General features: G+C 61.8%; 44 protein-coding genes (1 of these 44 cut by a window edge). 23 read left to right on the top strand and 21 right to left on the bottom strand.

Annotated elements, in window-relative coordinates; genetic code table 11:
• On the bottom strand, positions 1 to 680 hold the beginning of the coding sequence (gene uvrD / locus AC3ISR_RS28175; protein WP_192298079.1) for a DNA helicase II. The gene continues 1504 nt to the left of window position 1, outside the view; the window shows 680 of its 2184 coding nt (coding positions 1-680); the start codon lies at positions 678 to 680; the stop codon falls past the left edge of the window.
• Positions 681 to 925: 245 nt separating this feature from the next.
• Here uvrD and AC3ISR_RS28170 point away from each other — a divergent pair, with 245 nt between their 5' ends.
• The 3 genes from AC3ISR_RS28170 to AC3ISR_RS28160 all read left to right on the top strand — a co-directional run bounded on the left by AC3ISR_RS28170 (position 926) and on the right by AC3ISR_RS28160 (position 5261).
• Positions 926 to 3799: an EAL domain-containing protein gene (locus tag AC3ISR_RS28170; protein ID WP_192298078.1), complete on the top strand. Its 2874-nt coding sequence runs from the start codon at positions 926 to 928 to the stop codon at positions 3797 to 3799.
• 162 nt (positions 3800 to 3961) lie between these two features.
• Complete coding sequence (gene hexR / locus AC3ISR_RS28165; RefSeq protein ID WP_017739023.1) at positions 3962 to 4828, top strand: transcriptional regulator HexR; 867 nt, start codon at positions 3962 to 3964, stop codon at positions 4826 to 4828.
• A 235-nt stretch (positions 4829 to 5063) separates the two neighbouring features.
• Positions 5064 to 5261, top strand: coding sequence for a PA3496 family putative envelope integrity protein (locus AC3ISR_RS28160; protein ID WP_192298077.1), 198 nt, complete (start codon positions 5064 to 5066; stop codon positions 5259 to 5261).
• Here AC3ISR_RS28160 and AC3ISR_RS28155 read toward each other — a convergent pair.
• Positions 5191 to 6165 (bottom strand): LysR family transcriptional regulator, encoded by a 975-nt coding sequence (locus AC3ISR_RS28155; RefSeq protein WP_192298076.1) that lies wholly within the window; start codon positions 6163 to 6165, stop codon positions 5191 to 5193. The two genes, AC3ISR_RS28160 and AC3ISR_RS28155, sit on opposite strands and share 71 nt — an antisense overlap.
• A 196-nt stretch (positions 6166 to 6361) precedes the next feature.
• Between AC3ISR_RS28155 and AC3ISR_RS28150 the strand changes: the two genes are divergently transcribed.
• Together AC3ISR_RS28150 and oadA are read left to right on the top strand one after the other, a co-directional pair.
• Positions 6362 to 7777 (top strand): acetyl-CoA carboxylase biotin carboxylase subunit, encoded by a 1416-nt coding sequence (locus AC3ISR_RS28150; protein ID WP_010565910.1) that lies wholly within the window; start codon positions 6362 to 6364, stop codon positions 7775 to 7777.
• 100 nt (positions 7778 to 7877) lie between these two features.
• The gene (gene oadA, locus AC3ISR_RS28145) at positions 7878 to 9686 is read left to right on the top strand and encodes a sodium-extruding oxaloacetate decarboxylase subunit alpha (RefSeq protein ID WP_192298075.1); all 1809 of its coding nucleotides are present in this window, start codon (positions 7878 to 7880) and stop codon (positions 9684 to 9686) included.
• Between the two features lie 71 nt (positions 9687 to 9757).
• Here the strand turns inward: oadA and AC3ISR_RS28140 are convergent, their stop codons facing one another.
• Positions 9758 to 10981, bottom strand: a complete 1224-nt coding sequence (locus AC3ISR_RS28140; RefSeq protein WP_463984006.1) for an autotransporter outer membrane beta-barrel domain-containing protein — start codon at positions 10979 to 10981, stop codon at positions 9758 to 9760.
• Positions 10982 to 11248: 267 nt separating this feature from the next.
• Here AC3ISR_RS28140 and AC3ISR_RS28135 point away from each other — a divergent pair, with 267 nt between their 5' ends.
• Together AC3ISR_RS28135 and AC3ISR_RS28130 are read left to right on the top strand one after the other, a co-directional pair.
• Positions 11249 to 12583: a HipA domain-containing protein gene (locus AC3ISR_RS28135; RefSeq protein ID WP_463984005.1), complete on the top strand. Its 1335-nt coding sequence runs from the start codon at positions 11249 to 11251 to the stop codon at positions 12581 to 12583.
• Positions 12580 to 12858, top strand: coding sequence for a helix-turn-helix domain-containing protein (locus tag AC3ISR_RS28130; RefSeq protein ID WP_192298073.1), 279 nt, complete (start codon positions 12580 to 12582; stop codon positions 12856 to 12858). Before AC3ISR_RS28135 ends, AC3ISR_RS28130 begins: the two co-directional genes overlap by 4 nt.
• Before the next feature lie 3 nt (positions 12859 to 12861).
• Here AC3ISR_RS28130 and AC3ISR_RS28125 read toward each other — a convergent pair whose 3' ends face one another.
• Positions 12862 to 13692 carry an amino acid ABC transporter permease gene (locus tag AC3ISR_RS28125; RefSeq protein ID WP_192298072.1) on the bottom strand — a complete coding sequence of 277 codons (831 nt, stop codon included), beginning with the start codon at positions 13690 to 13692 and terminating at the stop codon, positions 12862 to 12864.
• Positions 13689 to 14510, bottom strand: coding sequence for an ABC transporter substrate-binding protein (locus AC3ISR_RS28120; protein ID WP_192298071.1), 822 nt, complete (start codon positions 14508 to 14510; stop codon positions 13689 to 13691). Before AC3ISR_RS28120 ends, AC3ISR_RS28125 begins: the two co-directional genes overlap by 4 nt.
• A gap of 112 nt (positions 14511 to 14622) precedes the next feature.
• On the opposite strand from AC3ISR_RS28120, the gene AC3ISR_RS28115 reads away from it, so the two are divergent.
• Positions 14623 to 15519: a homocysteine S-methyltransferase family protein gene (locus tag AC3ISR_RS28115; RefSeq protein WP_192298070.1), complete on the top strand. Its 897-nt coding sequence runs from the start codon at positions 14623 to 14625 to the stop codon at positions 15517 to 15519.
• 1007 nt (positions 15520 to 16526) lie between these two features.
• Here AC3ISR_RS28115 and AC3ISR_RS28110 read toward each other — a convergent pair.
• The 3 genes from AC3ISR_RS28110 to AC3ISR_RS28100 are packed head-to-tail and all read right to left on the bottom strand — an operon-like array spanning position 16527 to position 18302.
• Entirely contained in the window at positions 16527 to 17210 is a 684-nt protein-coding gene (locus AC3ISR_RS28110; protein WP_463983708.1) for a GNAT family N-acetyltransferase, read from the bottom strand.
• Between the two features lie 10 nt (positions 17211 to 17220).
• Positions 17221 to 17667, bottom strand: a complete 447-nt coding sequence (locus AC3ISR_RS28105; protein WP_463983707.1) for a GNAT family N-acetyltransferase — start codon at positions 17665 to 17667, stop codon at positions 17221 to 17223.
• Positions 17664 to 18302: an FMN-binding negative transcriptional regulator gene (locus AC3ISR_RS28100; RefSeq protein ID WP_192298067.1), complete on the bottom strand. Its 639-nt coding sequence runs from the start codon at positions 18300 to 18302 to the stop codon at positions 17664 to 17666. Before AC3ISR_RS28100 ends, AC3ISR_RS28105 begins: the two co-directional genes overlap by 4 nt.
• Before the next feature lie 87 nt (positions 18303 to 18389).
• Here AC3ISR_RS28100 and pdxR point away from each other — a divergent pair, with 87 nt between their 5' ends.
• The gene (gene pdxR, locus AC3ISR_RS28095; RefSeq protein ID WP_463983706.1) at positions 18390 to 19934 is read left to right on the top strand and encodes a MocR-like pyridoxine biosynthesis transcription factor PdxR; all 1545 of its coding nucleotides are present in this window, start codon (positions 18390 to 18392) and stop codon (positions 19932 to 19934) included.
• Here pdxR and AC3ISR_RS28090 read toward each other — a convergent pair.
• From AC3ISR_RS28090 to aspA, 8 genes are all read right to left on the bottom strand, one after another.
• Positions 19914 to 24563 carry a dermonecrotic toxin domain-containing protein gene (locus AC3ISR_RS28090; RefSeq protein WP_463983705.1) on the bottom strand — a complete coding sequence of 1550 codons (4650 nt, stop codon included), beginning with the start codon at positions 24561 to 24563 and terminating at the stop codon, positions 19914 to 19916. The genes pdxR and AC3ISR_RS28090 overlap by 21 nt on opposite strands.
• Positions 24564 to 24665: 102 nt before the next feature.
• Complete coding sequence (locus tag AC3ISR_RS28085; protein WP_463983704.1) at positions 24666 to 25757, bottom strand: polyamine ABC transporter substrate-binding protein; 1092 nt, start codon at positions 25755 to 25757, stop codon at positions 24666 to 24668.
• A complete protein-coding gene (locus tag AC3ISR_RS28080; RefSeq protein WP_463983703.1) occupies positions 25754 to 26794 on the bottom strand; it encodes a histone deacetylase family protein in 1041 nt (346 codons plus the stop codon). The genes AC3ISR_RS28085 and AC3ISR_RS28080 overlap by 4 nt, the downstream gene beginning before the upstream one ends.
• Before the next feature lie 133 nt (positions 26795 to 26927).
• Entirely contained in the window at positions 26928 to 27914 is a 987-nt protein-coding gene (locus tag AC3ISR_RS28075; protein ID WP_463983702.1) for an AraC family transcriptional regulator, read from the bottom strand.
• A gap of 49 nt (positions 27915 to 27963) precedes the next feature.
• On the bottom strand, positions 27964 to 32553 hold the full coding sequence (locus tag AC3ISR_RS28070; RefSeq protein WP_489324528.1) for a hypothetical protein: 4590 nt from the start codon (positions 32551 to 32553) through the stop codon (positions 27964 to 27966).
• A 110-nt stretch (positions 32554 to 32663) separates the two neighbouring features.
• Positions 32664 to 33641 carry an asparaginase gene (locus tag AC3ISR_RS28065; RefSeq protein WP_192298061.1) on the bottom strand — a complete coding sequence of 326 codons (978 nt, stop codon included), beginning with the start codon at positions 33639 to 33641 and terminating at the stop codon, positions 32664 to 32666.
• A gap of 77 nt (positions 33642 to 33718) precedes the next feature.
• Positions 33719 to 35164, bottom strand: a complete 1446-nt coding sequence (locus tag AC3ISR_RS28060; RefSeq protein ID WP_192298060.1) for an alanine/glycine:cation symporter family protein — start codon at positions 35162 to 35164, stop codon at positions 33719 to 33721.
• Positions 35165 to 35556: 392 nt separating this feature from the next.
• On the bottom strand, positions 35557 to 36981 hold the full coding sequence (gene aspA / locus AC3ISR_RS28055; protein WP_192298059.1) for an aspartate ammonia-lyase: 1425 nt from the start codon (positions 36979 to 36981) through the stop codon (positions 35557 to 35559).
• Positions 36982 to 37163: 182 nt separating this feature from the next.
• Between aspA and AC3ISR_RS28050 the strand changes: the two genes are divergently transcribed.
• The 5 genes from AC3ISR_RS28050 (at position 37164) to AC3ISR_RS28030 (ending at position 40959) form a co-directional block, all read left to right on the top strand.
• Positions 37164 to 38072 (top strand): LysR substrate-binding domain-containing protein, encoded by a 909-nt coding sequence (locus tag AC3ISR_RS28050; protein WP_192298058.1) that lies wholly within the window; start codon positions 37164 to 37166, stop codon positions 38070 to 38072.
• A 332-nt stretch (positions 38073 to 38404) separates the two neighbouring features.
• Positions 38405 to 38896: a 5-(carboxyamino)imidazole ribonucleotide mutase gene (gene purE / locus AC3ISR_RS28045; RefSeq protein ID WP_003176980.1), complete on the top strand. Its 492-nt coding sequence runs from the start codon at positions 38405 to 38407 to the stop codon at positions 38894 to 38896.
• Positions 38897 to 38907: 11 nt separating this feature from the next.
• Positions 38908 to 39993 carry a 5-(carboxyamino)imidazole ribonucleotide synthase gene (locus AC3ISR_RS28040; RefSeq protein ID WP_192298057.1) on the top strand — a complete coding sequence of 362 codons (1086 nt, stop codon included), beginning with the start codon at positions 38908 to 38910 and terminating at the stop codon, positions 39991 to 39993.
• A 105-nt stretch (positions 39994 to 40098) separates the two neighbouring features.
• The gene (locus AC3ISR_RS28035) at positions 40099 to 40344 is read left to right on the top strand and encodes a GlsB/YeaQ/YmgE family stress response membrane protein (protein WP_016978642.1); all 246 of its coding nucleotides are present in this window, start codon (positions 40099 to 40101) and stop codon (positions 40342 to 40344) included.
• Positions 40345 to 40422: 78 nt separating this feature from the next.
• Positions 40423 to 40959, top strand: a complete 537-nt coding sequence (locus tag AC3ISR_RS28030; protein ID WP_050784921.1) for a DUF3299 domain-containing protein — start codon at positions 40423 to 40425, stop codon at positions 40957 to 40959.
• A gap of 136 nt (positions 40960 to 41095) precedes the next feature.
• On the opposite strand, the gene AC3ISR_RS28025 is transcribed toward AC3ISR_RS28030, so the two are convergent.
• Both AC3ISR_RS28025 and AC3ISR_RS28020 read right to left on the bottom strand, forming a co-directional pair.
• Entirely contained in the window at positions 41096 to 41995 is a 900-nt protein-coding gene (locus AC3ISR_RS28025; RefSeq protein WP_463983700.1) for a D-hexose-6-phosphate mutarotase, read from the bottom strand.
• 57 nt (positions 41996 to 42052) lie between these two features.
• Positions 42053 to 42457 carry an acyl-CoA thioesterase gene (locus AC3ISR_RS28020; RefSeq protein ID WP_003176975.1) on the bottom strand — a complete coding sequence of 135 codons (405 nt, stop codon included), beginning with the start codon at positions 42455 to 42457 and terminating at the stop codon, positions 42053 to 42055.
• A gap of 239 nt (positions 42458 to 42696) precedes the next feature.
• On the opposite strand from AC3ISR_RS28020, the gene AC3ISR_RS28015 reads away from it, so the two are divergent.
• The 8 genes from AC3ISR_RS28015 to AC3ISR_RS27980 all read left to right on the top strand — a co-directional run bounded on the left by AC3ISR_RS28015 (position 42697) and on the right by AC3ISR_RS27980 (position 53288).
• Entirely contained in the window at positions 42697 to 43986 is a 1290-nt protein-coding gene (locus tag AC3ISR_RS28015) for an MFS transporter (protein ID WP_192298055.1), read from the top strand.
• A 232-nt stretch (positions 43987 to 44218) separates the two neighbouring features.
• On the top strand, positions 44219 to 45205 hold the full coding sequence (locus tag AC3ISR_RS28010) for a phosphate ABC transporter substrate-binding protein PstS (protein WP_192298054.1): 987 nt from the start codon (positions 44219 to 44221) through the stop codon (positions 45203 to 45205).
• A 489-nt stretch (positions 45206 to 45694) separates the two neighbouring features.
• Positions 45695 to 47728, top strand: coding sequence for an ABC transporter permease subunit (locus AC3ISR_RS28005; RefSeq protein ID WP_192298247.1), 2034 nt, complete (start codon positions 45695 to 45697; stop codon positions 47726 to 47728).
• A 15-nt stretch (positions 47729 to 47743) separates the two neighbouring features.
• The gene (gene pstA, locus AC3ISR_RS28000) at positions 47744 to 49414 is read left to right on the top strand and encodes a phosphate ABC transporter permease PstA (protein WP_192298053.1); all 1671 of its coding nucleotides are present in this window, start codon (positions 47744 to 47746) and stop codon (positions 49412 to 49414) included.
• A gap of 192 nt (positions 49415 to 49606) precedes the next feature.
• Positions 49607 to 50440: a phosphate ABC transporter ATP-binding protein PstB gene (pstB, locus tag AC3ISR_RS27995; RefSeq protein WP_192298052.1), complete on the top strand. Its 834-nt coding sequence runs from the start codon at positions 49607 to 49609 to the stop codon at positions 50438 to 50440.
• Between the two features lie 114 nt (positions 50441 to 50554).
• Positions 50555 to 51316, top strand: coding sequence for a phosphate signaling complex protein PhoU (gene phoU, locus AC3ISR_RS27990; protein WP_192298051.1), 762 nt, complete (start codon positions 50555 to 50557; stop codon positions 51314 to 51316).
• A 168-nt stretch (positions 51317 to 51484) separates the two neighbouring features.
• Positions 51485 to 52405 (top strand): response regulator, encoded by a 921-nt coding sequence (locus AC3ISR_RS27985; protein ID WP_192298050.1) that lies wholly within the window; start codon positions 51485 to 51487, stop codon positions 52403 to 52405.
• Between the two features lie 220 nt (positions 52406 to 52625).
• Complete coding sequence (locus AC3ISR_RS27980) at positions 52626 to 53288, top strand: M23 family metallopeptidase (protein WP_192298049.1); 663 nt, start codon at positions 52626 to 52628, stop codon at positions 53286 to 53288.
• Positions 53289 to 53291: 3 nt separating this feature from the next.
• Here the strand turns inward: AC3ISR_RS27980 and AC3ISR_RS27975 are convergent, their stop codons facing one another.
• From AC3ISR_RS27975 to phoB, 3 genes are all read right to left on the bottom strand, one after another.
• The gene (locus AC3ISR_RS27975; RefSeq protein WP_192298048.1) at positions 53292 to 54632 is read right to left on the bottom strand and encodes a hemolysin family protein; all 1341 of its coding nucleotides are present in this window, start codon (positions 54630 to 54632) and stop codon (positions 53292 to 53294) included.
• 285 nt (positions 54633 to 54917) lie between these two features.
• Positions 54918 to 56204 (bottom strand): phosphate regulon sensor histidine kinase PhoR, encoded by a 1287-nt coding sequence (gene phoR, locus AC3ISR_RS27970; RefSeq protein WP_463983711.1) that lies wholly within the window; start codon positions 56202 to 56204, stop codon positions 54918 to 54920.
• Positions 56205 to 56340: 136 nt separating this feature from the next.
• On the bottom strand, positions 56341 to 57030 hold the full coding sequence (gene phoB / locus AC3ISR_RS27965; RefSeq protein WP_003231714.1) for a phosphate regulon transcriptional regulator PhoB: 690 nt from the start codon (positions 57028 to 57030) through the stop codon (positions 56341 to 56343).
• A gap of 153 nt (positions 57031 to 57183) precedes the next feature.
• On the opposite strand from phoB, the gene AC3ISR_RS27960 reads away from it, so the two are divergent.
• A complete protein-coding gene (locus tag AC3ISR_RS27960; protein ID WP_192298046.1) occupies positions 57184 to 57561 on the top strand; it encodes a COG4315 family predicted lipoprotein in 378 nt (125 codons plus the stop codon).
• The last annotated feature ends 110 nt before the right edge of the window (positions 57562 to 57671 follow it).

Genomic DNA, 57671 nt, shown 5'->3' with positions numbered 1-57671 from the left:
GTGTCCTGGAACTCGTCCACCAGGATGTGCCGGAAGCGCTTCTGGTAATGGGCCAGCAAGCCCGGGTTGTCGCGCCACAGGTCGAGGGCGCGCAGCAGCAGCTCGGAGAAGTCGATCACCCCGGCGCGCGCGCAGGCCGCTTCGTATGCTTCATAGATGCTGCGCATGGTGGCCAGGAACATGTCGCCGCTGGCCTGGATGTGCTGCGGGCGCAGGCCTTCGTCTTTCTGGCCGTTGATGAACCACTGTGCCTGGCGCGCCGGCCAGCGCTGTTCGTCGAGGCCCAGCTCGCGGATCACCCGCTTGACCAGGCGTTGCTGGTCATCGCTGTCCAGGATCTGGAAGGTCTGGGCCAGGCCCGCTTCCTGCCAGTGCGCCCGCAACAGGCGGTGTGCCAGGCCGTGGAAGGTGCCGACCCACATGCCGGCCGGGCTGATGCCCATCAACTGCTCGATGCGATGGCGCATCTCGGCAGCGGCCTTGTTGGTGAAGGTCACCGACAGGATCGAATGGGGCGACGCGTTTTCGACCTGGATCAACCAGGCGATACGGTGCACCAGCACTCGGGTTTTACCGGAGCCGGCACCGGCCAGGACCAACTGACGGCCAACGGGGGCCGCTACGGCCTGGCGTTGGGCATCGTTGAGGGAGTTCAGCAAAAGGGAGAGATCATCGCGCATCGGCGCATTCTATGGCCCTCGGCGGAGTGGGGCAAACCCCAATGCCGGATGGTCGATAATTCTGCCGGGGCGGATGACCGGTCGGTCATAGGGTCCAGGCCCCGCCACGCCTCGCTCGAGGGGTCTGGCCCCATGGTTTGCAGGTAAATCCTGGGGGATTTTATGACGTGGAGCAGTTTGGCGCAGACCTTTGCTTGTGTATGCTCCGTCGACGTTTCGGGCTCACCATTATAAGAACACTGCCTATGACCCTCAGTACCGACCTGCTCAGCCCCTCGGTGGCGCCGGCGCAGGTTATCCGCAAGCAGTACGCCACCGAGATGGCGGTCGAACGCACGCGCCTGCTGTATCAGGGCTCGTTGCTGCCCACCTTGTTGATGCTGATCAATGGCCTGGTCTGCGCCTGGTTGCTGTGGAACCCCAAGCAATACCTGCTGGACAGCATCTGGCTGGTCTGGCTGCTGGCGCTGGTCGCGATGCGGGTGATCCAGGTGGCGGCGTTTGATTCGGCGATGCCCAGCCGCCAGGCGCAGCCGGTGTGGCGACGCATGTTCATGCTCGGCTCGGCGGTCAGCGGCCTGACCCTGGCCATCGCCGCCATCGCCCTGGTGCCAGCGGACAGCTTTATGCAGCAGGCGTGGGTATTCGGCCTGATCGGCGCCGCAACGCTGTCGGCCAGCGTGGCCTACGCCGTGAGCCTGCCGGCGTTCTTGTCGTTTGCCGTGCCGTGCCTGGTGCCGGCGATTGTCTATCTGTTCTGGAACGGCGCCCCGCAGCAGCAAGGCTGGGGCGTGCTCGGCCTGATCCTGCTGGCCTCCTTGAGCGTGGTGGCGTGGCAAGTCAACCGCCTGATCCAGCGCGGGCTGCTGCGGCGCTTCCAGAACCAGGCGCTGATCGAACATCTGCAGCAGGCGCAGCAGCGCAGCGAGCAGTTGAATCAAGACCTGGTGCGCGAAGTCGAACAGCGTCGCCAGATCGAACAGGAACTGCGCAACGCCCAGACCGGCCTGCAAGACCGGGTGGCGCAACGCAGCCAGGAACTCGACGCCGCCAGCCTCGCCCTGAATAAAAGCGAAGCGCGCCTGGCCATGGCGTTGCAAGCCAGCGAACTGGGCCTGTGGGACTGGAATCTGCAAACCGACGAAGTCCACCACACTCAACTCAAGGAACTGTTTGGCCTGGAGCCCGAGTACGTCACGGCGATGCTCAGCCACCTCAAGCCGCGCCTGCACCCCGATGACTTGCCGTTGCTCAAGCGCGCGCTGGTCGAGCACCTCAAGGGCCGCAGCGAGGACTATCAAGTCGAGTACCGCGTGCGTCACGGTGCCGGCCACTGGGTCTGGATCGAAGACCGTGGCCGCGCCGTCGAGCGTGCGCCCAGTGGCCGGGTCACGCGCATGCTCGGTACACGCCGCGACATCAGTGCCGGCAAGGTCCTGGAAGAACAGCAGCGGCTCGCGTCGACGGTATTCGAGGCGGCCAGCGAAGGCATCGTGATTCTGGACCCGGACTACAAGTTGATCGCGGTCAACCAGGCGTTCAGCCGCGTCACCGGGTTTGAGATCGACGACATGCTCGGGCGCAACGTCGTCGAGCTGCCCAGCAGCCGCGATGCGCGCCGGCACTTCCCGGTGATCCGCCAGGCGTTGCTCAGCCACGGCACCTGGCAGGGCGAGCTGGTGGAAACGCGCAAGAACGGCGAGCTGTACCCGCAGTGGCTGCAATTGAATGTGGTGCGCGATGTTCGGGGAAAAGTCAGCCATATCGTGGGCTTTTTCGCCGATCTATCCGCGCGCCGCGAGTCCGAAGAGCGCATGCGCTACCTCACCCACTATGACGAGCTGACCGGCCTGGCCAACCGCTCGCTGTTCCGCGAACGCCTGCGCGAAGCTCACTCACGGGTGCGTCTGGGCGGGCGTAGCCTGGCGTTGCTGCACATCAACCTGGACCGTTTCAAGCTGCTCAATGACAGCCTCGGCCATGAAGTCGCCGACCAATTGCTGCAAAAAATGTCACGGCGCCTGATCAACGCCTTGCCCGAGGCGGACACCATTGCGCGCTTGTCCGGCGATGAATTCGCCGTGCTGTTCGACGCATACGGCAGCCTGTCGAGCCTGGCACGCGTGGCCACCCGGCTGCTGGCCAAGCTGCGGGTGCCGGTGACGGTGGACGGGCATGAGTTGGTGGTCAGCGCCTCGATGGGCGTCAGCCTGCTGCCGGATAATGCGCGTGAAATTTCCGCGTTGGTCAGCCAATCGAACATGGCCATGCAGCATGCCAAACACCTGGGCGGCAATAACTTCCAGTTCTACACCGACAGCCTGCAAGCCAGCACGCTGGAGCGTTTGCAGCTGGAAAACCAGCTGCGCAAGGCCATCGACGAGCGCCAGCTCACGGTGTTCTACCAACCCAAGCTGTGCCTGGCCAGCGGCAAGCTGAATGCCGCCGAGGCGCTGGTGCGATGGGAGCATCCGCAGTGGGGCATGGTGCCGCCGGGCGAGTTTATCGGCCTGGCCGAAGAGACCGGCCTGATCGCACCGTTGGGCGAGTTCGTGCTGCGCCAGGCCTGCTGGCAGGCGTGTGAGTGGCAACGCCAGGGGCTGGCGCCGATTCGCGTGTCGGTGAACCTGTCGGTGCATCAGTTGCGCCAGGGCAAGCTGGTCAGCCTGGTGCGCCAGGTCCTCGAAGAAACCGGGCTGGACCCGCAATACCTTGAGCTGGAGTTGACGGAAAGCCAGTTGCTCGACAGCGTCGAACACATCATCTCGACCTTCCAGCAGTTGCGCGACCTGGGCGTGAAGCTGGCCATCGACGATTTCGGCACTGGTTATTCCTCCCTCAGCTACCTCAAGCGCATCCCGGTGGACTACGTGAAGATCGACCAGACCTTCATCCGTGGCCTCGGCCAGGGCCGCGAAGATGCGGCGATCACCCGCGCAATCATTGCCATGGCCCATGGCCTGGCGCTGAAAGTGGTGGCCGAAGGCGTGGAAGATCAGCAGCAGTTGGACTTCCTGCGGCTGGAGCGTTGTGACGAAGTGCAGGGCTACCTGATCAGCCGGCCGATGCAGGCGCAAGGGCTGGCAGATTTGTTACGGAAAAATGCAGGTTTTCCCTGATCGCACCAAGGCCGCCCTGCGGGCTACAAAGCGCCTGCCCTTTGAATCAGAGGGCAGCAGGGCGATTTAGTGATGCATCAGACGGGCAAAACGACAATTCTTGTAGTATAACTACAAGCTTGCTACATCCCTGGCACCTGCCAATAACAAGAGTCCTGCCCTTTGAACCTGTTGCAACATATCGCCCAGTCGCGCCACCTGTTACGCAAATCGGAACTCAAGGTTGCCGACCACGTGCTGCTTGATCCTGCGGCCGTGATGCACAGTTCCATGGCCGACCTCGCCCACAGCGTGGGCATCAGCGAGCCGACCATCGTGCGCTTCTGCCGCGCCATCGGTTGCTCGGGTTTCCAGGACTTGAAACTCAAGCTGGCCCAGAGCCTGGCCGCCGGTGCGAGCTTCGGGCAGTTTGCGATCCACGAAGACGATTCCGTCGCCGACTACAGCCTGAAAATCTTCGACACCACGCTGCACACCCTTATGGAAGTGCGCGAGAAACTCGACCCGATCGAGCTGCAAAAAGCCGTGACGGCCATGTCCCAGGCCCAGCGTGTCGAGTTCTATGGTTTCGGCGCTTCGGGCGCGGTGGCGGCTGACGCTCAGCACAAATTCTTCCGACTGCTGCTGACGGCGGCGGCCTACAGCGATCCGCACATGCAGGCGATGTCGGCGGTGACGTTGAAGCCCACCGACGTGGCGATCTGCATTTCCCAGTCCGGCCGTTCCAAAGACCTGCTGATCACCGCCAACCTGGTGCGTGAAAGCGGCGCGACCCTGATCACCCTGTGCCCGAGCCAGACGCCATTGGCGGAGCTGTCCACGGTCAACCTGGCGATCGATGTGCACGAAGACACCGAGATCTATACGCCGCTGACCTCGCGGATTGCCCACCTGGTGGTGATCGACGTGCTGGCGATGGGCGTGGCCATGGCGCGCGGGCCAAGCCTGGTCAACCACCTCAAGAGCGTGAAGCGCAGCTTGCGCAGCCTGCGGTTGTCGCCCAAGTCCGTCAAAGCCCTCGACGACTGATAGGTCGGACGCGGAGCCATGTGGGGTTGGGCTTGTGTGGGAGCGGGCTTGCTCGCGAAGGCGGCGTGTCAGTCAAAGATGTTTTAACTGATCCACCGCCTTCGCGAGCAAGCCCGCTCCCACATTTTGATCTCCTGTATTTCCAGCAGATTCATCGTCCTGTCATCCCCCCGCCGCCAAACCGTAACCGCCAGAGCCCATCCTGAACTCCCGTACTCGCATTGGGAGACTCGAAATGGCCCGTCCCTACGAAGACAGCAACAGCGCCGTAAAAACCCGCCGTCAGCAGGAAGACCAACGCCGCATGGCGTTCCGTCGTGCAATCGAAGACCGTTGTGAAGAACGCCAATTGCTCAAAAGCATCAGTGACTACCCGGAACTGCATTGGCAGGTACCCGTAGCTGCCCAGCGAAACGCTCAGCCAGCGCGCTGATCTGCACCCGTTCGCTGCGGATAAAGCCCAGGAACGCATGGGCCACGGGTGACAGGCGCTTGGCCTTGGCCTGCACCAGGCACCAGCTGCGGTACAGCGGCAGTTCTTCCACCGGCAGCTCCTTGAGCCCGCCGGTGGCCAGTTCCAGGTTGACCGCGTGGCGCGTCAGCAAGGCCACGCCCAAACCTGCGCTCACGCATTCGCGCTGGGCCTCGGCGGACGACACTTCCACCGTCTGGGTGAAGTGCACGCGCTTCTCCTTGAAGTACTCCTCGCAAGCCATCCGCGTGCCGGAACCCTGCTCGCGTACCAGCAGCGTGTACGGCTCCAGATCCTGCAGGCGCAGCGGACCTTGCAGGCTCAAGGGATGGTCAAGGCGCGCCACGGCGACAATCGGGTTGTTCAGGAACGGCAGGAATTCCAGGCCCATGTCCTGGGGCACCATGGACATGATCACCAGATCGTCCCGGTTATCCGACAGCCTGCGGATCACCTGGGCGCGGTTGACCACCGTGAGGTGCAGTTGCACTTCGGGATGCTGGCGCTTGAACGCGGCAAACAGGTGCGGCACGAAGTATTTGGCGCTGGACTCAATCGCCAGCTTCAACTGGCCTTGCAGCGAACCCTGCATGTCCGAGAGCTGCATATCGAGGTTTTCCAGGCGCCCGAAAATATCCCGGCTGGCGCGCTGCAAGGCTTCGGCGGCCTCGGTCATGTAGAGTTTTTTGCCGACGTAATCAAACAACGGCTGGCCGATCAGCTCTTCCAGCTGACGAATTTGCAGGCTGACGGCCGGTTGCGTGAGGGACATTTCCTCGGCAGCGCGGCTATAGGAGCGCAAATCGCACACCTCATTGAAGATCTGCAATTGACGCAATGTCATACGCATCAATGACTTACGCATTTTTATAGTCCTTTCGCCCGAGGCCGTCCGGCCAACTATAAGTCTTTACTTATGCGCGACCCAATAATTATTGATTTTTGTTAATCCCTCCACGGGCTTAGTGTGTGTCTCGCGACTGTCATGAAACATTTGGTCACGCGTCGACCCGGGTCTAGCGGGTCGAAGAACGCAGCAATCGGCTCAAGGGAATTTCCAAGTGATAAAAAAGATCCTGATCGCCAACCGTGGTGAAATTGCCGTACGAATCGTGCGTGCCTGCGCCGAGATGGGCATTCGCTCGGTCGCGGTCTACTCCGACGCCGACCGCCACGCGTTGCACGTCAAACGTGCGGATGAAGCCCACAGCATCGGTGCCGAGCCCCTGGCCGGTTACCTGAACCCGCGCAAGCTGGTGAACCTGGCTGTGGAAACCGGTTGTGACGCGCTGCACCCCGGCTATGGCTTCCTGTCGGAAAACGCCGAACTGGCGGACATCTGCGCCGAACGTGGAATCAAGTTCATCGGCCCGGCCGCTGAAGTGATCCGCCGCATGGGCGACAAGACTGAAGCGCGCCGCAGCATGATCAAGGCCGGTGTGCCGGTCACTCCCGGCACCGAAGGCAACGTCGCCGACATCGCTGAGGCACTCACCGAAGGCGACCGCATTGGTTACCCGGTGATGCTCAAGGCCACCTCCGGTGGTGGCGGTCGCGGTATCCGTCGCTGCAACAGCCGCGAAGAACTCGAACAAGCCTTCCCCCGCGTGATTTCCGAAGCCACCAAGGCGTTCGGTTCGGCGGAAGTGTTCCTGGAAAAATGCATCGTCAATCCCAAGCACATCGAGGCGCAGATCCTGGGTGACAGCTTTGGCAACGTGGTGCATTTGTTCGAGCGCGATTGCTCGATCCAGCGTCGTAACCAGAAGCTCATCGAAATCGCCCCCAGCCCTCAGCTGACTCCGGAACAGCGTGCCTACATCGGCGACCTGTCGGTGCGTGCCGCCAAGGCCGTGGGCTACGAGAACGCCGGCACCGTGGAGTTCCTGCTCGCCGAGGGCGAGGTGTACTTCATGGAGATGAACACCCGGGTGCAGGTGGAACACACCATCACCGAAGAAATCACCGGGATCGACATCGTCCGTGAGCAGATCCGCATCGCCTCGGGCCTGCCGCTGTCGGTGAAACAGGAAGACATCCAGCACCGTGGTTTCGCGTTGCAGTTCCGGATCAACGCCGAAGACCCGAAAAACAACTTCCTGCCCAGTTTCGGCAAGATCACCCGTTACTACGCCCCCGGCGGCCCCGGCGTGCGCACCGACACGGCGATCTACACCGGCTACACCATCCCGCCGTTCTACGACTCCATGTGCCTGAAACTGGTGGTGTGGGCGTTGACCTGGGAAGAAGCCATGGACCGCGGCCTGCGTGCCCTGGATGACATGCGCCTGCAAGGCGTGAAGACCACCGCCGCCTACTACCAGGAAATCCTGCGCAATCCGGAATTCCGCAGCGGCCAGTTCAACACCAGTTTCGTTGAAAGCCACCCTGAGCTGACCAACTACTCGATCAAGCGCAAACCCGAAGAGCTGGCCCTGGCCATCGCCGCCGCCATCGCCGCCCACGCAGGCTTATAAATAAGCAGCTGCAAGTTGTCAGCGGCAAGCTACAAGTAAAAGCGGATTGGCTTTTTCTTGCAGCTTGTAGCTTGAAACTTGTCGCTATGAGGAGATACCAATGACTAAAAAGATCTTCGTTACCGACACCATCCTGCGCGACGCCCACCAATCGTTGCTGGCCACCCGCATGCGCACCGACGACATGCTGCCGATCTGCGACAAGCTCGACAAAGTCGGCTACTGGTCCCTGGAAGTCTGGGGTGGCGCGACCTTCGATGCGTGCGTGCGCTTCCTCAAGGAAGACCCGTGGGAGCGCCTGCGCAAACTGCGCGCCGCACTGCCCAACACACGCCTGCAAATGCTGCTGCGTGGCCAGAACCTGCTGGGCTACCGCCACTACAGCGACGACGTGGTCAAAGCCTTCGTCGCCAAGGCCGCCGTGAATGGCATCGACGTGTTCCGCATCTTCGACGCGATGAACGACGTGCGTAACCTGCGCGTTGCCATCGAGGCCGTGAAAGCCGCCGGCAAACACGCCCAGGGCACCATCGCCTACACCACCAGCCCGGTGCACACCGTCGAGGCATTCGTGGCCCAGGCCAAGCAGTTGGAAGCCATGGGTTGCGACTCCATCGCGATCAAGGACATGGCTGGCCTGCTGACCCCGTACGCCACCGGCGAACTGGTCAAGGCGCTGAAAGCCGAGCAGACCCTGCCGATCTTTATCCATTCCCATGACACTGCGGGTCTGGCCGCGATGTGCCAACTCAAGGCCATCGAAAACGGTGCCGATCACATCGACACCGCCATCTCCAGCTTCGCCTGGGGCACCAGTCACCCGGGCACCGAGTCGATGGTCGCCGCCCTCAAAGGCAGCGAATTCGACACCGGCCTCGACCTGGAACTGCTGCAAGAGATCGGCCTGTACTTCTATGCCGTGCGTAAGAAGTATCACCAGTTCGAAAGCGAATTCACCGCCGTCGACACGCGTGTGCAGGTCAACCAAGTGCCGGGCGGGATGATTTCCAACCTCGCCAACCAGTTGAAAGAGCAGGGCGCCCTCAATCGCATGGGCGAAGTGCTGGCCGAAATCCCGCGCGTGCGTGAAGACCTCGGCTTCCCGCCGCTGGTCACGCCGACCTCGCAGATCGTCGGCACCCAGGCGTTCTTCAACGTGCTGGCCGGCGAGCGCTACAAGACCATCACCAACGAAGTGAAGCTGTACCTGCAAGGCGGCTATGGCAAGGCGCCGGGCACCGTGAACGAACAACTGCGGCGCCAGGCCATCGGCAGCGAAGAAGTGATCGACGTACGCCCGGCCGACCTGCTCAAGCCGGAAATGACCAAGCTGCGCGGCGAAATCGGTGCGTTGGCCAAGTCTGAAGAAGACGTGCTGACCTACGCCATGTTCCCGGACATTGGCCGCAAGTTCCTCGAAGAACGCGACGCCGGTACCCTGGTTCCAGAAGTGTTGCTGCCAATCCCTGAAGCCGGCGGCGTGGCGCGTGCCGGTGGCGAAGGGGTGCCGACCGAGTTCGTCATCGACGTCCACGGCGAGAGCTACCGCGTGGACATCACCGGTGTCGGCGTGAAGGCCGAAGGCAAGCGGCACTTCTACCTGTCCATCGACGGCATGCCGGAAGAGGTGGTGTTCGAACCGCTCAACGAGTTTGTCGGCGGCGGCAGCAGCAAGCGCAAGCAAGCCACCGAGCCGGGCCATGTCAGCACCGCGATGCCGGGCAATATCGTCGACGTACTGGTCAAGGCCGGCGACGTGGTCAAGGCCGGCCAGGCCGTGCTGATCACCGAAGCGATGAAGATGGAAACCGAAGTGCAGGCAGCGATTGCCGGCAAGGTGACTGCCGTTCACGTGGCCAAGGGCGACCGGGTCAACCCTGGCGAAATCCTGATTGAAATCGAAGGCTGATCCAGCCTTCGACACGACCGCTTAATCCTCGGGGGGGCAGGTGCCCCCCTTTTTTTTCGCCTGAAATTTGCTTAGAAACGCATGCGCCACTGGCCCATCAAACCCTGGTTGCTGCTATGGGTGCCGTTTTCGCCGACGTAGGCCAGGCCGACGGTGTGGTTTTTCGACAGTGCCAGGTCCAGGCCGGCTTGCAGGCTGAGGCTGTTGCGATCCAGGGAGGAGCCCTGAATGGTGAACGCATCAATGCCGCTCTGGCGAAAGGATTGGCGCACTTGGCTATCAACGTCACCGTAGAGGTGTTTCCAGCCTGCACTCAGGTGGGGTGTGAGGCTCATCTGGTTATCGAACCGAATCTGCTTGGTCAGGCGTAGGCCAAAGGTGCTGCTCAGGTTTTGCTGGGTTTGCGCATCGACGTTCAGCGCGGCCGGCCCGCCTTGCTCCCTGAAACTGTCACGGCTGTAGCGCTGGTAACCAAGCCCGGCAAACGGCTCGATGCTCAGGCTGCCAGTGCCCAGTTGGTAACCCACTTCACCGAACACATTTTGGCTGGTGGCGTTGTAGTTGCCCTTGAGTGTGTCCTTGTAGCTGAGGATCTCGACGCCGCGCCGGTTCTGCCCGTTATGGCTGCTGTAGATCGCCCCCAGGCGCAGCGCCAATGGGCCGTCCTGGCGCACGGCGTAGCCGCCCAGGTGCCAGCTGTCCAGATCGGCGGTGAAGCGTTGGGTGTCAAAGCGACTACTGGACTTGGCCCCCAGCACCCCGACTCGCCATGCATGATCGACTGCCCAGTCTGCGCCCATGAGTACGCCCCCGTTGGCCGTGTTCAGACCGGCACTGCCGCGCTGGCTATCGAGGCCGCCTTCACTACCGAGGTTCTTGACCCAGAAGTGACCGTCGGTGTCGGTGGGCAGTTCGCGCAGGGACGAGAGCACGCGGTTGCTGAGCTGCTGGGTGGTGCTCTGCGTTGCAGCCGCCAGGTTGGCATTCTGGCTACCGGCCAGTTGTTCAAGGGCCGCGCCGAACGCACCCGGTTGCTGCGAGAGTGCGTAGCCGAATTTTTCCATTGCCTTGATCTGCTCCGCGGACAGTTGGCCGGACGCCAGCAGGTGCGAGAGATACGGCTCCAATACCTTCGCCACCTGCATTCCATTGTGGGTGGCGGCTTGCCGGGTGAGGTAGGTGTCGATGGGCGCTGCCGAGCCGTGCGATGGGCCCTGCGCATGGGCGTACTGAAGACTTAGCGCACCCATGACGAGGGCGATGACGGCGACGAATTGCGGGTGTGTAAAGGGCATGAATTCCCAACCTCTTATGGATGAGGCCGGGAATTTAGCGGGGTGGCTGGCGCAGGAATGTCAGGTCGTCGCCCCCTGTCTTGCGGGAGTTGTCTTTACTGGGGTGAGGTTAAAAGCGTGTCGGTCTTGTTCGGTCGCCGTGGGTTTCGGCTTACATACGGGTTGAAATGCATTTTAATGCATAAGTTTGCTCGCTGACGGGCCCTTGGATGCACTATATTGCGTATATGATCGAAAAAACACTCACCCAGGTGCATTAAATTGCAGATGAATACAACCTATCGAATCACGCTTCAGATTTTCGTCGATGGGCACTGGCAGGACGCTATGCGTCTGGAGTTTCCTGAGCCGCAAGAGGGGCTCAAGGGGGCTTGCAGGTTTGCCTACAAAAGCGAGTATCTCGTTGAACACCTCGACGATATCCAATTGCCTTTTGCCAGCGCGGTGAGTGCACGCTACCCGCTGGATTGGGACGTCAATGTGCTCAAGGCCGCACCGGCTTTCTTGCACGATATCGCCCCCGCCGGTGCAGCGAAGCGTTTTCTTATGGCGCGCATTGGGCGCAAAAAGCCGGATGATGTCGACACCGATCTGTTTTTACTCGGGCACAGCACGCCAGCACCTATCGGCAACCTGCGCATCAAAGAGTCGGTTGAGACGTTGAGCGAGGGAGCCCCCATAGGTTTTCCGCGTCAGGAAGTGGTCATTCGGGACCATGCATTCCTGGACTATGCCTACGAGCAAGGTGCCGCAATCGGTGGGGCAACGGGCGCCGGTGGCGAGGCGCCGAAGTTGTTGATGGCTGAAGATGCCGCCGGGCTGCTGTATCCGGATGCCATATTGGATGACGCCAGCGTTGCCCGGCATTGGTTCATCAAGTTTGCTCGCAACAAGGCAACGCAGACCGATCAAGACATCCTGAGAAGTGAGTTCCACTACTACAAGGCGCTCCAGTACCTTGGGGTCGACACGGTTGCTGCCGAAGGGCTCGCGCTGGAAGAAGCCGAAAAACCCAGCCTGTGGATGCACCGGTTTGACCGCCGGGTGACGGCGCAAGGTGTCGAGCGATTGGCTGTCGAGTCCATCTACTCCCTGGCCAACGTAGTCATTTCGGGGGCTGAAATGTCGCACATGGACGTGGTCCGACTGTTAGTCGACCAATGGACCCGTGTGGGCCAGAAGGACCAGCTCGCCGACCTCGTTGCCGAGTATTTACGCCGCGATTTGCTCAACAAGGTCTTGGGTAATTCGGATAACCACGGTCGCAATACTTCAGTGATCCGCGAGCACGCCGCTTTGCGTCTTGCGCCAATCTATGATTTGGCGCCCATGGTGATGGACGCCGAAGGCATTGTGCGGACAACACGCTGGCCCGGCCTGCTGGAACACGGCGGCAAAATCGATTGGCGCGGAGTGTGTAATGCCCTTGCCGGGATTGTCGACCCGCAGGAGGCCTTCGAACGGTTACGCAATGACGCCGATCACCTGCGTGCGCTGCCAGACATTTTGGTTGCTGGCGGCATACCGTCGGTCACGATGAATCACGCTCACATTCCGTTGGGGAAACTTGACCTGCGGCTGCAAGAGTGGGGGCTGAGATGACTGTCAGCATTGATACCCGTGCGCTGCTGATCGAAAGCATTGAGCACGGTTTGGCGGATGGCTCGCTTCAGATAGGCGACGCCGTACGCCGCCTGCGCACCGAAGTCACGGGGCTGCACCAGAGCCAGTTCGCCAGGATGTGCAAAATCTCCGTGCGCACCCTGGTGCATATCGAACACGGTGAGGGCAATCAAACCCTCAAGTCGTTGAACGCCGTGTTCAGGCCGTTCGGCCTGCAAATGGGTGTGGTCAAGCTGCGCCGCGAGTTGCGTTGAGCTTCAACTGCGGCGCACATACCCTTTGCCGTAATGCCGCTCCAGCCGCGCCTGGATCAGTTCCAGGCCCAACGACAGCACCCAGTAAATGATCGCGGCGGTGGTCAGCATCTCGATATAGCGGTAGCTCGAACGGCCGTAGGATTGCGCCAGGAACATCACTTCCCATACACCCATCACCGAGATCAGCGACGAGTCCTTGAGCATCGAGATGAACTGGTTGGTCGCCGGCGGGATGATGGTGCGCATGGCCTGGGGCAGGGTCACGTGCCAGAAGATCGCACTGTCGCGCATGCCCAGGGCCAGGGCGGCTTCGCGTTGGCCGTGGGCGACGCCGAGGATGCCGGCGCGGAAGATTTCGCTCAGGTAAGCGCCGTAGTTCAGCGACAACGCGATGATCCCGGCGACGATCGCGCCTGGCACCAGGCCCAGTTGGGGCAGGCCGAGGTAGATCAGCAGGATCTGGATCAGCAGCGGCGTGCCGCGAAAAAACGAGGCGTAGAAGCTCGCGATACCGAAGGCCACGGCGCTTTTCGACAAGCGCCCCAGTGCGGTGACAAAGCCCAGCACCGACGAAATTCCGATCGAGCACAGGCATAAAAACAGCGTCAACGCCGCACCTTGCAGGAAGCCGTTGGGCGCCAGGTGCACACCGACAAGGTTGGGCAGCTTGTCGAGGATGATCGAGAACTTCAGATCAAAGCTCAGGAAGAAGCTGGCAAACAGGCACAGCAGCGCAGCCCAGGTCAGGTACAGCCGCGTGCGAAAGCCCAGCAGCCGCTGCACCCGCGATGCACTCACCGGTGGCTTGGGAGGTGTCGGGAACGCAGTCATTGGCTGATATCGGCGCCGATCCATTTTTGCGAGAGCTTGCTCAGGGTGCCGTCCTGTTTCAACTGGGCGAAGACCTCACGCACCTTGCTGTCCCACTGCGGGTCGCCTTTTTCGATGGCCACCGAGTTGGGCTCCGAATACAGCGGCTCGCCGGCCAGCTTGAAGCGCTTGTCTTCGGTCAGGCGCGGCTGGGCGGTGACCAGGTTGGTGAGGATCGCATCCAGGCGCTTGCCGGCGCCCAGGCCGAGGTCCTGGAAGGCCACGTTGTCGGTGTCGTAGGGGGCGATTTCGACGTTGTCGAACGGGTACTGCAACTGGGTATCCTCGGCCCCTTCGATCACCAGGTTCTTGTTCAGGTAGCTCTCGTAGCTGGAGGCGCTGGTGAGGCCGACTTTCTTGCCGCTCAAGTCCTTGGCGCTGTGGATGCGATTATCCGTGGCGTTGACCACGATCACCGCTGGCGACGCGTAGTACTCCACCGGGAAGTCGAACACTTCGGCGCGGGCCTTGCTCGGGGTCATGGAGCAGATGCAGATGTCGTAGCGCCCGCTCCAGCGGCCGGCGGCGATCACGTCCCAGGACGGAGTTTCCAGGCGCAGCTTCACGCCGAGCTTTTGTGCCACGGCTTTGGCGACGTCGACGTCGAAGCCATCGAGCTGGTTTTGCTCGTTCAGAAACGAGAACGGCGGGTAGCTTTCCATCAGCACACCGACCAGTTCTTTGTTTTTCTCGACCCGATCCAGCGTGACGCCGCCGAAGGCTTGGGTGGAAGCAGCCAGAATCGTCAGGCCCAAGGCCAGCAGCGGTTTTAGTTTCACGGAGGACACCTGAGTAAAAAAGAGTTGTTATGAGCGGAATTGAACGTATTAAATAGTTATAAGAACGACTCTCATAGTGAGTTATTTTCATAAGCTTATGAGTAAAAAGCATATGGCCACAACAACAGTAATACTCGATGGCGGCATGGGCCGTGAACTGCAACGCCGTGGCGCGCCGTTCCGGCAGCCGGAGTGGTCAGCCTTGGCCTTGAGCGAGGCGCCACAAGCGGTTGAGGCGGTGCATGCGGCTTATATCCAGAGCGGCGCCAACGTCATCACCAGCAACAGCTACGCGGTGGTGCCGTTCCATATCGGCGAGGCGCGCTTCGCCGCCGAGGGCCAGGCCCTGGCGGCGCTGGCGGGTGAATTGGCACGACGTGCCGTGGAGGCATCCGGCAAGGCTGTGCGTGTGGCCGGCTCGCTGCCGCCGCTGTTTGGTTCATATCGTCCCGACCTGTTCGAACCGCAGCGCGTGTCTGAATTGCTGACGCCACTGGTGCAGGGCCTCGCACCCTTTGTCGACCTGTGGCTGGCGGAAACCCAAAGCTCGATCGCCGAAGCACGCGCCATCCAGGCCGGGCTGCCAAAGGACGGCAAACCGTTCTGGCTGTCGTTTACCTTGAAGGATGAAGACACCGACGACGTGCCGCGCCTGCGCTCCGGCGAGCCGGTGACGCAAGCCGCAGAGGCCGCTGCGCAGTTGGGGGTTGAGGTGCTGCTGTTCAACTGCAGCCAGCCGGAAGTGATTGGCGACGCCATCGACGCCGCTCGCCAGACTTTCGCACGCCTGGGCGTGCAGATTCAGGTGGGGGCCTACGCCAACGCCTTTCCGCCGCAGCCGAAAGAGGCCACGGCCAATGATGGCCTGGACCCGCTGCGCGAAGACCTTGATCCACCGGGTTACTTGCACTGGGCGACCGATTGGCAGGCCCGCGGTGCCAGCCACCTGGGTGGTTGCTGCGGGATTGGGCCGGAGCATATTGCGGTGTTGGCGCAGAAGCTGGGGTAATAGAACCCACACACGTCAACAGGTGGGAGCAGGCTTGTGTGGGAGCGATGTTGATGGGCAGTAGGCGCTCGACTGGAGATCGCCCAGGCACTGCCAATCTCCTGTGGGAGCTGCCGAGCTTTAGCGAGGCTGCGAAGGCGGTGGCACTGCTGGTAGAGGAGTTGGCTGAACTACCGCTTTCGCGGGCAAGCCCGCTCCCACAGTTGATTGGGGTTGCTGGGCTGTCAGTGTTTGGCTGGAGATAGACCAGACACTGCCAATCCCCTGTGGGAGCTGTCGAGCCCTAGCGAGGCTGCGAAGGCGGCGGTACTGCTGGTAGAGGTGTTGGCTGAACTACCGCTTTCGCGGGCAAGCCCGCTCCCACAGGTGATTGGGGTTGCTGGGCTGTCAGTGCTCGGCTGGAGATAGACCAGACACTGCCAATCCCTTGTGGGAGTTGTCGAGCTTTAGCGAGGCTGCGAAGGCGGTGGCACTGCTGGTAGAGGAGTTGGCTGAACTACCGCTTTCGCGGGCAAGCCCGCTCCCACAGTTGATTGGGGTGGCTGGGCTGTCAGTGCTCGGCTGGAGATAGACCAGACACTGCCCATCCCCTGTGGGAGCTGTCGAGCCCTAGCGAGGCTGCGAAGGCGGCGGTACTGCTGGTAGAGGAGTTGGCTGAACTACCGCTTTCGCGGGCAAGCCCGCTCCCACAGTTGATTGGGGTTGCTGGGCTGTCAGTGCTCGGCTGGAGATAGACCAGACACTGCCAATCTCCTGTGGGAGTTGTCGAGCTTTAGCGAGGCTGCGAAGGCGGTGGCACTGCTGGTAGAGGAGTTGGCTGAACTACCGCTTTCGCGGGCAAGCCCGCTCCCACAGTTGATTGGGGTTGCTGGGCTGTCAGTGCTCGGCTGGAGATAGACCAGACACTGCCAATCCCTTGTGGGAGTTGTCGAGCTTTAGCGAGGCTGCGAAGGCGGCGGCACTGCTGGCGGATAGCTGCCCCTCAACCATAGAACCTCCCACAGGGGTTATGCGCTGCCTGGGCGTCGGCATTCAGCCAGGGACTTCAGTTGGCCCGAGCCTGACTGGTTTTCTTCCGACAACCACTGCTCGAACCCCGCCCTAATCTGCGGCCATTCCGAGTCAATGATCGAATACCACGCCGTGTCCCGGTTCTGCCCCTTGACCACCATATGCTGGCGGAACACCCCTTCAAAGCTGAAGCCCAAGCGCTCAGCCGCATATTTGGAGCGGGCATTGCCGTTGTTGCACTTCCACTCCAAGCGACGATAACCCTGCTCGAACGCATATTTGGCCAGCAAATACACCGCCTCGGTGCTTTTTGGCGAGCGCTGCATCGGCGCGCCAAAGGTGACGTGGCCGATCTCGATGCGGCCCTGGGCCGGCACGATGGACATCAGGCTGAGAATCCCTTGCACCTGGCCGGTCGCGCGGTCGACCACGCTGAAAAAGTACGGGTCGCTGTGGGTCGCGTGGTTGTTGAGCCAGGCGTTGAACGCGCTGCGCTCCGGGAAAGGGCCGTAAGGCAGGTAGTCCCACAGCTTGGGATCGGCGCCGGGGCCTTCGAGGGCTTGCCACAATTGCTCGGCATGGCGCGCCGGGTCGAGTTTTTCCAGGCGGATAAAGCGCCCTTCAAGCAGTTGCACCGTGGGGGCGGGGGCGCCTTTCCAGTCGGCGAGGGAAGTGGACATGCTGCGCTCCTTAAAGACCTTTGCGAAATTGGATGAAACCGGGGCGTTCGGCGATGCGTTCGTACAACTGGATCGCCGTGGCGTTGGTCTGGTGAGTCAGCCAGTGCACCTTGCAACAGCCATCGGCCCTGGCGGTGGTGTAGACGAATTCGATCAGCTTGCGGCCGACACCGGTGCCGCGTTGGGCCGGGTCCACCAACAGGTCTTGCAGGTAGCAGGCGTTCTCGATGCTCCAGTTGGAACGGTGGTAGATGAAATTGACCATGCCCACCGCCTTGCCATCCTGCCAGGCCAGCGCCGAATGGGTCGGCTCGCTTGGGTCGATCAGGCGTTGCCAGGTACTTTGGCTGACGGCGTCCGGCAGTTCGGTGTTGTAGAACTTCAGGTACGCCTGCCACAGCGGCAGCCAGGCGGTGTGGTCGGCGGCGGTCACCTGGCGGATCTCGATCGAACTCATTCTGCAACTCCTTGGGGAATATAGCGGGCGAGGCTCTGGTCGCGCACATCGGTGCTGGCAGCCAGGCCTTCGCGGACCCCGGCGACGTCGGCCGGGCTGCGGTTCTGGCTGAGTTTGCGCTTGCCGATCAGGCGTTCGATGGGCAGGGCGAAGCCGACGATGGCCTTGAGCATGCCGTCAATGTAGTCGGCCGGGGCATCGCTGACTTTCCACGGCTGGGTGCGACCGGCTTCATGGCGATCGGTCAGCGCACTGACCACCCCAAGCAGCCGCTCGGCATCGCTGAACACGTCGGCTGTACCGTAGGCGTGCACGGCGATGTAGTTCCAGGTGGGCACGACTTTGCCGTGCTCGGCCTTGGACGGGTAAAACGCCGGGCTGACATAGGCCTCGGCGCCGGCAAAGATCAGCAACGCTTGGCGGCCGTTCTGCAAGTCCCGCCACTGGGGATTGGCCTTGGCCAAGTGCCCGTAGAGCGTGCCGTTCGGGCCTTCATCGGGGTTGAGCAGCAGCGGTAAATGGCTGGCCAGCAGGCCTTGTTCGCCAAACGTCACCAACTGCGCCAGGCGTGTGTGCTGGATCAACTGATGCAGTTCGGGCAAATCGTCGAGGGCAAAGGCGCGGGGTGTGTACATGGAAAATTTCCTTGGCGAATGCGCCCATCCTAGGCAGGCTAATGGTTCGTTGTAAGAGCCATCTAAGGCCAATTTCATAGGTCCAATATGCCGCCAATGTCGTTCAATCCCGCCGGTATCGAACTGGATCGTCGCCAGGGGCTGGCCCGCCAACTCTACGAAGCCCTGCGCCAGCGGGTGTTGGACGGGCGTTTGGTCAGTGGCACACGCTTGCCCGCCAGTCGTGATTTGGCGGCGGCGCTGTCGATCTCGCGCAACAGCGTGGTGCGTGCCTACGATCAGCTGTACGCCGAAGGGTTTATCGAAAGCCGGGTCGGCGATGGCACTTATGTGGCGCAACTGCCAGGCGCGGGAAAATTATCCACAAAAGTATCCACAGGGTTACGCACAGGCTTATCCCCAGCCTTATCCACAAATTGGCTGGATCTGCCGGTCAATTCTTCCACGGAAGTTATCCACAGAGCTGCGCTGGGGCGCGTGGAAAACAACCATTTGCCGCAACCTCCGGTGGGTTCGCCACGGGCTTTTCGCGTGGGTGTACCGGCGTTCGATCTGTTTCCGTTTGACGTATGGGCCAAGCTGAATGGGGCTTTCTGGCGCAAACCGGACCTGGAGCAACTGTGCTACGGCGACCCGGCGGGGGATGCACGCCTGCGTGGTTTGATCGCCGCTTACCTGCTCAGCTCCCGGGGTATGCAGTGCAGTGCTGAACAAATTGTGATCACCAGTGGTGCGCAGCAGGCGATTAGCCTTTGTGCACAGTTGCTGGTGGAGCCCGGCGACGGGGTTGCGGTGGAAAACCCTGGTTACCGCGCCGCAGGCCATGCGTTCGCGCTGGCGGGCGGGCGCTTGCACGGCGTGCAGGTCGACGCTGAGGGGATCGACTGCCAGGTACTCAATAGCCTGGATGACTGCCGTGTGGCGTATGTCACGCCGTCCCACCAATACCCGCTGGGCGTGGTCATGAGCCTGGCGCGACGCCTGGAGTTGCTGGCCTGGGCCGAGCGCGCGGGTGGCTGGATCATCGAAGACGACTACGACGGTGAGTACCGCTACAGCGGTGCGCCCCTGTCACCCTTGGCGGCCCTGGACCGCAGCGGCCGCGTGCTTTATGTCGGCACCTTCGGCAAAGTCGCGTTCCCCGCGTTGCGCCTGGGCTATCTGGTATTGCCGCCGGGGCTGGTGGATGCCTTCTCCCGCCGCCGTGCGGTGGATATGCGTCACTCAGAGGTGAGTACCCAGGCAGTGATGGCCGAATTCATGGCCGCCGGGCATTTCCAGCGGCATATCCGGCGCATGCGGCGTGCGGCCTTGAGCCGACGCAACGCTTTGCTCGCCGGTTGGCCGAGCGGCCTGGCGGGTGTCGGTCAGTTACCGGGTGTCGCGGCCGGGCTGCACCTGACGGTGCGGGTGGACAGCCTGGCGCGCGAGCAGCAATTGCTGGAGCAGGCCCGGGCCGTAGAGGTCGAAGTCAACGGCTTGAGCACTTACTGGCTGGCGCAATCCACGACCCCCGTGGACCAGCGCGCAGGCCTGGTGTTGGGGTTTGCCGCCGTGCCCGAGCCAGCCATCGCCCAGGCCTTGGCGCGCCTGACGCTGGCCTGGCAGGCTTCAACCTCGGAAAAACAGTGACCTGGCCAATGCCGGGCTGATCTCACTGCGATAAATCGCAATCTGTTCACGGTCACTGGCTCCCTTGCGCTCAAAGGCGCCGCCGAGTTTCTGTTGGTCCCGGGTCTTGAGGTGCGCGGCGCTGAACGCTTCAACGGCTGCCTGGGGCGAAGGGTAGTGAAAGTGTGCGTACCACAGCACTGCATTGTCCTGGGTATCGCGTATCTCGTATTCGTCGAGGTAGTCCTTGCCCGGGCCCTTGAGGCGGCGACGGGCGCCGACTTGTTTGATGGTCACCTGTCCGTCGTTGTGCAGCCACTCCAGGCGTGTAGCGGTAGGGGGTTGCTGCTTGATCATGCTGATGCGGGTGTCTTTGCCGAGTTCAAACACCCGTGTTGATGCGTCGGTGAGGTTTTTGTTGAGGGTGGCGGCAAGGGGGCGGTCGATCCCGGTCAGGTTGAGTTGGGTCAGTGCCGTTTCAATTTCGCTGGCGGCGCGTGCCAGGCGCGTGGCGTACTGGCTGAACATTTCTTCGATTTCCACCGGCAGCCGTCCGGCTTTGCGGGAGTGCCCAAGGATGCGCCGGGTCGTCGTAGCCTCTTCGTCCAACAGGCTCTGGCCGGCGTTGACGCTGGTGTCCAGGTCGACCTTTTTCGGCGTTGGCGCGTGCTCGACCGGGGCTTCGCGTTCAACCCACACCCCTGGCGTTTTCTCGTGGAAGGTGGCGATGATCTTCCCGGTCATCGGCGCCTTGACGTCCACCAGGCTACTGTCGGATTCGCGGGGTTGGCCCACCACGACACCTTGGAAGCGGGTCTTGATGATTTTGCGCTGTGGCGTGGTTGGCGGCTTGGATGGCCCGGGCTTGGGCTCCTGGGACCTTCTTTCGCGCAGCAGTTTTACCAGGTCTTGGATGGCCCGCTGATGGAAGTCGTCGATATGCTGGCGCAGGGTTTCCAGTGGCTCGCGCAGCAGGTGCTGCGGGTAGTCGGCATGCAGATCGAGCAGGCGCTGGTCGCCGAGCGTGAACTGCTCGACCAGGCTGTTCAAGACTTCAATGCGCTGGTCCAGCGGGCTGCCGTTGATCTTGTCGAGCACCTCGATGAAGCTCTGTACGCTGAGGTCCACGGCGTCGACGATGTCGTGAAGCCGGCCACGAGCGGTGTCTTGCCCCCCGCCCTCGGTGGTGGCGCTGCACAGATAGCGCGCAATGGTGATCTGCAACGCCTTGAGGTCAGTCACGCGGATGTTCGGCAAGACGCGCATCGTCTCCTGAATCACGCGGGCTCCTGCCGCCCCCAGGCCGTCGAGCTCGCGAAAGCGCGATTCGACGTATTCCATGCGGCGCATCATCTCCACATTCATGTCCGACATGGTTTGTGCATGGCCGGCCTGGGTTTGCGGGTCGGCGGGTGGTTCGGACTCCAGTGTGTCCACGGTTGTGGTCAGCAGGTCGCGAAACGGGCCAAGTCGCTCCTCTACCGCGGTACGTGTCAGCACCAGTTGCTTGTTCAGGTAGTCCACCATCACGCTCTGGTAATTGGGCACGCTATCGATGACGCTCAGGGCCCTGAGCTGGCGGATCGGTGCGTCATAGGCTTCCAGGCGTTGATCCACCTGGGTGATGAACGCTTCGCGGCGCAGCTCCGTGGAGGGGCCCGGCTCGGTGCCTATCGATGACAGTGCGGAGGACAGTTGCGCCTGGGCCCGCTTTTCGTCGGCGTTGAAGGCAGTGAGTTCGCGGCGCAACGCCTGGATGCGCGAGGGCTTCTGCTCCTGGGCGGCGCGCCGACGGTTCCTGAACCCGCCGCCGCGCAGGCGCAGGCGAGTATCGACGAACCACTGCCCTGCCATGTTGTGGATGAGCAATGGGCCAGTGCGGGAGGGGTTTTTCGGGTCGACGATCAACACATCGTCATTTTCATCCACTATGACCTCGAACCAGCGCTGCCCAACGGCTACGTACCATTTATCGGCCTGGAAACGCAGATGCTGGTACTCGTTGGCCGTCTTGATGGGGTCACCCAGCCCCTCGGGTTTGGCAACGGCGAAGGTGTCCAATAACTCACCCAGGCTGCTCGGCGCACGCTTGAGGGCACCACTGACATGCAACGGTCCTTGATGCGCGGGCGGTAGTTCGCGATCCGCAACGTCGGGTTGGCGGGTGATTGAAATCTCCTTGATCGGCGCAATCGGTGTTTCCTTGGTCACCTCACTCAGGTCGAGCTCGGGCTCTGCCAGCGGCTCAAGGGACTCGACAATGACTTCGCGGGTGGGATGACGCAACGCGACATGCAGTGCCAGCGCCATGCCCAGGTTGAGGAACATATCCACCAGTGCTGCCCAGGGTGCAGGGGCTTCGGGGGTGTCGACCAGCACCTCGGCTTCCTGGAGGTCGTCCATGATCTGCCAGATCCACACGGCGATACCGGCAGTGCGCCCGAGGAATGGCAGGGCCCCATTGAAAATCTGCCAGCCGGCGTGGCGAAGGGTGTCCCAGCGCTTTTGCACGTTGGACACCGATTGCCGGGTCGCCAGTTCGATCAGCGCGTTGGCATTGCTGGTGAACAATGTAGCCAATGGATCGCCGAGCAGGGCTTCGTCACCGAGGTCAATCGGCCCGCTCATGTACACCAGGGTCGCCGGTTCGACCAGTGCGCGCACGGCGGCCCATGGCGATGGCAGGGTATCGGGGAACACGTATTGGCCATAATTGAAACGGTCCGCTTCGGGGAGCCAGGCCAGCACGGACTCACGCAAGGCACGATCATGCTTGATGGCATAGAGCAGGTTTTGCCGGGAGGGGAACTGCATCAGCATCGGCTGCAGCAAAGGTCGATAGAGCACGCAGGGACCCACGGTGTGGTCCCGGGGGCCGATGACGAACATATTGGCGACCACGTCCTGGCGGTGGCCGGGTCGCAGGGCGGGGGAGAAGGCGAGGGGACGGATCACGGCGGGTTGCCCGTCGACGTGGCGCTCATACGCTTCGGCCTGCACTGCCGCAGCGACATACAAAAAACCGCGCTCATCCAGCCCGTTGCGATGCTGCATTTTCATTTGCAGCGCCAACAAGGGGAGCTGCAGGCGCAGGTGCGAGGTGTACAGCGTCTGGCGGCGCTTGGACTCCAGGGGGTCATCCAGCAGTTTCTGGCGGATCAGGGCTGGGTAGCTTGCACCGATATCCAGGCTTTCGATCACGCCTTTCAGGTAGTCGAACGTCAGCCAGTCGGGAGCGTCGTTATCGTTGTAGACCACGCTCGACACGCCGGTCGGTAGGCCTGTGAGGTTTTCCAGGGCCAGGTCTATCAGGCCGCGACGAGTGATGTCCTTGCCCCCGGGGACGACGAAGGTGCCCCAGATCACTGGGCTCTGAATCACGATCTGGATCTTTTCCACATTCAGCTTCGCGCCCTGAGGGTGCGTCTTGATCCGGCCCTGCAGTTGCTCACGAGCGTAATCGCGGATCGGTGCAATGTCGTCGTTGAAGGAGCGCCCGCGATAATGGGTATGTAATTGGGCCAGGTCGATCATGAGGCGGCCGTAGGCGGCCATCTCCAGGTCCGAGGCAGCGATCATCCAGGCAGGCAAGCGTTGGTGGATCTCCCGGATGTTCGACAACCGATGGTCGCTCAGGTCTTCGATACTGGGCATGATCCGGGCGACAGTCGGGCGACGTCGAGCCAGTTCGGCCCGGTTGTCGGCTGCGTCCTTGCCCAGCGCGCCGATGGCGTCGATTTGCAGGGCGATCAGGGCGCACGCCTGGCTGTCGAAGAAGTTGCCGCGCGGCTCGTACAGCCGCCACTTCACCTCGGCACCCGGGTGCACGTTGCTCAGCTTGTAGAGCAGGTTGTCCGAGAGTTGCTCCATGGAGTCGAAGCGCTCGTATCCGGCGATCAGCGAGTAGGTGAGGATGATCGTGCGCTGCTTATGGGTGCCCACCAATATGGCCGTATCCAGCAGGCCGACGTGTTCCTGGTGGGTTGGCCTTTGCACGTCGACATCCATCAGGTAGGCGTGGCTCTGATAGGGGTCTTTGTCCGCCCGCATGGCCAGATCGGGGGCGTGGTACAGCGTGCGGGCCATGGCGCAGTCATCTTCATCCCAGCCTTGCACGTGGGTCACGTTCCAGATTTTGCGCAAGGCACTGGAAAACACTTGCCAGCGAAGGCCGGCGCTGTTGTAGGACGCGTTCCAGTAATCCAGTTGTTGCTCCTGGAACGCGCTGTACAACAGTAACGCGAGCTCGTTGATCAGGCGGCCAATGGTGTCGATCTTTACGGGCAGGTGTACGGAGGGTGTGGTGTCGGGCTGTAGGGTCAGGAAGTGCTCGCCCTCCAGGTAGGTCACCGGTTCACGTCCGAGCGCCTGGCGGGCCAGGATGCTGGTGAGGGATTCGACCAGCGGTTCAAGCGGCTCGATCACCTCCTTGTCGACTCGCCAGCGTGGCGTTACGAGCATCGCCAGGTCTGGGTTGAGGTTGAGCGTCGGGTATTGCTCGCTGAGCGCCGTCTTCAACAGGGTGCTGGCGACCTCTCGGGTGGTCGGACCAGTGGTCAACTGGGTCAGCAGGCCATAGGCGGTTGAGGGGCGGTTGTTATTGCTGTGGTTGGAGGCGTCGTTGGGCACTTTCAGTTCCTTGTCGGTCACCAGCCTGTTCGGGCTGTGGAGCCGCAAAGTAATCACTGAGGGTGCTGCGCAGTCGGTAGATAAGTACCGGGGCCCGCTCCCCGGCGGGAGCGGGCGTTGAGATCAGGTACCGGACTTGATCCTGGTCCAGGCCCGCGTCCTCGCCCGCTCGGCTTTGCTGTCCAGTGGCTTCAAGGTATAGAGCGTGGCCATGGCCGCATCGGTGGGGTACAGGTTGGGGTTGTTGCGGATCGCTGGGTCGACTTGCAGGGTGGCGTCCTTGTTGGGGTTGGGGTAGCCGACAAAATCACTGATGGGCGCAATGACTTGGGGCTGCAACAAGTAGTTGATGAAGGTGTAGGCGTCCTGCGGGTTCTGAGCGCCTTTGGGGATGGCGAGCATGTCGAACCAGATCGGCGCGCCTTCTTCAGGCAGGCGCATGTCCACGGTCACGCCGTTCTTGGCTTCCTTGGCACGGTTGGCGGCTTGGGAGAAGCTGCCCGAGTAACCCACGGCCACGCAGATGTCGCCGTTGGCGATGTCGGCCATGTACTTGGAGGAATGGAAGTAGGTGATGTAGGGGCGGATCTTCAGCAACAGCGCCTCGGCTTTTTCATAGTCCTTGGGGTTGTTGCTGTTGGGGTCCAGGCCCAGGTGTTGCAGGGCCAGGGGCAGGATCTCCGACGGCGAGTCCAGCAGGGCCACGCCGCACTGCTTGAGCTTGCTGATGTTCTCTTGCTTGAAGATCAGGTCCCAGCTGTCCACCGGCGCGTTATCCCCCAGCGCGGCCTTGACCTTGGCCGGGTTGAAGCCGATCAGGATGGTGCCGTACATGTAGGGCACGGCGAACTTGTTGCCGGGGTCGTTGGCCTCGATCAACTTCATCAGTTTGGGGTCCAGGTGGTTCCAGTTGGGCAGTTGGCTGCGGTCCAGGGGCTGGAACACGCCGGCCTCGATCTGCTTGGCCAGGAACACGTTGGACGGCACCACCACGTCATAGCCGGAGTTGCCGGTGAGCAGCTTGGCCTCCAGGGCTTCGTTGGTGTCGAAGATGTCATACACCAGCTTGACGCCGGTGTTCTGCGCCTTGAAGTCTTCCAGCGCCTTGGGGGTGATGTAGTCGAACCAGTTGTAGACCTTGAGGGTTTTTTCTTCGCCATGCACCGTGCCGCTCAACACGGCGATGCACAGGGCCAGGGAGGTGAGCATCTTCATCGGGTAGCTCCTTGTTGTTCGAAACCTTCGAGGACGTTGACGGCGTTGATGCCGATTTCTGCCACTGCGTAGCCACCTTCCATCACGAACAGCGTGGGCTTGCCCAGGCGTGCGATGCGGCGGCCCATGGCCAGGTAGTCCGGGCTGTCGAGCTTGAATTGGGAGATGGGGTCGTGCTTGAACGTGTCGACGCCCAGAGACACCACGATGATGTCGGCGCTGTAGCCCTCGATCTCATCGCAGGCCGCGTCCAGTGCCGCGCTCCAGGTGTCCCAGCCCGAGCCGGCCGGCAACGGGTAATTGAAGTTGAAGCCTTCACCGGCACCCTCTCCCCGCTCATCGGCATACCCCAGGAAAAACGGAAACTCCGCCTCGGGGTGGCCATGGATCGAGGTGAAGAGCACATCGCTGCGCTCATAGAAAATCGACTGGGTACCGTTGCCGTGGTGGTAATCCACATCCAGGATCGCGACCTTCTGCCGGCCCTGGTCGAGAAATGCCTGGGCGGCAATCGCGGCATTGTTCAGGTAGCAATAACCCCCCATCAAGTCACTGGCGGCGTGGTGCCCCGGTGGTCGGCAAAGGGCGAAGGCGCTGTGGGCGCCTTGCTGGATCGCCTGTTGCGCGGTCAACGCGACCTGGGCCGCGCTATAGGCCGCTTGCCAGGTGCCGACGGTGATGGGGGCGCCGCCGTCGAAGCTGTAATACCCCAGTTGCCCATGCAGGCTGGTGGGCAACACCCGGCGCAGGGTGCGGGCGGGCCAGGTGTAGGGCAGCAGGTCGCCGTCCTGGCCAAATTCGCTCCAGCGTGCCCAGGCACCTTTGAAAAAATCCAGGTAGTCGCGGCTGTGTATGCGTTGCAGGGGCGCCAGGCCAAAGTCCTGCGGCGCCAGTACCGGGCCCAGCTCGCGGTCCTTGACCCGTTGCAGCACGTGGTCGGCGCGGGAGGGCATTTCGAAACAGGGCATCAGTTGCCCGTCCATCAACTCGCAGCGGCCGTGGTGCAGATGGTGATCGTCCGAATAGATCGTCAGCATTTTGTTGTTCTCCAGGCGTCTTGTAGTGCCCACCAGTGTTGCGTCGCAGGCGTTGCAAGAGAACGGCAGGAGCGGCCAAAAGGGGATAGATATGGCCAAAGAATCTGACCGCTATTCGCCCCTTGATGGAGCATCAGGGCCGAAACTGACTGGGCGCCACCCCACTCCAGCGCACAAAGGCGTGGCGGAAACTCGCGGTTTCGCTGAATCCCAATTGTTCGGCAATGCGGTGGATCGGCACCCGATCCTGCACCAGCCATTGCTTGGCCTGCTCGAAGCGCAGTTCGTCGAGCAATTCCTGGTAGCTGCTGCCCAGCCCGTGCAAGTGGCGGCGCAGGGTGCGTGGCGAGCAGTTCATCTGCTCCGCCAGGCAGTCGAGCCCGGGGGCTGCGTGCAACTGCACGGCGAGCAGCTGGCGCACGCGGTTGAGCCAGGCCTGGCTCCCGGTGAACTCGGTGTTCTGTTTGCGGCAGCGCTCGGCCATGGCTCGGTGGGTGACGGCATCGGCCAGGGGCAACGGTTGTTGCAGCCAGTGTTTGTCGAACGCGAACGCATTGGAGGGCGCCGCAAACTGCAGCGGGCAATCGAAGCGTGCGGCATAGCGCGCCTGGTAGTCCGGCGCCGGGTAGGCAAATCGCGCGCCCAGCAAGGGCAGCGGCTTGCCGAGCAAGTCATCGCAGATCACTTTCAGCGATACCAGGCAGAACTCGATATTGAACTGTGCCAGCGCCGGGGCTTCCCGGTAATCGCTGGCGGTGAACCAGATGCGCTCTTCGTCTTCTTCAAGGCTCAACTCGAAGAGTGTTCCCAGCAGCGCCGGGTAGCGCAGTGCCAGGCGTAAAGCGTCACCGAAAGTGGCACTGGTGAGCAGCGCGTAGCCGAGCAACCCGTAGGACGACACATGCATGCGCTGGCCCACATCCAGGCCAATGTCCCGGCGCAGGGCCACGGCATTGGCGCACACCTGCATCTCCTGGTGGGTGGTGATGCAGGTGTCGGCGTGGCTCAGGTCTGCGACGCAGATGCCGCTGCCGGCCAACAGGGCCTCGGTAGCCTGGCCCTCGAAGGTGGCCAGCAGCAGGGAGACAGCGTTGAGAGTCGTCAGGTGTGAGTGCAGCATGGTCGCTCTGCCCAAGGGGTCTGCCCTTGAGGGAGCAAGTTATGTGCCGTCACTCGAAAAACAGGCGGCGGGCCTGTTCGAGGCTGATCTCACTGCGAAAGAACGCGATCTTTTGTGAATCGCTCAACCCCTTGGTGGTATCGGCGGCAGCCCCCAGGCGGTGTTCTTCTACGGTTTTCAAGCGTGCCGAGAGGTAAGTGCGGGCCGGCGTCCAGTTCGTGCTGTAGTGAAAATGCGCGTACCACAAGGCCTGGTGGTTGCTGCGGTCAGTGATGGTGTACTCGTCCAGGAAGTCGGGCGTCGGGCTTTTCAGGCGGCGTCGGCTGATGGTTTTTTTGATGGTGATCGCGTTGTGGAGTTTGAGCCACTCCAGGTTCGGGATCGTCGGGGGGTGTTGTTTGATCATCTTGAGCACATGTTCGTTGCTACGGCGGTACAGGTCCTCCACGGCCACGGTAAGAGCCTTTTTGACCCAGCTGGCCGGCAGCTTTTCACCTTCGCTGGTATTGCTTTGGATGAGCGCGGTTTCGATTGCGCCGATCGCCTGTTCCAGGCGTCGGGCCTGGCGATGGAACAAGTACTCGATGCCGATGGGGTTGCGTTCGGTCTGATCGGCCAAGGTCGCAGCGTGCTGGACAAACCCAGGCAATTCATCGAGCAAGGCCTGCCCGGCGAGAAGGCTGGTTTGCAGGTCCACCGGCTCCACCGGGCTTGGGGTGCGAGGTGGCGTCTTGATCCGTTCGACCCAGATTCCCGGGGTTTTTTCATGATAGGTGGCAACCACGTTGCGGGTGAGTGGTGAGTGGATGTCTACCAAGCCGGTTTCCAGGCCCAATGGGGTCAAGCGCGGCTCACCAATCAACTGGCCGTTGTAGCGAGTACGGATGAATTTTTTCTGCGGGCGCGGTGGCGTTGGCGGTGGGCTTGGGCGGCTGCGGAAGGTGTCCCTTTCTGCACTCAGCAGCGCCAGGTTGCTGATGGCGCGGTTATTGAAATCCCCCAGGATGCGCCGCAGGTGTTGAAACGGCTCGGTGATGACGTGCTGTGGATACTGCGTGTGCAGATCACCCAAGCGTTCGTCCAACAAGCGGAACTGTTCAATCAGGCTGCTCAGCGTGTCGATGCGTTCATCCAGGCGGCTTTCGCTGAGCTCGCTCAGGGTGTCGCGCAAGCACTGGATTGCGATGTCGGCGTTGTCGACTATGGAGTCGATGTCTTTCCAGGCTTCAGGTGCACTGGCCTGGCTTGCTTCTTCCAGGCACAGGTTACGGCTTAGCGTGACCTGCAGCGCGGTGAGGTCTTCGCTACTGTAGGCCGGCAATGTGGCCTTGATGGTGGTGATCAGCCGCATGCCGTCGCGCTGCAGTTTGCGCAGCTCTTGGAAGCGCCCTTGCATGTAGTCCAGCCGCTGGATCATCTGCTGGTTCAGGATGCTCAGTTCGCGTGCATCCTTGATGTTGCGCTCCAGTGGCATCGAGGCCTGGCGTTCGATCTGATCGAGCACGGTGCGCAGTTTCGGGGTGAATTGGGGCAGGGCCTCGCGGATGTCCGCGCTGGCGAACTCGGTCTGGGCCTTGATGTAATTGAGCGCCTTTTGCGAATAGTCCGGCGTCGGGGCGTGTACGTTCAGCTCCTTGAGTTTTTGCAAGGCTGTTTCGTAATCGTCGCGCTGGGACTCCAGGGTGCGCAGGTAGGTCTCGCGACGCGCTTCGACGGAGGTCGATGGCCCAGCCGCCATCGCCGCCTGGGCCTGTTGCAGGGCACTCTGGGCATTTTTCTTGTCGCCTTCGAAATCGCTGAGCTCCTTGCGTAGCTCCTCTGCGCGCTTTTGCGCCAGGGTCTTGGCCTTGCGGATCGCTATTTTGGGCCCGCCGCCGCGCAGGCGCAGGCGCAGGTCGATGAACCATTGGCCTTGTCGGTTGTGAATCAGCGGTGGGCCTGTGCGTTCTGGGTTGGTCGGATCGATAATTTGCACGGTGTCGTTCTCATCCAATTCCACCTCGAACCAGCGCGTGCCGACCGGGACGTAGAATTTCCCCGCGCTGGTGTAAAGGTGTTGATAGTCACCCGGGGCGCTGACGGGGCCTTTCAGGCGCTCGGGCTTGGTGACTTTGAAAGAGTCCAGCAGCGTGCCCAGTTCGGTGGGGCCACGGCTGATTGCGCCGCTGGTATTCAGTGGCTGGGCGCGAGTGGTGGGCAGCTCATCGGCGCGGATGTCCGGTAGCTTCTTGATCTCGAGGGGCTTGGGCTTGGAAGGTCGGTGCGCGGGGGACGGCGGCTTGGAGGCTTCTGGGGCCCGCGGCCGGGAAGCCGTCCGGGCGACACCATGCAATGCGATGGCCATGCCGAGGTTGAGCAGCAGGTCACTGAGCGCGACCCAAGGCGATTGCCGCTCGGGGTGCGACTCGGCGTCGACCACGTCTTGAAGCTGGTCCATGATCTGCCAGACCCACGCGGCTGCGCCAACGGTGCGGCCCAGGAACGGCAAGGTGGCATTGAAGATCAGCCAGCCGGCCCGCTTGAAGGTCTCCCAGCGAGATTCGGCATTTGATACCGATTGGCGATCGGCCAGCGTCACCAGGGCGTTCGCGTTGGCCTTGAACAGCGTGGCAAAGAGCTCGCCGTTCAGTACTTGGTTGCTCAAGCTCATTGGCCCGCTCAGGGTCCACAGTTTGGTCGGGTCCACGAGGAAATCGGCCGCGGCCCAAGGTGACGGCAGCGCGCTGGGGAACACGTAGCGGGCGTAGTCCTCGCGTACGTCGTCAGGCAGCCAGGCGAGCACCGACTCGCGAAGCCGCGAAGACTGCTGGATGGCATACAGCACGTTTGCCGGTGACGGGTATTGCACCAGCGGCGGGTCGAGCAAGGGACGGTACAGCAGGCATGGACCGGCATCCGGTTCTTGAGGGCCGATCACATACATGTTGGCCACTTCATCCCGGGTAGCGTCCGTACGACGCTGAGGCACAAAAGCCAGCGGCCGAATGACAATACGCTGGCCATCCACCAGGCGGTCAGCCGCATCGGCTTGCATCAGCGCGGCCACGTAGCGGTAGCCGAGCTCGTTGATACCGTATTGCCGGCGAATCTTGTATTGCAGGGCCAGTAGCGGCAGTTGCACCTGCAAGTGCTGGGTATACAGCGTCTGCCGCCGCGCCGACTCGCGCGGGTCCTGCAACAGTTTGCTCTGGATGAGTGCCGGGTAGCGGGCGCCGATATTGATGCGGCTGACCAGGCTTTCGACATAACTGACGGTCAGCCAGGCCGGCAGGTCGCGGTCATTGGCAGAGCGCAGGGTCTTGTCACCGAAGGGCACGGCGATCAGGTTTGCCAAGGCCAGGTCGACGAGGTTGAAGGTTGTCGTGTCGATCTGGCCAGGTACGACGAAAGTGCCCCAGATCACGAGGCTCTTGATCACCAGTTCGATCTTTTCCGGCATGAGCTGGCTGGCGTCGGGGTGGTCCTTGAGCATCTGGGCCTTGAGCTGGCTCAGGGCGTAGGCCTGGATGGGCTCTATCTCGTCCAGGTAGGTCTTGCCCTCATTGAGTCGGTGCACGGCGGCCAGGTCTTTGAGATGGCGTGAGCAGGCGTTCAGGTCGGACGTGGAGGCCTGGCTCAACCAGTCTGGCAGTGCTTGCTCGTACCACTGCCAGTCAGCGTGCTTGCCTGCCATCGATGCCGTCGGTGGCACTGCGAGCACAGCCTGCTGGGTTTCGCTGCCTCTGAGATCGGAAAAGTCGATCTCGCCGATGGCTTGGATCTGCACCGCGATCAATGCGCACGCCAGGTAATCAAAATAATTTCCCTCGGGTTCCACCAGCCGCCATTGCAGGTTGCCGTGGGCAATCGATGTGTCGACGAGGGTGGGCAGTGCGTGGCCCAGTTGGTCCAGGCTGCTGTATTTGTCGTAACCCTGCAGCAGCGAGTGAGTGAGAATCACCTCGTGGCCCTGCTGGCGGCCGATCAATACCGTGACCAGATGCTCGTTGAGGTGGCGGGCCTTGCCTTGGGCATCGATCTCTTCGACGTCGATCAGGTAGGCGCGGGTGGCGTAGGCATCGTCTGCGCGCAACGTCTTCAGGTCCGGGGCGCGGAACAGTTGGCGGGCCATGAGGCAGTCCTGTTCTGTCCAGCCGCGGACCTGGTCGACATTCCAGAACTCGCGCAGGGTGCGCGACAGCTGCTGCCAGTGCGGGTCGCTACTGCCATTGGAGGCATTCCAGTAGGCGACTTGCTGGTCCTGATAGCCGCGAATCATCGCCGGAGCCAGCACGTTGATGATCCCGGCGATTTCGTCGATACGTACCGGCAAATGGACGGCGGGTTTGGCGATGGGCTGACGGGTGAGGAAGTGTTCGCCTTCGAGGTAGATCGTCGGCACGGCGAGTACGGCCTGCTTGGCCAGTACTTCGGTCAGCGGTTGATAGTGCGGGGCGCCGGCGACCACCTGGTCTTCAACGATTTCCCACACGGGGGTGCCGACCATCGTGGTTTCGGGGTCGATATCCAGCGTCGGATAACGCTCTTGCAACTGCTGGCGCAGCAGCACGGCAGCCACTTCGCGAAAAGCCGGGCCGGCAGACAATTGAGCGATCAAGGTGTGGTTGAGGTTGGGGCGGGGGGGGAGCGTAGAGGTCATTGCGTACTCCTGGCGTGCCTGAGAATGGAAACGACCCGAGGGCTTGCCTCGGGTGTTGCCATGCTAGGAATCGCTCAGCCAGGAGGGGGGTGATTATGTAAGGGGTGGGCTCAGCCCAGTTCGCCGCACAGGTTGGTTTCCACCAGGCCACGGACCTGCGCGTTGTCCAGCCCTGCGCCGAGCAGCGCGTTGAGCTTGCCGAATGCCGCTTCTCGGGTCATGCCGCCACCCGACAGCACGCCTACCCCACGCAGGCGGCTGCCGGCTTCGTAGACGTCCAGTTCCACGCCACCTTCATGGCACTGCGTGACTGCGACCACGACCACGCCTCGCTCCTGTGCACGCTGGAGGCTGGCCAGGAACTCGGGGTTGTCGCTGGGCCCGGTGCCGCTGCCGAAGCACTCCAGGATCAGGGCTTGAATGCCGCTGCCAATCAGGGCGTCCAACTGTGCCGCGCCGATACCCGGCACCAGCGGCAGTACGCCGACGTTGGCCAAGGCCTTCGGCTGGCGATAGTCCAGGGCTTGAGGAATGGTCGCGGCACGGGCCACGCCGCCCTGGCGATTCAACGCCGCGAACGGGTTGCGGCCAAAGCTGCGCACCTTCGCGCAGGCGGTCGGCGCCATCATCGCGCCGTGAAAGTGCAGGTGCACGCCCGGCACCACGCCCGCGCCCAGCGCTTGCAGCGCGCCGCTGACGTTTTCCCAGGCATCGCTGTCCGGCACGCCGGCGGGCAGCATCGAACCCGTGAACACCACCGGCACCGGCAGGCCCAGCAGTTGGAAAGCCATGGCCGCTGCACTGTAGGCCAGGGTGTCGGTGCCATGCAGGACCAGCACGCCGTCGCAGCCCTGGTCCACGGCATCGATCACCGCGGTGCGCAGGCGCTGCCAGTAGGCGGGGGTCATATTGGCGCTGTCGATCAGCGGGGCCATTTCCTCGAAGCGCCAGGCGGGCACAGGCTGGTTGGCGAGCTGTTCGCGCATGCGCGCTTCGAAGCCGGAAGCGGGGGCCAGGCCGTTGGCACTGGCCTGCATGCCGATGGTGCCGCCGGTATAGAGCACCATGACGTTGTTAGCTGGTTGCATCGAAAAATCTCCTGAACGAAAAACGCCGCACGGCCCCGAGCATGCCCAAGGTCGTACGGCGTGTCATCTCTCTACGCTCAGCGCTGGGCTTGGGCGTTCAGTTCAGCCGATGGAGCGGCCTCGGGTTTTACCGGGTTGGCCGGCCAGGCGCTGCGGTCCAGGTCCAGGTCAGGGAACTGGCTGGAGTCGAACACCGGGGTCTTGATGCCTGCCGCGCGCTGGTTGTCGTAGTCGTTCAGGATACGCATGGCGATCTTGAACAGGAACGCCAGGGCGAACAGGTTGACGAAGGCGAGCATGGTCATGGTGATGTCGGCAAACGCGAACACGGTGCTCAGGTTCTCGATGGAGCCCCAGAAGATCAGCACCAGCACCAGGGCGCGATAGCCCATCAGTACCTTGCGGTTGTTGCCCACCAAAAAGCGCAGGTTGCTCTCGCCGAGGTAGTAGTTGTACATGATCGAGGTGAACACGAACAACGCCAGGGCCACGGAGATGAACATGCGGCCCCAGTCACCGACCACGGCAGCCAGGGAGTTCTGGGTCAGGGCAATGCCGTCGCCTTCAAAGCCCGGGGTGTAGAAACCGGAGAGCAGGATCAGCAAGGCGGTGCAGGTGCAGATCACGAAGGTATCGAGGAACACACTGAATGCCTGGACCACGCCTTGGGCAATCGGGTGCTCTACAGAGGCCACGGCTGCCACGTTCGGCGCACTGCCCAGACCGGCTTCGTTGGCGAACACGCCGCGCTTCACACCCATGATGATCGCGCTACCGACCAGGCCACCGAAGGCTTGATCCAGACCGAAGGCGCTCTTGACGATGGTCATCAGCATGGCCGGTACGTGGTCGAACTGCAGCACGATCACGTACAGGGTCACGGCGATGTAGACCAGGGTCTTGACCGGCACCAGCAGGTCGGCGATCGAGGCGATGCGCTTGATCCCGCCGATGAACACCAGGCCCAACAAGGCCGCCAGGGCCAGGCCGGTGTAGGTGGTGTCGAGGCCGAAGGCGTTGTTCAGCGAGTGGGTCACGGCGTGGGCTTGCAGGCCGTTGAAGGCGAAGCCGAAGGTCACCAGCAGCAGGAACGCCATGACCATGCCCAACCAGCGCTTCTGCAGGCCGTGCTGGATGTAATACGCCGGGCCGCCACGGTAGGTGCCTTCTGCGTCGGTGCGCTTGTACAGCTGGCCGAGGGAACATTCGATAAAGCTCGAAGACATGCCCACCAATGCGGTGACCCACATCCAGAACACGGCCCCCGGGCCACCCAGGGTCACCGCAATGCCGACACCGGCAATGTTGCCGGCACCCACGCGGCCGGCCAGGCTGAGCATCAGCGCCTGGAACGAGCTGAGTTGGTCGGAGCTGTTCTTCAGGCTGTCTTTAAACACCGAGAACATGTGGAAAAAGTGACGCAGTTGTACGAAACGCGAGCGGATCGTGAAATAACCGCCGAGCCCGACAATGAGCACGATCAGTACTTTCCCTGAGAGGAAGTCGTTGATGACTTCGAGCATGGAGTGTTCCTCGCTGATTTTTCTAATGGCAAACGCAGGACGGTTCGATGCCGTCGCTTGGCACCAGGCAGTGCGCGACAGTTCGACCCCAATCCTTTTGCGGGTTGTTATTCATGCGGTTTCGCGCTGTGTTCAGGGCCTCGTTACCGACGGCCGCAGACGCGAGAGGGGCGGCACTATACCTAGGCGAACGTGATCCGTCTGCTTGGGCTGATTAAAGGTTTCAGCCAAGCTGTTGCAGGGGCGGTGGGCTTACAGGGCGATATTGGAGTTTTTATGGGCGTCATTTCACAACCTTGAGGCAAAAAAAAGGGCCTGAAGAACGAGCCTTCAGGCCCTCAAAAGGTGAGAGGTGTCTAGTCCCTCAACCTGGTGAGCGGTGCAACAAACGCTTAGGCCTTCAGCGGGACCAAGCGTGGGGCAATCATGTTTTCGGGGCGCAGGATGTCGTCGAGCATGGCGTCGTCGAGCAAGCCTTCTTCGCGCACCAGTTCCAGCACGCCACGGCCGCTTTCGAGGGCGATACGGGCGATACGGGTGGCGTTTTCATAGCCGATGTACGGGTTCAGCGCGGTAACCAGGCCGATGGAGTGCTCCACCAGTTCGCGGCAGCGGGCTTCGTTGGCAGTGATGCCGGTGATGCAGTGCTCGCGCAGCATGTCCATGGCGCGTTGCAGCAGGCGGATCGAGTCGAAGATCTTGAAGGCGATCAGCGGCTCCATCACGTTCAGCTGCAGTTGGCCGCCTTCGGCTGCCATGGTCAGCGCCAGGTCGTTGCCGATCACTTGGAACGCCACCTGGTTGACGGCTTCCGGAATTACCGGGTTGACCTTGCCTGGCATGATCGAGCTGCCTGGCTGGCGCGCTGGCAGGTTGATCTCGTTGATCCCGGTGCGTGGGCCGCTGGACAGCAGGCGCAGGTCGTTGCAGATCTTCGACAGTTTCACCGCGGTACGCTTGAGCATGCCGGAGAACAGCACGAAAGCGCCCATGTCGGAGGTGGCTTCGATCAGGTCGGCGGCCGGTACCACCGGCTGGCCGCTGATCACGGCCAGGCGTTGTACGGCCAGGGCCTGATAGCGCGGGTCGGCGTTGATGCCGGTACCGATGGCGGTGCCGCCCAGGTTCACTTCGGTCAACAGCTCTGGCGCCAGGGTTTTCAGGCGGGCCAGGTCTTCACCGAGGGTGGTGGCGAAGGCGCGGAATTCCTGGCCGAGGGTCATCGGCACGGCGTCTTGCAATTGGGTGCGGCCCATTTTCAGCACGTGGCTGAATTCGACGCCCTTGGCGGCGAACGCCTGGATCAGGCTGTCGAGGCTGGCCAGCAGCGCGTCATGGCCCAGCAGCAGACCCAGGCGGATCGCGGTCGGGTAGGCGTCGTTGGTCGACTGCGCCATGTTCACGTCGTTGTTGGGGTGCAGGTATTGATATTCGCCCTTCTGGTGACCCATGGCCTCCAGCGCGATGTTGGCGATGACTTCGTTGGCATTCATGTTGGTTGAAGTGCCAGCGCCGCCTTGAATCATGTCCACCACGAACTCTTCGTGGAAATCGCCGCGGATCAGACGGGCACAGGCTTCGCTGATGGCAGCGTGCTTGGCTTCACTGAGCTGACCCAGCTCGCGGTTGGCGTCTGCCGCCGCTTGCTTGACCATTGCCAGACCGACCACCAATTTCGGGTAATGCGAAATCGGAACGCCCGAGAGGCGGAAGTTGTTCACCGCTCGCAGGGTCTGGATGCCGTAATACGCTTGAGCCGGTACTTCAAGTACGCCAAGCAGGTCTTTTTCGGTACGGAAAGATGCAGCGGAGGACATGACGGAAATCATCTCGATATGGACCCGGAACTGGCCGGAACGCTGCGAATGCTAGGCTTGTGTGTGTTTTTGGGCCAATGCTGTTCAGCACTGGGCTATGCATAAACGGCATAATGCAGGTGTGACCCGGCTATCATGGCGGGCGTGTGTACCAAAATGGTGCGTACCCGTGGGAGTAAGTGATGAACCTTGAGAGCAAATGGCTGGAAGACTTCAGCGCCCTGGCCGCCACCCGCAGCTTTTCCCAGGCGGCGGAGCGGCGCTTTGTTACCCAGCCAGCGTTCAGCCGACGCATCCGCAGCCTTGAGGCGGCGTTGGGCCTGACCCTGGTCAATCGCTCGCGTACGCCAGTCGAACTGACGGCGGCGGGGCAGTTGTTCCTGGTGACCGCGCGCACCGTGGTCGAACAGCTCGGTGAAGTACTGCGCCATTTGCACCACCTGGAAGGCGGGCAGGGCGAGGTCATGCAAGTGGCGGCAGCCCACTCCCTGGCACTGGGCTTTTTCCCGCGCTGGATCGCACAGCTGCGTAACGAAGGCCTGAACATCGCCACGCGGCTGGTCGCCACCAACGTCGGCGATGCCGTACACGCCCTGCGCGAAGGCGGTTGCGACTTGATGCTGGCGTTCTACGATCCGGACGCGGCGATGCAGATGGACGCGGAAATTTTCCCCTCACTGCACCTGGGCAACACCGAAATGCTCCCGGTGTGCGCGGCCGATGCCGATGGCAAGCCGTTGTTCGACCTGGAAGGTGAGGGCAGCGTGCCGCTCCTGGCCTACAGCGCCGGTGCGTTCCTTGGCCGTTCGGTACATCTGCTGCTGCGTCAGCGCGCGTTGCGCTTTACCACGGTGTACGAAACGGCGATGGCCGACAGCCTCAAGAGCATGGCGCTGGAAGGGCTGGGCATCGCCTGGGTGCCGCAACTGAGCGTGCGTGCCGAATTGGCGCGCGGTGAGCTGGTGGTGTGCGGTGGCCCGCAATGGCATGTGCCGCTGGAGATTCGTTTGTATCGCTGTGCATTGGTACGCAAGGCCAACGTGCGGTTGTTGTGGCGCAAGTTGGAGGGTGGGGCGGCGCAGGGCGCTTGAGTGCGCTGAAGATCAATGTGGGAGCTGGCTTGCCTGCGATAGCTGTAGTGAATTCACCATTGCTATCGCAGGCAAGCCAGCTCCCACATTGACCCAGTTCCCATGGGGAATGTGTGTTGTGTTCGCTGACCTGAAAGTCAATAAAACCGCCGCTTTGCCCCGCTAGACAGATGGTCATCCAAGGGGCTGTTTATCTGGATTATTACGGTATACTGCGCGGCCTTCGGCCGGTCCAACCGGCCTTAATTCGCACACCAAGCCACGCCGGATTTCCCGCGTGGCTTGTTGTTTTTTGACGCGCCTGCGGGCGCCCAGAGAGAAGAGGCACGACGATGAGTGCATTGGTTGGCGTGATCATGGGCTCCAAGTCCGATTGGTCCACCCTTAGCCACACCGCCGATATGCTGGAAAAACTCGGCATTCCGTATGAAGTGAAAGTGGTCTCTGCCCACCGCACCCCGGATTTGCTGTTCCAGTATGCCGATGAAGCAGAATCCCGTGGCATCGAGGTGATCATCGCCGGTGCCGGCGGTGCAGCGCACCTGCCAGGCATGTGTGCGGCCAAGACCCACCTGCCGGTTCTTGGCGTGCCGGTGCAGTCGGCGATGCTCTCGGGCGTGGATTCGCTGTTGTCCATCGTGCAGATGCCGGCCGGCATCCCGGTGGCGACCCTGGCGATCGGCAAGGCCGGCGCGATCAACGCCGCGTTGCTGTCCGCCAGCATCCTGGGCGCCAAGCACCCGCAGTTCCACGCGGTGCTGAAAAAATTCCGTGCTGAGCAGACAGACAGCGTGCTGGACAATCCAGACCCACGCATCGCCTGAGGTTGTTGACGATGAAAATCGGTGTAATCGGTGGCGGCCAACTGGGTCGCATGCTGGCCCTGGCGGGAACCCCGCTGGGGATGAACTTCGCTTTCCTGGACCCGGCGCCGGACGCTTGTGCGGCGGCCCTGGGTGAACACCTGCGCGCTGACTACAGCGACCCGGACCACCTGCGTCAACTGGCCGACGAAGTCGACCTGGTGACCTTCGAGTTCGAAAGCGTCCCGGCCGAGACCGTGGCCTTCCTGTCGCAGTTCGTGCCGGTGTACCCGAGCGCCGAAGCCTTGCGCATCGCTCGCGACCGCTGGTTCGAAAAAAGCATGTTCAAGGACCTGGGCATTCCGACCCCGGCCTTCGCCGACATCCAGTCCCAGGCGGACCTGGACGCCGCCGTCGCCAGCATCGGCCTGCCGGCCGTGCTGAAAACCCGCACCCTGGGTTACGACGGCAAGGGCCAGAAAGTCCTGCGCACTGCCGCTGATGTGGTCGACACCTTCGCCGAACTGGGCAGCGTCGCCTGCCTGCTGGAAGGCTTCGTGCCGTTCACCGGCGAAGTCTCGCTGATCGCCGTGCGTGCCCGTGATGGCGAAACCCGCTTCTACCCGTTGGTGCACAACACCCACGACAGCGGCATCCTCAAGCTGTCCGTGGCCAGCACCGATCACCCGTTGCAGGCCCTGGCCGAAGACTATTCCAGCCGCGTGCTCAAGCAGCTGGATTACGTTGGGGTGATGGCGTTCGAGTTCTTTGAAGTCGACGGTGGCCTCAAGGCCAACGAAATCGCGCCGCGGGTGCACAACTCCGGGCACTGGACCACCGAAGGCGCCGAGTGCAGCCAGTTCGAAAACCACCTGCGGGCGGTGGCGGGCTTGCCGTTGGGTTCCACGGCCAAGGTTGGCGAGAGCGCAATGCTCAACTTCATCGGCGTGGTACCGCCGGTGGAAAAAGTCATCGCTATCGACGACTGCCACTTGCATCACTACGGCAAGGCCTTCAAGGCCGGGCGCAAGGTCGGCCATGCCAACCTGCGCTGCAAGGACCGCGCGACGCTGGAAGCGCAGATCCTCAAGGTTGAAGCGCTGATCGCCGAGCAATAAGCCAAGTCCGACGGGAACCATTGTTGACCGTCGTCTCTCTGATTGCAGGATGCCAAAGCCTGTCTAGGCTTTGGCATAGCTCACCTACATTCAGAGGGAAATGCCATGGGTATCATCGGAACCATCTTTATCGGCTTGATCGTCGGTCTGCTCGCGCGTTTCCTCAAGCCTGGCGACGACAGCATGGGCTGGATCATGACCATCCTGCTGGGTATCGCCGGCTCCCTTGCCGCGACCTATGGTGGCCAGGCGCTGGGTATCTACCAGGCAGGCCAGGGCGCGGGCTTCATTGGTGCACTGGTTGGCGCGATCATCCTGCTGGTGATCTACGGTCTGATCAAAAAGAAATGATCTAAGCGACAAAGCCCTCTGCGCTGCGCAGGCGCAGAGGGCTAGAATGCTCGCCACCTGTACTTGTCGAGCCTCTCCATGCGCCGTCTTTTGTTGACTCTCCTCTTGCTCGGCTCCGGCCTGGCCCACGCCGGTGAACTGCCGGAAACCGATTGGCTCGACCTGATGCCGCTGTCGGACCAGAAAGCCCTCGAAGCCATGCCCGAGATCGACCACAACTCCCCCGAAGCCCAGGGCACCTTTACCGACAAAGGTGGCTTGAAGCAGAGCAAAGGCTTGCCGGCGGTGATGTATTCGACCAAGACCGTGGCCGCCATGAACGGCAAGAACATCCGCATCGGCGGCTACCCGGTGCCGCTGGAAACCGATGCCAAGGGCCGCAGCACGCTGTTCTTCCTGGTGCCGTACCCGGGCGCCTGCATCCACGTGCCGCCACCGCCGCCGAACCAACTGGTGCTGGTGCGTTATCCCAAGGGGCTGAAGCTGGATGACATCTACACGCCGCTGTGGGTGACGGGCACGTTGAAGGTGGAGAAGGTCAACAATGACCTGGCGGATGCAGCGTATGCGCTGGATGCTGGCAAGGTGAGGGTGGTAAAGGAGTCGGATCTCTAACGCCTGGCGAAGATCTAATGTGGGAGCGGGCTTGCTCGCGAATGCGGTGGTTCAGTCGAAATATTTGTGTCTGATACACCGTCTTCGCGAGCAAGCCCGCTCCCACACAAGCCCGCTCCCACATTTTGATCAGCGCTTACAGGTCGAGACCTGTGATGCTCACGCCCAGGGTGTGGCTTCGGCCGGGTGCCAACTCAACAACATCATCCAGCACATTCGCCGTCTCGATGCACAACATGCCCGTCCAGCCGTCATCGGCCATGTCATCAAACGCCTTGGCGCGTTCGGTCCACGGGTTCCAGATCACGGTGGATTTCGAGCCCTGGCTGGTGAGCTGGATGCGGCGCTGCCAATCCTGATCGACAATGTTCAACTGCGCCGGCGTATCCAGATAGATGCGATCGGTCTCGGCGTTGAAGTGCAGCAGCCCGCTCTGTCGTTTGGTCGTCCAGCCGTCGGCGGTGTCGATATAGGCCGTTGCGTCCAACCCTTCGACGTGCACGTTACGCACATCGCTCACGGCGAAATAAGTGTGCAGCGCCTGGCTCAGGGTCACGGTGTCGGTACCACGGTTGTGGCTGGTCAGGCGGATATGCAGTTGTTCGTCCAGCAGCAGGCTCAAGGTCAGCTCGACCTGGTGGGGCCAGCCGGGGAAGCCGCCCGCCGGCACAGGCAAGACCAGGTCGATACGCAGGGCGTCGCCTTCAAGCTCGGTCGTGGCCAATTCCCACAACGCAGTGCGCGCAAAACCATGGGCGCCGGCCGGCTGCTCGCTCTGGCGCATCGCCTTGACGCTCTGTGGGTTGCGCTCAAACACACCAAACCACGGCCAGCACACCGGCACGCCGGTGCGGATGCCTTTGCCTTGCTTGAACACCGCTTGCGGGTTCGGCCAGATCAGCGGCTGCTCGCCATCACGCTTGTAACTGAAGATATGCGCGCCCTGTTGGGCCACCATCAATTCAGCGCCGTTGTGGCGGATGCGCCAGCAGTCCAGCTCATCCAGTTTCACGGTTTCAACGTGGGGCGTAGGCATAACAGCGCTCTCAAATGGCAGGCAATGGGGCAATTGACCGTCAAAACCCCGCGAGGTTTAACGGGCGCGCGATGGAACCGAGCGCGTGCGGCCACTGCCGTCGATGGCGACGAACACGAATACCGCCTCGGTGACCTTGCGCCATTCGCTGGACAGCGGGTCGTCGCTCCACACTTCGACCATCATCTGGATCGAGCTGCGACCGATTTCCAGGGCCTGGGTATAAAAGGACAGTTGTGCGCCCACGGCGACCGGCACCAGGAACGCCATGCGGTCGATGGCCACGGTGGCGACACGGCCACCTGCGACCTTGCTGGCCATCGCCGTGCCGGCGAGGTCCATCTGCGCGACCAGCCAGCCGCCGAAAATATCGCCAAAGCCGTTGGTTTCACGGGGAAGCGCGGTGATTTGCAGGGCGAGATCGCCTTGCGGGATGGGGTCTTCTTGTTCGAGTTCGATCATGCCGAGGATGCCTCTCAAGACTGCGGGTCTGGCGCGTGCAAGGGCCGAGTATATCGGGAGCCTCGCGCCGCGACGACCGTCTATGGCTGATTTGGTCGGCAATTCGCCGCTGTATTGCGGCTTTTTCCGACAACTGTGCTTCTGGTGTGCTTTTGCAAGCGATTTGCTATCGTGCCCAACCGTCCTGGCTCAGCCAGCACCTCGGATCTGCCGTTCTGACTAATAAGAGAAGCCTTGCCATGTCCTCCGTGCCCGCAAGCAGTGCGCAACCTTCGCGCCCGCTGACCCGCAACGACTATAAAACCCTGTCGCTGTCTGCCTTGGGCGGGGCGCTGGAATTTTATGATTTCATTATTTTCGTGTTTTTCGCCACCGTGGTCGGAAAACTCTTTTTCCCCGTCGATATGCCTGAATGGCTGCGCATGATGCAGACCTTCGGCATCTTTGCCGCCGGCTACCTGGCACGCCCGCTGGGCGGCATCATCATGGCGCACTTCGGCGACCTGCTGGGTCGCAAGAAGATGTTCACCCTGAGTATCTTCATGATGGCCGTGCCGACCCTGATCATGGGCCTGCTGCCGACCTACGCGCAGATCGGCCTGTGGGCGCCGATCCTGTTGCTGCTGATGCGCGTGATCCAGGGCGCGGCGATTGGCGGCGAAGTACCGGGCGCCTGGGTGTTCGTCTCCGAACATGTACCGCCGCGCCACGTCGGTTATGCCTGCGGCACCCTGACCAGCGGCCTCACCGCCGGCATTCTGCTGGGTTCGCTGGTGGCGACAGCCATCAACACCCTGTACACCCCGGTAGAGGTTTCGGATTTCGCCTGGCGCATCCCGTTCCTGCTTGGCGGTGTGTTCGGCCTGTTGTCGGTGTACCTGCGTCGCTGGCTGCATGAAACGCCGATCTTCGCCGAGATGCAGCAACGCAAGACCCTGGCCGCCGAACTGCCGCTGCGTGCGGTTTTGCGTGACCATCGTGGTGCCATCGTGCTGTCGATGCTGCTGACCTGGCTGCTGTCGGCCGGTATCGTCGTGGTCATCCTGATGACCCCGACCGTGCTGCAGACCGTCTACCACTTCGCGCCCACCGTCGCCCTGCAAGCCAACAGCCTGGCCATCGTCACCTTGAGCCTGGGCTGCATCCTCTCCGGTGCCCTGGCCGACCGTTTCGGCGCTGGCCGTGTGCTGGTCGCCGGTTGCCTGTTGCTGCTCGGCAGCTCGTGGACCCTGTACCACAGCCTCTTCCAGCATCCGGACTGGCTGTTCCCGCTGTACGCCCTGACCGGTTTGTTCGTCGGCACCATCGGCGTAGTGCCTTACGTGATGGTGAAAGCCTTCCCACCCGTGGTGCGCTTCAGCGGCTTGTCGTTTTCCTACAACGTCGCCTACGCCATCTTTGGCGGCCTGACGCCGCTGGCGGTGTCGTTGCTGATGAAGGAAAGCCCGATGGGCCCTGCCTACTATGTCGCCGTGCTGTGTGTGATGGGGATGTTGGTGGGTGGGTATCTGTGGAAGCGTTCCCGCTAAGCGCTTGAGAGTGATCGTTCCTATGCAATGTAGGAACGATCACATTACAGAGTATTTCTGAACCACCCCCGTTGTTGCCCAACCCCCCGTATTCTCGACCTTTCCCCGTTTAGCCGCGTTTAAAGCCAATACTGGCCTTTCATCTAATTGTCATATTCCAGACATAGAGTGTTCACACGGCCTACCGATACTTGGCCCCGATCCAACTATCCCTATCTGCTAGGAGTAAGGCATGAAACTGAAGCGTTTGATGGCGGCTATGACATTTGTCGCTGCTGGCGTTGCGACTGCTAACGCATTCGCCGCTGTTGACCCAGCTATCCCGAGCTACACCAAGACCACCGGTGTGTCGGGCAACTTGTCCAGCGTTGGTTCTGACACCCTGGCCAACCTGATGACCCTGTGGGCTGAGTCCTACAAAAAAGAATACCCGAACGTAAACATCCAGATTCAGGCCGCTGGCTCCGCCACCGCGCCACCTGCGTTGACTGAAGGCACCTCCAACCTGGGCCCGATGAGCCGCAAGATGAAGGACACCGAACTGGCTGCCTTCGAGCAGAAGTACGGCTACAAGCCAACCGCTATTCCGGTTGCCGTGGACGCCCTGGCTGTATTCGTACACAAGGACAACCCGATTCAGCACCTGACCATGGAACAAGTCGACGCGATCTTCTCCTCGACTCGTCTGTGCGGCGGCAAAGCTGACGTAAAAACCTGGGGCGACCTGGGTGTGACTGGCGACCTGGCCAACAAGCCAGTGCAACTGTTCGGTCGTAACTCGGTATCCGGCACTTACGGCTACTTCAAAGAAGAAGCCCTGTGCAAAGGCGACTACAAGCCAAACGTGAACGAACAACCAGGCTCGGCTTCGGTCGTGCAGTCGATCAGCTCCTCGCTGAACGGCATCGGTTACTCGGGTATCGGCTACAAGACTGCAAGCGTGAAGACCGTTGCCCTGGCTAAAAAAGGCAGCACTGACTTCATCGAAGACAGCGAAGAAAACGCCCTGAACGGCAAATACCCGCTGTCGCGTTTCCTCTACGTTTACGTCAACAAAGCCCCGAACAAGCCTCTGGCTCCGCTGGAAGCTGAGTTCGTGAAACTGGTGCTGTCCAAACAGGGCCAGGAAGTTGTCGTGAAAGACGGCTACATCCCACTGCCAGCCAAAGTTGCCGCCAAGGCCCTGGCTGACCTGGGTTTGAAAGAAGGCGCCAAGTAAGCCTGCAATACCTGGTGTAGCAGCGGGCCCTGTGGGAGCGGGCTTGCTCGCGAAGGCGGTGTATCAGTCGCCACTGTGTTGAATGACACGCCGCCTTCGCGAGCAAGCCCGCTCCCACACAAGCAAACCGGTCTACACCTCCTAATTTTCAGTCCGCTGCCAGCTCTGCTACGCGGCGGATTTCTTGCGTCACTGCATTGTCATCTTTCTGTCATACAGGATCGCTAGGGTGTGCGCATGAATGATCTGGCCAATTCCACCATGACGACGACTTCTCCTCCCAAGCGCATTGATTTCAATACGCCTGAGCTGCAACGCAAGCGCCGCATTCGCGCGCTCAAAGATCGCCTGACCCGTTGGTACGTGTTGATCGGCGGCCTCGCCGTCCTCGGCGCTATCACCCTGATCTTCTTCTTCCTCGCCTACGTGGTCGCGCCGTTGTTCCAGGGCGCCTCGCTGACCAAGGAGGACGCCTTGACGCCCGCCTGGATGCAGGACGCCGGCAAACCGTTGATGATCTCCCTCGAAGAGCAGAACCAGGTCGCCATGCGGGTTTCCGACAAGGGCCAGGCACTGTTCTTCAATGTCGAAAACGGCGCCGAACTCAAGCGTGTCGACCTGCCGCTGCCAGCCGGTACAAGCGTTGCTTCCATCGGTGAAGACCAACCGGGCAGCCCACTGGTGATCCTTGGTTTGTCCAATGGCCAGTCCCTGGTATTCCGCCACACCTATAAGGTGTCCTACCCGGACGGCAAGAAGACGATTACGCCTGCGATTGAATACCCCTACGGTGAAACGCCGATCGTCCTGGATGACGCCGGTCGCCCACTGGAGCACGTTGCGCTCAACGCTACGGATTCGTCCCTGGTGGTCGCCGGTTCCGCCGGTTCGCACCTGAACGTGCTGTCCCTGAGCCGCGAAGAAAACATGATGACCGGCGAAGTCACCAGCGAGCAGAAGCGTATCGAGCTGCCGCAAATGACCGAGCCGGTGAAGGCGATCTTCATCGACCCACGGCAACAGTGGCTGTACGTGATCAACGGTCGCGCCCTGGCTGATGTGTTCAGCCTGCGCGACAAGAGCCTCAACGGTCGCTACAAATTGTTGGAAGATGGCACCGCCGAAATCACCGCCAGCACCCAGCTGGTTGGCGGTATCTCGCTGATCGTCGGTAACTCCAAGGGCGGCCTGGCCCAGTGGTTCATGGCCCGCGACCCGGATGGCGAGCAGCGTCTGAAGCAGATCCGCACCTTCCAGATGGGCACGGCGCCGGTTGTTGAAATCACCGCCGAAGAACGTCGCAAAGGCTTCACCGCCCTGGATGCTTCCGGCAAGTTCGGTGTGTTCCACAGCACCGCTCACCGCACCTTGCTGGTGGATCAAGTGGTCGACGCCCAGGGCGTGTTCGGCTTGTCGCCACGGGCCAACCGCGTGATCGTGGAAGCCGGTGGCAAGCTGCAACCGCTGGCGCTGGACAACCCGCACCCGGAAGTTTCGTGGAGCGCGTTGTGGAGCAAAGTCTGGTACGAGAACTACGACGAGCCTAAATACGTCTGGCAATCGACCGCCGCCAACACCGACTTCGAACCCAAGATGAGCCTGGCGCCACTGACCTTCGGTACGCTGAAGGCGGCGTTCTACGCCATGTTGCTGGCCGCGCCACTGGCTGTCGCCGCGGCGATCTACACCGCTTACTTCATGGCCCCGAGCCTGCGCCGCAAGGTCAAGCCGGTGATCGAACTGATGGAAGCGATGCCGACGGTGATCCTCGGCTTCTTCGCCGGCCTGTTCCTGGCGCCGTATGTCGAAGGGCATCTGCCGGGGATTTTCAGCCTGTTGATGCTGCTGCCGATTGGCATCCTGGTGGCCGGCTTCATCTTCAGCCGCTTGCCTGAGTCGATCCGCCTGCGCGTTCCCGATGGCTGGGAAAGCGCGATCCTGATCCCGGTGATCCTGTTTGTGGGCTGGCTCTCGCTGTACATGAGCCCGTACCTGGAAACCTGGTTCTTCGGCGGCGACATGCGCATGTGGATCTCCCACGACCTGGGCATCACCTACGACCAGCGCAACGCCCTGGTAGTCGGCCTGGCCATGGGTTTCGCGGTGATCCCGAACATCTATTCCATCGCCGAAGACGCCGTGTTCAGCGTACCGCGTGGCCTGACCCTGGGCTCGCTGGCCCTGGGTGCCACGCCGTGGCAGACCATGACCCGCGTAGTGATCCTGACCGCCAGCCCGGGCATCTTCTCGGCCCTGATGATCGGCATGGGCCGCGCCGTCGGCGAGACCATGATCGTGCTGATGGCCACCGGGAACACCCCGGTGATGGAGATGAACCTGTTCGAAGGCCTGCGCACGCTGGCGGCGAACGTCGCGGTGGAAATGCCCGAGTCGGAAGTGGGCGGCAGTCACTACCGCGTGCTGTTCCTCTCGGCGCTGGTGCTGCTGCTGTTCACCTTCATCATGAACACCCTCGCCGAGCTGATCCGTCAGCGTCTGCGCAAGAAATACTCGTCGCTTTAAGAAAGGTAGAAGTCTGTGAAACAGAACTCCCTGAATGGATGGTTCAAGAGCGGCGCCCCAGGCGTCTGGATCAGCGGTGGCGCGGTGTCCATCGCGGTCATCATGACCATTGGTTTGCTGGCTGTGATTGCGGTGCGTGGTTTGGGCCACTTCTGGCCGGCTGACCTGATCCAGGCCAACTACAGCGTACCGGGCCAGGCAAACCACATCGTCATCGGCGAAGTGGTGCAGAAAGAAGAAGTGCCGCGCGAGCGCCTCAAAAGCGCTGGCCTGCCCGTGCCGGAACAAGGCCCGGAATTCATGACCCGCGAGCTGATCAAGGTCGGCAACCGGGACTTGAACGGCAACGACTTCACCTGGATCGTCGGCGAGTGGCTCAAGGACCAGACCAAGCCGGTCGAGCTGATGGCCATCGAGCGTCGTGAGTGGGGTAACTTCTACGGCACCCTGGTCAACGTCAAGCAAGATGGCAAGATCATCGCCGAAGGCGAGGCTGCGTGGCCGGAGTTGCAAGCCCGCGTTGACCGCGTGAACAAGTTGGCTGCCCAGCTCAAGAGCCTGGAAAAAACCGACATCGGCGCGATCAACGCCGGTCTGGAACGCATCCGCCTGCACGGTCGCAAGCTGGAACTGGAAGGCAAGCTTGATGCTGCCGCCCAGGCCGACATGGCTGCCGACCGCGCCGAGCTGAATGCCCGCTACCAAGACATCGAAGCGCGCCTGGCCGACCTGCATACCCAGTTCAACCGTGACGCGCTGACCGCCCGTGATGGCAACGGCAAGGAAGTCGAGATCGGCATCGGCAAAGTGGTGCACGCCTACCAGCCGAACGCCATGGGCACCTTTACCAAGATCGGCTTCTACTTCAGCAAGGTCTGGGAATTCCTCAGCGATGACCCGCGCGAAGCCAACACCGAAGGCGGGATCTTCCCGGCGATCTTCGGCACCGTGATGATGACCCTGATCATGGCGATGATCGTGACGCCGTTCGGCGTACTGGCGGCGGTTTACCTGCGTGAATACGCCAAGCAGAACGCGCTGACCCGCATCATCCGCATCGCCGTGAACAACCTGGCCGGCGTACCGGCCATCGTCTACGGCGTGTTCGGCCTGGGCTTCTTCGTGTATGTACTGGGTGGTTCGGTAGACCGCCTGTTCTTCGCCGAAGCCCTGCCGGCCCCGACCTTTGGTACGCCGGGCCTGTTGTGGGCCTCGCTGACCCTGGCACTGCTGGCGGTGCCGGTGGTGATCGTGGCCACCGAAGAAGGCCTGGCGCGGATTCCCCGCACCGTGCGTGAAGGTTCCCTGGCACTCGGCGCGACCAAGGCGGAAACGCTGTGGAAGATCGTGCTGCCGATGGCCAGCCCGGCGATGATGACCGGCATGATCCTCGCCGTGGCCCGCGCCGCCGGTGAAGTGGCGCCGCTGATGCTGGTAGGGGTAGTGAAACTGGCGCCGTCGCTGCCGCTGGATGGCAACTACCCGTACCTGCACCTGGACCAGAAGATCATGCACCTGGGCTTCCATATCTACGACGTCGGCTTCCAGAGCCCCAACGTCGAAGCGGCACGGCCACTGGTGTACGCCACCGCCTTGCTGCTGGTGCTGGTGATCGCCACGCTGAACTTGTCGGCGGTGTGGATTCGTAACCACCTGCGCGAAAAATACAAAGCGTTGGACAGCTAATTGGAGTGAACGCGGACCCAATGTGGGAGCGGGCTTGCTCGCGAATGCGGTGTATCAGAAACACATGTGCTGGCTGACATACCGCATTCGCGAGCAAGCCCGCTCCCACACTGGACCGCGTAGCACACAGATTTTTGAGTAGGCCGCCACAGGTGGCTCAACACAACGAATTGGTAGCACAGGGAGCATCCCATGCAACACGAAACCCATTCCCACGGCATCAACATGTCTGCCCTGGGTCGCGACAAGCAGAGCCTGAGCCTGGCCCAGGAAACCGTGGCCATCGAAGTACCGGGCCTGAGCCTGTACTACGGTGAGAAGCAGGCGCTGTTCGACGTCAGCATGAACATCCCCAAGCAGCGCGTGACCGCCTTCATCGGCCCGTCGGGCTGCGGCAAGTCCACGCTGCTGCGCACCTTCAACCGCATGAACGACCTGGTGGACGGTTGCCGCGTCGACGGCGCCATCAACCTCTACGGCAGCAACATCTATCGCAAGGGCGAGGATGTGGCCGAGCTGCGTCGTCGCGTGGGCATGGTGTTCCAGAAGCCCAACCCGTTCCCCAAGACCATCTACGAAAACGTGGTCTACGGCCTGCGTATCCAGGGCATCAACAAAAAACGCATCCTCGACGAAGCGGTTGAGTGGGCCCTCAAGGGCGCTGCGCTGTGGGATGAGGTCAAGGACCGCCTGCACGATTCGGCACTCGGCCTGTCCGGCGGCCAGCAGCAACGTCTGGTGATCGCACGGACCATCGCCGTGGAGCCGGAAGTACTGCTGCTCGACGAACCGTGCTCGGCACTCGACCCGATCTCGACGCTGAAAGTCGAAGAGCTGATCTACGAGCTCAAATCCAAGTTCACCATCGTCATCGTGACCCACAACATGCAACAGGCGGCGCGGGTTTCCGACTACACCGCATTCATGTACATGGGCAAGTTGGTGGAATTCGGCGATACCGATACCCTGTTCACCAATCCGGCGAAGAAGCAGACCGAAGACTACATCACCGGTCGCTACGGCTAGTTGAGGCAGCTGCAAGCCGCAAGTTTCAAGCGGCAAGTAAAAGCAGTTTGATTAACGACACACATCAGCTTGCAGCTTGTAGCTTGCGGCTTACAGCTTTTGCGGAGCAAAACCATGATTTCGAAGGAAGGCCTTACCCACCACATCTCCGCGCAGTTCAACGCCGAGCTTGAGGAAGTGCGCAGCCACCTCCTGGCGATGGGCGGTCTGGTGGAGAAGCAAGTCAACGACGCCGTGACCGCGCTGATCGAGGCCGACTCGGGCCTGGCCCAGCAAGTGCGTGAGATCGACGACCAGATCAACCAGATGGAACGCAATATCGACGAAGAATGCCTGCGCATTCTGGCCCGTCGCCAGCCGGCGGCGTCCGACCTGCGTTTGATCATCAGCATCTCCAAGTCGGTGATCGACCTGGAGCGCATCGGCGACGAAGCCACCAAGATTGCCCGTCGTGCCATCCAGCTGTGTGAAGAAGGCGAAGCGCCGCGTGGTTATGTGGAAGTGCGCCACATTGGCGACCAAGTACGCAACATGGTGCGTGATGCACTGGACGCGTTCGCCCGTTTCGACGCCGAGCTGGCGCTGTCTGTCGCCCAGTACGACAAGATCATCGACCGCGAATACAAGACCGCCCTGCGTGAACTGGCGACCTACATGATGGAAGACCCGCGCTCTATCTCGCGGGTCTTGAGCATTATCTGGGTATTGCGTTCGCTGGAGCGGATCGGCGACCACGCACGCAACATTTCGGAGCTGGTGATCTACCTGGTGCGCGGCACCGACGTACGGCACATGGGGCTCAAGCGCATGAAGGCTGAAGTTGAAGGCTCGACCGATCAAATCCCTAATGTTCCCGGCGAATCTGACGATAAGTAAGGTTGCCCGAGAAATTAACGCCCGGCCATTGGCCGGGCGTTTTCGTTTGTGGCTTCTGAATTTTTTGCGCGGCAGGCGTAATAAAGTCCTGCTGTGACTAACGAGTTTTGGCAAAATGCCACCAGTCAGGCGTCTTGCGTGCCGAAGTTTTTATAGGATGAAGGGTCGATGAGTAAAGTCAGTGTATTGGTGGTGGATGACGCCTCGTTTATCCGCGATCTGGTGAAGAAGTGCCTGCGCAACTACTTCCCTGGGATCAAGCTTGAAGATGCGGTGAACGGCAAGAAGGCCCAGACCATCCTGATGCGCGAGACGTTCGACCTGGTGCTGTGCGACTGGGAAATGCCCGAGATGTCCGGCCTTGAGCTGTTGACCTGGTGTCGCGAACAGCCTCATCTCAAAGCCATGCCGTTCGTGATGGTGACCAGCCGTGGCGACAAGGAAAACGTGGTCCAGGCGATCCAGGCCGGGGTTTCCGGCTATGTCAGCAAGCCGTTCACCAACGAGCAGTTGCTGAACAAGGTCAAGCAGGCCCTGCACAAGGTCGGCCGCCTCGACGCCCTGGTTGCCAGCGCACCGACCAAGATGAACTCGGCTTTCGGCAACGACTCCCTGAGCGCCCTGACCGGCGGCAAACCCGAAGCCGCTCGCACGGCGCCGGTTGCGGCTGCCGCCCCCGCGCCTGCGGCGAACCGAGGCCTGCTCAACAGCCAGCCGGTGCAGGCACCTGCCGCGGCCGCCGCGCCGGCGGCTGGGCGCGGCCAGGGCCAGTTGCGCCTGTCCAGTGGCACCCAGCAATGCGTGATCAAGGGCCTGAGCATCAAGGAGGCGCTGTTGGTGGTGCGTCGCGGTGAGGTCCTGCCCCAGGTATTGGAAAGCGCCGTGCTCGACCTTGAGCAAGGCGACAACGCCGAAGTCGCACGCCTCAACGGCTACCTGCACGCCATCGTCGCTCACGAGCCCAAGCCCGACAGCGACTGGCTGCAACTGACCTTCCGGTTTATCGACCAGGACGCGCAGAAGCTCGATTACATCTCCCGCCTGATCGCCCGCGGCACCGCGCAGAAGCATTTTGTGCCGGGTGCGTAACCTTAGGCACGACACCTGAACATTGTGGGAGCGGGCTTGTGTGGGAGCGGGCTTGCTCGCGAATGCGTTGTACCAGTTGATGCATGTGCCGACTGACCCACCGCATTCGCGAGCAAGCCCGCTCCCACCAAGCCCGCACCCACGGTTGATCTGCTTTGCCGCATACAGAGTTGTCATGATCCCTTGCTAGCCTGCCGTTTCATCTCGGCAGGTTCACTTCATGCTCAAGCGCTGCTTGCTGTGCTGCGGGCTGGCCACGGTTGCCATGTCGGCCCAGGCCATGACCGTCTACAAATCCGTCGATGCCAACGGCAACGTGGTTTACAGCGACCGGCAAACCCCCGGGGCGCAGGCGTTCGTGATCCAGGAGCGCAAGCCCGAGCGGCCCGTGCTTGATAGACCCAAGCCCACTTACTCGTCGCAAGCCTACCGCTACCCGCTGCCCTGGCGCGGTGGGCCGTTCCGTCTGAGCCAAGGGCCCAACGGCAGCTTCAGCCATACCGACGCCAAAAGCCGCTACGCCATGGACATCGCCATGCCCGAAGGCACGCCGATCATCGCGGCGCGCAGCGGCGTGGTGGTGAAAACCGAGAACCAGCAGGCCGGACGTGGCAACGATGCGTCGGGGAATTTTGTGCGGGTGCGCCATGATGACGGCACCGAGGGCGTGTACCTGCACCTCAAGCAAGGTTCGGTCAGCGTTCGGGTGGGGCAACGGGTCGCGGTGGGCAGCCCGCTGGCGCTGTCGGGCAATACCGGCAACAGCAGCGGGCCGCATCTGCATTTTGTGGTGCAGCGCGCCAGTGAGGCGGGGCTGGTGTCGATCCCGTATGAGTTCAACCAGCCGGTGGGCGCATTGCCCAACTTTGCGTTGGGCAACTGAGGCTCAATCCAGGAGCAGGACCTTGGCCAATACGATCTTTGGCCCTTTCATCTTCTTGATGATGATCCGCAAGCCTTCGACTTCCAGCACTTCTTCTTCTTCCGGCACCCGTTTGAGGGTTTCGTAGATCAGGCCGGCCAGGGTTTCGGCTTCGATGTGGTCCAGATCGATGCCCAGCAGGCGCTCAATCTTGAACAGCGGCGTGTCGCCACGCACCAACAGCTTGCCCGGCTGATAGGCCAGGATGCCGCGCTCGGCCTTGCGGTGTTCATCCTGGATGTCGCCCACCAGCACTTCCAGCACGTCTTCCATGGTCAGGTAGCCGATGATCTTGCCGTCGGCTTCTTCCACCAGGGCGAAGTGTGCGCCGCCCTTGCGGAACTGCTCCAGCAGCTGCGACAACGGCATATGCCGCGACACGCGCTCCAGCGGGCGGGTCAGCTCGGCCAGGTTGAACGACTCGGGGATGTGGTCCAAAGCCGCCAGTTCCAGCAGCAAATCCTTGATGTGCAGCAGGCCCACGAATTCGTTGCGCACCGCGTCATACACCGGGTAGCGGCTGAATTTGTGGCGACGGAACAGCGCGAGGATTTCCTTGAGCGGGGCATTGAAGTCCAGGGTCACCAGGTCTTCCCGGGAGTTGGCCCAGTCCACCACTTCCAGTTCGCCCATTTCCACCGCGGAGGCCAGTACGCGCATGCCTTGGTCGCTGGGGTCCTGGCCACGGCTGGAGTGCAGGATCAGCTTGAGTTCTTCGCGGCTGTAATGGTGTTCATGGTGCGGGCCGGGCTCGCCTTGGCCGGCGATACGCAGGATCGCGTTGGCACTGGCGTTGAGCAGGTAGATCGCCGGGTACATCGCCCAATAGAACAGGTACAGCGGCACCGCCGTCCACAGCGACAACAACTCCGGTTTGCGGATCGCCCAGGACTTGGGCGCCAGTTCGCCGACCACGATGTGCAGGTAGGAAATCACGAAGAACGCGGCGAAGAACGATACGCCCTTGATCACTTCCGGCGACTCGACGCCCACGGCGCCCAGCAGCGGCTCGAGGATATGCGCAAACGCCGGTTCGCCGACCCAGCCCAGGCCCAGGGAGGCGAGGGTGATACCCAGCTGGCAGGCCGACAGGTAGGCGTCGAGCTGGCTATGCACGGTGCGCAGGATCTGCCCGCGCCAGCCGTTGGTGTGGGCGATGGCCTCGACGCGGGTCGAGCGCAGTTTGACCATGGCAAATTCCGCCGCAACGAAAAAACCGTTGAGCAGTACCAGGATCAGTGCAAAAAGAATCATGCCGAAGTCGGCGAAGAGTGTAGCGAGGGTGATACCAGGGGAAGGGTCCATGATGGGGTTTTGCAGGTTCCGTGTGTTCAATAAGGGTTAACAGGTGGCCCGCAAACGCGGACGCAAGTCGGCCAATGTAGCGGCTGGAGGGGCGCTTGCCTAGTGGCTGCTGCCAGGTGGGGCCTGGAATGCGTCTTTGAAAGCGATGCGAATCCACTGTGGGAGCTGGCTTGTGTGGGAGCGGGCTTGCTCGCGAAGGCGGTTTGTCAGAAAAGGATGTGCTGACTGATACACCGCTTTCGCGAGCAAGCCCGCTCCCACATTCAGCCCAGTGGTGCATTCGGGTTATTCGTCGGTGCCGAGGACGCGCGAGGGGGTCACCTGTGCCGGCGGAAAGTGGCAGGTAAACGTGCTGCCATGGCCCAGTACACTGCTGATTTCCAGGCGCGCACGGTGGCGCAGCAGCACATGCTTGACGATTGCCAGGCCAAGCCCGGTGCCGCCGGTGTTGGAGTTGCGGCTGGAGTCGACGCGGTAGAAACGCTCGGTCAGGCGCGGCAGGTGCTTGGCGTCGATGCCGATGCCGGAATCCTGCACGCTCAAGTGGGCGCCTTGTTCATCGGCCCACCAGCGGATGCGGATGGTGCCCTTGTCCTGGGTGTACTTGACGGCGTTGAACACCAGGTTGGAAAACGCGCTGCGCAACTCACCTTCGCTGCCTTTGAGCAGCACCGACGGGTCGGCTTCCAGGGTGATCTGCTGGCCGCGTTGGCCGGAGAGGGCCTGGGCGTCGTGCTTGATGGTCTGCAACAGGGTTTGTACGGCCACCGGCTGGTTGTCCGACGGGTAGTCGGTCGCCTCCAGCTTGGCCAACAGCAACAGGTCATTGAGCAGGGTCTGCATACGTGAGCCTTGCTGCTGCATCTGTTGCAGCGCCCGGCTCCAGCGCGGGTTGATCTCGTCGACATTGTCCAGCAGCGTCTCCAGGTAGCCACAGATCACCGTCAACGGTGTGCGCAGCTCGTGGGAGACGTTGGCGACGAAGTCCTTGCGCATCTGTTCGAGCTGGTGGATGCGGGTCACGTCGCGGACCAGCATCAGGTGTTCGTTGTTGCCATAGCGCGTCAGGTACAGCTGGATGCGCACGCGGTCATTGGTGGGCGAGGGGATTTCCAGGGCTTCTTCGTAGTTGTCCTGCTCGAAGTATTCCTTGAAGCGCGGATGGCGTACCAGGTTGGTCACCGGCTGGCCGCTGTCCTGGGGCGTCTTGAGGCCCAGCAGGGTTTCGGCGGCGCGGTTCCACCACTCCAGGTTGCCGTCGCTGTCGAGCATGATCACCGCGTCTTTCAGCGCGGCGGTGGACTCCTGCACCCGGTCGATCACCGCTTGCAGGCGCCCGCGCACCCGTTGGTCGCGGCGTTGCAGGTGGTAGATGCTGTCGAACACCTCGCCCCACAGGCCGTAGCCGTCGGGCGGTGCTTCGTCGGGTTTGTGCTGGCGCAGCCATTCATGCAAGCGCAGCAATTGCTTGAGCGTCCAGCCCAGGTACAGGCCGATGCCGATGGCCAGGCTCCAGCCGTAATAACCGCTGATCAGGCCGACCAGCAGGCAGCCGGTGACCAACAGGAGCATGTGGCGGATCAGGGTGCCGTGCCAGTTTTGGTTCACGATCGGTCCTTCGGACAGTGAAAAGTTTCAAGCTGCAAGCTTCAAGTCAGAGCAGATTAGCTTCCACTTGCCGCTTGCAGCTGACAGCTTGCAGCCGCTTTCAACCTTTGGTTGAAAACCGGTAGCCCGTGCCGCGCACGGTTTGTACCAGATTCTCGTAGGCATCGCCCAAGGCTTTGCGCAGGCGACGGATATGCACGTCCACGGTGCGCTCCTCCACGTACACGTTGCCGCCCCAGACCTGATCGAGCAGCTGGCCGCGGGTATAGGCGCGTTCCTGGTGGGTCATGAAGAATTGCAGCAGGCGGTATTCGGTGGGGCCCATCTCGGCCGGCGTGCCATCGATGGTCACGCGGTGGCTGATGGGGTCGAGGATCAGGCCGCCGACTTCAATCGGCGCTTCGCCATCGGTAGGCCCGGCGCGACGCAGGACGGCTTTCAGGCGCGCTACCAGCTCGCGTGGGGAAAACGGCTTGGTGATGTAGTCATCGGCGCCGACTTCCAGGCCCTGGATCTTGTTGTCCTCTTCGCCCTTGGCGGTGAGCATGATGATCGGGATGTCCCCGGTCAGTTCGTCACGCTTGAGACGGCGGGCCAATTCGATGCCGGAGGTGCCGGGCAGCATCCAGTCGAGCAGGATCAGGTCGGGCTTGCGGTCGACGATAATGGCATGGGCCTGCTGGGAGTTTTCCGCCTCCAGGCAGTCGTAGCCGGCCATTTCCAACGCAACGGCGATCATCTCGCGGATGGGCGCTTCGTCGTCAACGATCAGAATGCTCCTGCCAACCATGCCTAAATCCTCTTGTCATTTAACTGTCTTGCGCCGCATTAGATAACGGAATTATTGCAGTCGTGTGACAGTAATTTAGTCGCTTGGGCAATCTGCGTCTCTGTGGGCTACGCTTTGAGTCCGAATCCTGACAACCACAAAAGGAAGGTTCCGATGACTTACAGTACTGTTTCCTGGAAGGCCCTGTTGGTAACGGCGGCGTTGGCGCTGCCGAGCCTGGCCTTCGCGATGGACCCGGCGATGACTAAAGACGGGATGTTGGTGGATCACAAAGGGATGACGCTCTACACCTTCGACAAGGATGCCGACGGCAAGTCAGTGTGCAAGGACCAGTGCGCGATGAACTGGCCGCCACTGATGGCTGAATCCACTGACAAGTCGATGGGCGACTGGACGGTGATCACCCGTGATGACCAGACCAGTCAGTGGGCTTACAAAGGCAAGCCGGTGTACACCTACAAGGATGACAAGAAGGCCGGGGACAAGACCGGTGATGGCAAGGGTGGGGCGTGGCATGTGATCAAGCCTTGAGCCAGCGGAGCCACTAAAAGCATCGCGGGCAAGCCCGCTCCCACACTTTGAATGTATTCACCGATCAAAATGTGGGAGCGGGCTTGCCCGCGAAGGCGATCGCTGAGTCA

It is taken from the genome of Pseudomonas sp. GL_117, assembly GCF_057835125.1.
This window is presented reverse-complemented; position numbering and strand designations above follow the sequence as displayed.

Bases quoted from the DNA above. Each gene is read 5' to 3' on its own strand.
- AC3ISR_RS28100 (WP_192298067.1), bottom strand. From the start codon at position 18,302: ATGTACACACCCCGCGCCTTTGCCCTCGACGATTTGCCCGAACTGCAT.
- phoR (WP_463983711.1), bottom strand. From the start codon at position 56,204: ATGCTCCTGTTGGTCACCGGCTGCCTGCTGGTCGGCCTGATCAGCGGT.
- AC3ISR_RS28020 (WP_003176975.1), bottom strand. From the start codon at position 42,457: ATGATCGAACTCGAACAAGAAGACCCCATCCCGCAAGGCGATCTCGCC.
- purE (WP_003176980.1), top strand. From the start codon at position 38,405: ATGAGTGCATTGGTTGGCGTGATCATGGGCTCCAAGTCCGATTGGTCC.
- AC3ISR_RS28050 (WP_192298058.1), top strand. From the start codon at position 37,164: ATGAACCTTGAGAGCAAATGGCTGGAAGACTTCAGCGCCCTGGCCGCC.
- AC3ISR_RS27980 (WP_192298049.1), top strand. From the start codon at position 52,626: ATGCTCAAGCGCTGCTTGCTGTGCTGCGGGCTGGCCACGGTTGCCATG.
- AC3ISR_RS27960 (WP_192298046.1), top strand. From the start codon at position 57,184: ATGACTTACAGTACTGTTTCCTGGAAGGCCCTGTTGGTAACGGCGGCG.
- AC3ISR_RS28130 (WP_192298073.1), top strand. From the start codon at position 12,580: ATGACTGTCAGCATTGATACCCGTGCGCTGCTGATCGAAAGCATTGAG.
- AC3ISR_RS28135 (WP_463984005.1), top strand. From the start codon at position 11,249: ATGAATACAACCTATCGAATCACGCTTCAGATTTTCGTCGATGGGCAC.
- AC3ISR_RS28015 (WP_192298055.1), top strand. From the start codon at position 42,697: ATGTCCTCCGTGCCCGCAAGCAGTGCGCAACCTTCGCGCCCGCTGACC.
- AC3ISR_RS28035 (WP_016978642.1), top strand. From the start codon at position 40,099: ATGGGTATCATCGGAACCATCTTTATCGGCTTGATCGTCGGTCTGCTC.
- AC3ISR_RS27985 (WP_192298050.1), top strand. From the start codon at position 51,485: ATGAGTAAAGTCAGTGTATTGGTGGTGGATGACGCCTCGTTTATCCGC.
- AC3ISR_RS28140 (WP_463984006.1), bottom strand. From the start codon at position 10,981: ATGCCCTTTACACACCCGCAATTCGTCGCCGTCATCGCCCTCGTCATG.
- AC3ISR_RS28155 (WP_192298076.1), bottom strand. From the start codon at position 6,165: ATGCGTAAGTCATTGATGCGTATGACATTGCGTCAATTGCAGATCTTC.
- AC3ISR_RS28085 (WP_463983704.1), bottom strand. From the start codon at position 25,757: ATGAAGATGCTCACCTCCCTGGCCCTGTGCATCGCCGTGTTGAGCGGC.
- AC3ISR_RS28115 (WP_192298070.1), top strand. From the start codon at position 14,623: ATGGCCACAACAACAGTAATACTCGATGGCGGCATGGGCCGTGAACTG.
- AC3ISR_RS28170 (WP_192298078.1), top strand. From the start codon at position 926: ATGACCCTCAGTACCGACCTGCTCAGCCCCTCGGTGGCGCCGGCGCAG.
- oadA (WP_192298075.1), top strand. From the start codon at position 7,878: ATGACTAAAAAGATCTTCGTTACCGACACCATCCTGCGCGACGCCCAC.
- AC3ISR_RS28060 (WP_192298060.1), bottom strand. From the start codon at position 35,164: ATGCTCGAAGTCATCAACGACTTCCTCTCAGGGAAAGTACTGATCGTG.
- AC3ISR_RS28075 (WP_463983702.1), bottom strand. From the start codon at position 27,914: ATGCTGCACTCACACCTGACGACTCTCAACGCTGTCTCCCTGCTGCTG.
- AC3ISR_RS28040 (WP_192298057.1), top strand. From the start codon at position 38,908: ATGAAAATCGGTGTAATCGGTGGCGGCCAACTGGGTCGCATGCTGGCC.
- AC3ISR_RS28080 (WP_463983703.1), bottom strand. From the start codon at position 26,794: ATGCTGACGATCTATTCGGACGATCACCATCTGCACCACGGCCGCTGC.
- AC3ISR_RS27975 (WP_192298048.1), bottom strand. From the start codon at position 54,632: ATGGACCCTTCCCCTGGTATCACCCTCGCTACACTCTTCGCCGACTTC.
- AC3ISR_RS28160 (WP_192298077.1), top strand. From the start codon at position 5,064: ATGGCCCGTCCCTACGAAGACAGCAACAGCGCCGTAAAAACCCGCCGT.
- AC3ISR_RS28070 (WP_489324528.1), bottom strand. From the start codon at position 32,553: ATGACCTCTACGCTCCCCCCCCGCCCCAACCTCAACCACACCTTGATC.
- AC3ISR_RS28065 (WP_192298061.1), bottom strand. From the start codon at position 33,641: ATGCAACCAGCTAACAACGTCATGGTGCTCTATACCGGCGGCACCATC.
- AC3ISR_RS28110 (WP_463983708.1), bottom strand. From the start codon at position 17,210: ATGTCCACTTCCCTCGCCGACTGGAAAGGCGCCCCCGCCCCCACGGTG.
- AC3ISR_RS28125 (WP_192298072.1), bottom strand. From the start codon at position 13,692: ATGACTGCGTTCCCGACACCTCCCAAGCCACCGGTGAGTGCATCGCGG.
- phoB (WP_003231714.1), bottom strand. From the start codon at position 57,030: ATGGTTGGCAGGAGCATTCTGATCGTTGACGACGAAGCGCCCATCCGC.
- phoU (WP_192298051.1), top strand. From the start codon at position 50,555: ATGATTTCGAAGGAAGGCCTTACCCACCACATCTCCGCGCAGTTCAAC.
- pstB (WP_192298052.1), top strand. From the start codon at position 49,607: ATGCAACACGAAACCCATTCCCACGGCATCAACATGTCTGCCCTGGGT.
- AC3ISR_RS28025 (WP_463983700.1), bottom strand. From the start codon at position 41,995: ATGCCTACGCCCCACGTTGAAACCGTGAAACTGGATGAGCTGGACTGC.
- AC3ISR_RS28010 (WP_192298054.1), top strand. From the start codon at position 44,219: ATGAAACTGAAGCGTTTGATGGCGGCTATGACATTTGTCGCTGCTGGC.
- aspA (WP_192298059.1), bottom strand. From the start codon at position 36,981: ATGTCCTCCGCTGCATCTTTCCGTACCGAAAAAGACCTGCTTGGCGTA.
- AC3ISR_RS28105 (WP_463983707.1), bottom strand. From the start codon at position 17,667: ATGAGTTCGATCGAGATCCGCCAGGTGACCGCCGCCGACCACACCGCC.
- AC3ISR_RS28030 (WP_050784921.1), top strand. From the start codon at position 40,423: ATGCGCCGTCTTTTGTTGACTCTCCTCTTGCTCGGCTCCGGCCTGGCC.
- pdxR (WP_463983706.1), top strand. From the start codon at position 18,390: ATGCCGCCAATGTCGTTCAATCCCGCCGGTATCGAACTGGATCGTCGC.
- AC3ISR_RS28005 (WP_192298247.1), top strand. From the start codon at position 45,695: ATGCAGGACGCCGGCAAACCGTTGATGATCTCCCTCGAAGAGCAGAAC.